This window comes from Corynebacterium tuscaniense DNF00037, from assembly GCF_000759055.1.
GTDB classification, from domain to species: Bacteria; Actinomycetota; Actinomycetes; order Mycobacteriales; family Mycobacteriaceae; genus Corynebacterium; species Corynebacterium tuscaniense.
Genome location: NZ_JRNG01000002.1, coordinates 1 through 57,671, shown reverse-complemented (window position 1 = coordinate 57,671; position 57,671 = coordinate 1). Strand labels below are relative to the sequence as shown.

Annotated in this window: 52 protein-coding genes (1 of these 52 running past the window's edge); 37 read left to right on the top strand and 15 right to left on the bottom strand. The window is 57.9% G+C overall.

What is annotated here, in order from left to right:
* The 3 genes in view from HMPREF2129_RS00890 to dnaE are tightly spaced (at most 24 nt apart) and all read left to right on the top strand, a layout consistent with a single transcriptional unit that may run on beyond the window.
* A protein-coding gene (locus tag HMPREF2129_RS00890; RefSeq protein ID WP_052092478.1) for an ABC transporter ATP-binding protein crosses the window boundary here: on the top strand, positions 1–462 show its 3' portion. It extends 264 nt beyond the left edge of the window; 462 of the gene's 726 nt are visible here — the last part of the coding sequence; its start codon lies beyond the left edge, outside the window; it ends in the stop codon at positions 460–462.
* Positions 463–1,758 carry an ABC transporter permease gene (locus tag HMPREF2129_RS00885; RefSeq protein WP_034661804.1) on the top strand — a complete coding sequence of 432 codons (1,296 nt, stop codon included), beginning with the start codon at positions 463–465 and terminating at the stop codon, positions 1,756–1,758.
* A 24-nt stretch (positions 1,759–1,782) separates the two neighbouring features.
* Positions 1,783–5,337, top strand: coding sequence for a DNA polymerase III subunit alpha (gene dnaE, locus HMPREF2129_RS00880; RefSeq protein WP_034661801.1), 3,555 nt, complete (start codon positions 1,783–1,785; stop codon positions 5,335–5,337).
* 2 nt (positions 5,338–5,339) lie between these two features.
* Here dnaE and HMPREF2129_RS00875 read toward each other — a convergent pair whose 3' ends face one another.
* A complete protein-coding gene (locus HMPREF2129_RS00875; protein WP_034661798.1) occupies positions 5,340–5,714 on the bottom strand; it encodes a hypothetical protein in 375 nt (124 codons plus the stop codon).
* A gap of 90 nt (positions 5,715–5,804) precedes the next feature.
* Here HMPREF2129_RS00875 and ilvA point away from each other — a divergent pair, with 90 nt between their 5' ends.
* Positions 5,805–7,076: a threonine ammonia-lyase IlvA gene (gene ilvA / locus HMPREF2129_RS00870; protein ID WP_034661795.1), complete on the top strand. Its 1,272-nt coding sequence runs from the start codon at positions 5,805–5,807 to the stop codon at positions 7,074–7,076.
* Here the strand turns inward: ilvA and treZ are convergent.
* The gene (gene treZ, locus HMPREF2129_RS00865) at positions 7,066–8,772 is read right to left on the bottom strand and encodes a malto-oligosyltrehalose trehalohydrolase (protein ID WP_034662021.1); all 1,707 of its coding nucleotides are present in this window, start codon (positions 8,770–8,772) and stop codon (positions 7,066–7,068) included. The genes ilvA and treZ overlap by 11 nt on opposite strands.
* A gap of 30 nt (positions 8,773–8,802) precedes the next feature.
* Here treZ and HMPREF2129_RS00860 point away from each other — a divergent pair, with 30 nt between their 5' ends.
* The 3 genes from HMPREF2129_RS00860 to HMPREF2129_RS00850 are packed head-to-tail and all read left to right on the top strand — an operon-like array spanning position 8,803 to position 10,047.
* Positions 8,803–9,432 carry a YigZ family protein gene (locus HMPREF2129_RS00860; protein WP_034661793.1) on the top strand — a complete coding sequence of 210 codons (630 nt, stop codon included), beginning with the start codon at positions 8,803–8,805 and terminating at the stop codon, positions 9,430–9,432.
* A gap of 10 nt (positions 9,433–9,442) precedes the next feature.
* Positions 9,443–9,679 carry a hypothetical protein gene (locus HMPREF2129_RS00855; protein WP_034661790.1) on the top strand — a complete coding sequence of 79 codons (237 nt, stop codon included), beginning with the start codon at positions 9,443–9,445 and terminating at the stop codon, positions 9,677–9,679.
* Positions 9,679–10,047: an RNA-binding S4 domain-containing protein gene (locus HMPREF2129_RS00850; RefSeq protein ID WP_034661787.1), complete on the top strand. Its 369-nt coding sequence runs from the start codon at positions 9,679–9,681 to the stop codon at positions 10,045–10,047. The genes HMPREF2129_RS00855 and HMPREF2129_RS00850 overlap by 1 nt, the downstream gene beginning before the upstream one ends.
* Here HMPREF2129_RS00850 and treY read toward each other — a convergent pair.
* Genes treY through HMPREF2129_RS00825 form a run of 5 tightly spaced genes read right to left on the bottom strand, consistent with a single transcriptional unit; the run spans position 10,044 to position 16,989 of the window.
* Positions 10,044–12,404: a malto-oligosyltrehalose synthase gene (treY, locus tag HMPREF2129_RS00845; RefSeq protein WP_034661785.1), complete on the bottom strand. Its 2,361-nt coding sequence runs from the start codon at positions 12,402–12,404 to the stop codon at positions 10,044–10,046. The genes HMPREF2129_RS00850 and treY overlap by 4 nt on opposite strands.
* 4 nt (positions 12,405–12,408) lie before the next feature.
* Positions 12,409–13,005 carry a hypothetical protein gene (locus HMPREF2129_RS10505; protein WP_052092474.1) on the bottom strand — a complete coding sequence of 199 codons (597 nt, stop codon included), beginning with the start codon at positions 13,003–13,005 and terminating at the stop codon, positions 12,409–12,411.
* Between the two features lie 24 nt (positions 13,006–13,029).
* Positions 13,030–14,280 (bottom strand): exonuclease domain-containing protein, encoded by a 1,251-nt coding sequence (locus tag HMPREF2129_RS00835; protein ID WP_034661781.1) that lies wholly within the window; start codon positions 14,278–14,280, stop codon positions 13,030–13,032.
* Positions 14,277–16,448, bottom strand: a complete 2,172-nt coding sequence (gene glgX / locus HMPREF2129_RS00830; RefSeq protein ID WP_034661780.1) for a glycogen debranching protein GlgX — start codon at positions 16,446–16,448, stop codon at positions 14,277–14,279. The genes HMPREF2129_RS00835 and glgX overlap by 4 nt, the downstream gene beginning before the upstream one ends.
* Complete coding sequence (locus tag HMPREF2129_RS00825) at positions 16,432–16,989, bottom strand: TetR family transcriptional regulator (protein WP_052092473.1); 558 nt, start codon at positions 16,987–16,989, stop codon at positions 16,432–16,434. Before HMPREF2129_RS00825 ends, glgX begins: the two co-directional genes overlap by 17 nt.
* A gap of 177 nt (positions 16,990–17,166) precedes the next feature.
* On the opposite strand from HMPREF2129_RS00825, the gene HMPREF2129_RS10500 reads away from it, so the two are divergent.
* From HMPREF2129_RS10500 to pyk, 16 genes are all read left to right on the top strand, one after another.
* Positions 17,167–17,826, top strand: coding sequence for a hypothetical protein (locus HMPREF2129_RS10500; protein ID WP_052092471.1), 660 nt, complete (start codon positions 17,167–17,169; stop codon positions 17,824–17,826).
* Entirely contained in the window at positions 17,808–18,245 is a 438-nt protein-coding gene (locus HMPREF2129_RS00815; protein ID WP_034661777.1) for a hypothetical protein, read from the top strand. Before HMPREF2129_RS10500 ends, HMPREF2129_RS00815 begins: the two co-directional genes overlap by 19 nt.
* 13 nt (positions 18,246–18,258) lie before the next feature.
* Positions 18,259–19,569, top strand: coding sequence for a histidinol dehydrogenase (gene hisD / locus HMPREF2129_RS00810; RefSeq protein WP_034662008.1), 1,311 nt, complete (start codon positions 18,259–18,261; stop codon positions 19,567–19,569).
* The gene (locus HMPREF2129_RS00805; RefSeq protein ID WP_034661775.1) at positions 19,569–20,660 is read left to right on the top strand and encodes a histidinol-phosphate transaminase; all 1,092 of its coding nucleotides are present in this window, start codon (positions 19,569–19,571) and stop codon (positions 20,658–20,660) included. Before hisD ends, HMPREF2129_RS00805 begins: the two co-directional genes overlap by 1 nt.
* Positions 20,653–21,255 (top strand): imidazoleglycerol-phosphate dehydratase HisB, encoded by a 603-nt coding sequence (gene hisB / locus HMPREF2129_RS00800; RefSeq protein ID WP_034661773.1) that lies wholly within the window; start codon positions 20,653–20,655, stop codon positions 21,253–21,255. The genes HMPREF2129_RS00805 and hisB overlap by 8 nt, the downstream gene beginning before the upstream one ends.
* Entirely contained in the window at positions 21,255–21,431 is a 177-nt protein-coding gene (locus tag HMPREF2129_RS10950) for a hypothetical protein (RefSeq protein WP_156959205.1), read from the top strand. The genes hisB and HMPREF2129_RS10950 overlap by 1 nt, the downstream gene beginning before the upstream one ends.
* Positions 21,432–22,616 (top strand): MFS transporter, encoded by a 1,185-nt coding sequence (locus HMPREF2129_RS00790; protein ID WP_034661771.1) that lies wholly within the window; start codon positions 21,432–21,434, stop codon positions 22,614–22,616.
* A gap of 10 nt (positions 22,617–22,626) precedes the next feature.
* The gene (hisH, locus tag HMPREF2129_RS00785) at positions 22,627–23,265 is read left to right on the top strand and encodes an imidazole glycerol phosphate synthase subunit HisH (RefSeq protein ID WP_034661769.1); all 639 of its coding nucleotides are present in this window, start codon (positions 22,627–22,629) and stop codon (positions 23,263–23,265) included.
* A gap of 23 nt (positions 23,266–23,288) precedes the next feature.
* Complete coding sequence (gene priA, locus HMPREF2129_RS00780) at positions 23,289–24,038, top strand: bifunctional 1-(5-phosphoribosyl)-5-((5-phosphoribosylamino)methylideneamino)imidazole-4-carboxamide isomerase/phosphoribosylanthranilate isomerase PriA (protein WP_034661767.1); 750 nt, start codon at positions 23,289–23,291, stop codon at positions 24,036–24,038.
* A 7-nt stretch (positions 24,039–24,045) separates the two neighbouring features.
* On the top strand, positions 24,046–24,837 hold the full coding sequence (locus HMPREF2129_RS00775; RefSeq protein ID WP_034661765.1) for an inositol monophosphatase family protein: 792 nt from the start codon (positions 24,046–24,048) through the stop codon (positions 24,835–24,837).
* Between the two features lie 18 nt (positions 24,838–24,855).
* Complete coding sequence (hisF, locus tag HMPREF2129_RS00770; protein WP_034661762.1) at positions 24,856–25,611, top strand: imidazole glycerol phosphate synthase subunit HisF; 756 nt, start codon at positions 24,856–24,858, stop codon at positions 25,609–25,611.
* Positions 25,608–25,961, top strand: coding sequence for a phosphoribosyl-AMP cyclohydrolase (hisI, locus tag HMPREF2129_RS00765; protein WP_034661759.1), 354 nt, complete (start codon positions 25,608–25,610; stop codon positions 25,959–25,961). The genes hisF and hisI overlap by 4 nt, the downstream gene beginning before the upstream one ends.
* Positions 25,961–26,581 (top strand): TIGR02234 family membrane protein, encoded by a 621-nt coding sequence (locus HMPREF2129_RS00760; RefSeq protein WP_034661757.1) that lies wholly within the window; start codon positions 25,961–25,963, stop codon positions 26,579–26,581. Before hisI ends, HMPREF2129_RS00760 begins: the two co-directional genes overlap by 1 nt.
* Positions 26,582–26,620: 39 nt before the next feature.
* Positions 26,621–27,478 (top strand): indole-3-glycerol phosphate synthase TrpC, encoded by an 858-nt coding sequence (locus HMPREF2129_RS00755; RefSeq protein WP_052092470.1) that lies wholly within the window; start codon positions 26,621–26,623, stop codon positions 27,476–27,478.
* Between the two features lie 18 nt (positions 27,479–27,496).
* The gene (lgt, locus tag HMPREF2129_RS00750) at positions 27,497–28,417 is read left to right on the top strand and encodes a prolipoprotein diacylglyceryl transferase (protein WP_034661754.1); all 921 of its coding nucleotides are present in this window, start codon (positions 27,497–27,499) and stop codon (positions 28,415–28,417) included.
* 69 nt (positions 28,418–28,486) lie between these two features.
* Complete coding sequence (gene pyk / locus HMPREF2129_RS00745) at positions 28,487–29,926, top strand: pyruvate kinase (RefSeq protein WP_034661751.1); 1,440 nt, start codon at positions 28,487–28,489, stop codon at positions 29,924–29,926.
* Between the two features lie 16 nt (positions 29,927–29,942).
* Here pyk and HMPREF2129_RS00740 read toward each other — a convergent pair whose 3' ends face one another.
* Positions 29,943–30,665, bottom strand: coding sequence for an aminotransferase class IV (locus HMPREF2129_RS00740; protein ID WP_034661750.1), 723 nt, complete (start codon positions 30,663–30,665; stop codon positions 29,943–29,945).
* Positions 30,666–30,844: 179 nt separating this feature from the next.
* Here HMPREF2129_RS00740 and HMPREF2129_RS10945 point away from each other — a divergent pair, with 179 nt between their 5' ends.
* On the top strand, positions 30,845–31,126 hold the full coding sequence (locus tag HMPREF2129_RS10945; RefSeq protein WP_150385879.1) for a hypothetical protein: 282 nt from the start codon (positions 30,845–30,847) through the stop codon (positions 31,124–31,126).
* 24 nt (positions 31,127–31,150) lie between these two features.
* Here HMPREF2129_RS10945 and HMPREF2129_RS00735 read toward each other — a convergent pair whose 3' ends face one another.
* From HMPREF2129_RS00735 to HMPREF2129_RS00720, 4 genes are read right to left on the bottom strand one after another with little or no spacing between them, the layout of a single operon-like run.
* The gene (locus tag HMPREF2129_RS00735) at positions 31,151–33,007 is read right to left on the bottom strand and encodes a chorismate-binding protein (protein ID WP_034661747.1); all 1,857 of its coding nucleotides are present in this window, start codon (positions 33,005–33,007) and stop codon (positions 31,151–31,153) included.
* Between the two features lie 28 nt (positions 33,008–33,035).
* Positions 33,036–35,423 (bottom strand): glycogen/starch/alpha-glucan phosphorylase, encoded by a 2,388-nt coding sequence (locus HMPREF2129_RS00730; RefSeq protein WP_034661745.1) that lies wholly within the window; start codon positions 35,421–35,423, stop codon positions 33,036–33,038.
* Positions 35,424–35,483: 60 nt separating this feature from the next.
* On the bottom strand, positions 35,484–36,770 hold the full coding sequence (locus HMPREF2129_RS00725; protein WP_034661742.1) for an amidohydrolase: 1,287 nt from the start codon (positions 36,768–36,770) through the stop codon (positions 35,484–35,486).
* Between the two features lie 53 nt (positions 36,771–36,823).
* Positions 36,824–38,161 (bottom strand): DUF4921 family protein, encoded by a 1,338-nt coding sequence (locus tag HMPREF2129_RS00720; protein ID WP_034661738.1) that lies wholly within the window; start codon positions 38,159–38,161, stop codon positions 36,824–36,826.
* Between the two features lie 31 nt (positions 38,162–38,192).
* On the opposite strand from HMPREF2129_RS00720, the gene HMPREF2129_RS00715 reads away from it, so the two are divergent.
* On the top strand, positions 38,193–38,588 hold the full coding sequence (locus HMPREF2129_RS00715; RefSeq protein WP_034661736.1) for a hypothetical protein: 396 nt from the start codon (positions 38,193–38,195) through the stop codon (positions 38,586–38,588).
* Here the strand turns inward: HMPREF2129_RS00715 and HMPREF2129_RS00710 are convergent.
* Positions 38,558–39,748, bottom strand: a complete 1,191-nt coding sequence (locus HMPREF2129_RS00710; RefSeq protein ID WP_232218061.1) for a glycerate kinase — start codon at positions 39,746–39,748, stop codon at positions 38,558–38,560. The two genes, HMPREF2129_RS00715 and HMPREF2129_RS00710, sit on opposite strands and share 31 nt — an antisense overlap.
* Positions 39,749–39,907: 159 nt before the next feature.
* Here HMPREF2129_RS00710 and gdhA point away from each other — a divergent pair, with 159 nt between their 5' ends.
* From gdhA to smc, 8 genes are all read left to right on the top strand, one after another.
* Positions 39,908–41,254, top strand: a complete 1,347-nt coding sequence (gene gdhA / locus HMPREF2129_RS00705) for an NADP-specific glutamate dehydrogenase (RefSeq protein ID WP_034661996.1) — start codon at positions 39,908–39,910, stop codon at positions 41,252–41,254.
* A 79-nt stretch (positions 41,255–41,333) separates the two neighbouring features.
* Positions 41,334–42,053 carry a DivIVA domain-containing protein gene (locus tag HMPREF2129_RS00700; RefSeq protein ID WP_034661734.1) on the top strand — a complete coding sequence of 240 codons (720 nt, stop codon included), beginning with the start codon at positions 41,334–41,336 and terminating at the stop codon, positions 42,051–42,053.
* A gap of 29 nt (positions 42,054–42,082) precedes the next feature.
* Positions 42,083–42,661, top strand: a complete 579-nt coding sequence (locus HMPREF2129_RS00695) for a YceD family protein (RefSeq protein ID WP_034661731.1) — start codon at positions 42,083–42,085, stop codon at positions 42,659–42,661.
* The gene (gene rnc, locus HMPREF2129_RS00690) at positions 42,661–43,425 is read left to right on the top strand and encodes a ribonuclease III (protein WP_034661728.1); all 765 of its coding nucleotides are present in this window, start codon (positions 42,661–42,663) and stop codon (positions 43,423–43,425) included. The genes HMPREF2129_RS00695 and rnc overlap by 1 nt, the downstream gene beginning before the upstream one ends.
* A 9-nt stretch (positions 43,426–43,434) precedes the next feature.
* Positions 43,435–44,280: a bifunctional DNA-formamidopyrimidine glycosylase/DNA-(apurinic or apyrimidinic site) lyase gene (mutM, locus tag HMPREF2129_RS00685; RefSeq protein WP_034661725.1), complete on the top strand. Its 846-nt coding sequence runs from the start codon at positions 43,435–43,437 to the stop codon at positions 44,278–44,280.
* 10 nt (positions 44,281–44,290) lie between these two features.
* The gene (locus tag HMPREF2129_RS00680; protein WP_034661722.1) at positions 44,291–45,772 is read left to right on the top strand and encodes an alanine/glycine:cation symporter family protein; all 1,482 of its coding nucleotides are present in this window, start codon (positions 44,291–44,293) and stop codon (positions 45,770–45,772) included.
* On the top strand, positions 45,769–46,053 hold the full coding sequence (locus tag HMPREF2129_RS00675; protein WP_034661719.1) for an acylphosphatase: 285 nt from the start codon (positions 45,769–45,771) through the stop codon (positions 46,051–46,053). The genes HMPREF2129_RS00680 and HMPREF2129_RS00675 overlap by 4 nt, the downstream gene beginning before the upstream one ends.
* Before the next feature lie 22 nt (positions 46,054–46,075).
* Entirely contained in the window at positions 46,076–49,531 is a 3,456-nt protein-coding gene (gene smc / locus HMPREF2129_RS00670; RefSeq protein ID WP_034661717.1) for a chromosome segregation protein SMC, read from the top strand.
* Here smc and HMPREF2129_RS00665 read toward each other — a convergent pair.
* Positions 49,528–50,064, bottom strand: coding sequence for a hypothetical protein (locus HMPREF2129_RS00665; RefSeq protein WP_034661714.1), 537 nt, complete (start codon positions 50,062–50,064; stop codon positions 49,528–49,530). The two genes, smc and HMPREF2129_RS00665, sit on opposite strands and share 4 nt — an antisense overlap.
* An 81-nt stretch (positions 50,065–50,145) precedes the next feature.
* Between HMPREF2129_RS00665 and ftsY the strand changes: the two genes are divergently transcribed.
* The 4 genes from ftsY to ffh all read left to right on the top strand — a co-directional run bounded on the left by ftsY (position 50,146) and on the right by ffh (position 55,219).
* Positions 50,146–51,519 (top strand): signal recognition particle-docking protein FtsY, encoded by a 1,374-nt coding sequence (gene ftsY / locus HMPREF2129_RS00660; RefSeq protein WP_034661993.1) that lies wholly within the window; start codon positions 50,146–50,148, stop codon positions 51,517–51,519.
* 183 nt (positions 51,520–51,702) lie between these two features.
* Positions 51,703–53,073: an ammonium transporter gene (locus HMPREF2129_RS00655; protein WP_052092468.1), complete on the top strand. Its 1,371-nt coding sequence runs from the start codon at positions 51,703–51,705 to the stop codon at positions 53,071–53,073.
* 28 nt (positions 53,074–53,101) lie between these two features.
* Positions 53,102–53,440: a P-II family nitrogen regulator gene (locus HMPREF2129_RS00650; protein WP_034661712.1), complete on the top strand. Its 339-nt coding sequence runs from the start codon at positions 53,102–53,104 to the stop codon at positions 53,438–53,440.
* A gap of 165 nt (positions 53,441–53,605) precedes the next feature.
* Entirely contained in the window at positions 53,606–55,219 is a 1,614-nt protein-coding gene (ffh, locus tag HMPREF2129_RS00645) for a signal recognition particle protein (RefSeq protein ID WP_034661710.1), read from the top strand.
* A 3-nt stretch (positions 55,220–55,222) separates the two neighbouring features.
* Here ffh and HMPREF2129_RS00640 read toward each other — a convergent pair whose 3' ends face one another.
* Positions 55,223–57,394, bottom strand: a complete 2,172-nt coding sequence (locus HMPREF2129_RS00640; RefSeq protein WP_084576384.1) for an acyltransferase family protein — start codon at positions 57,392–57,394, stop codon at positions 55,223–55,225.
* Positions 57,395–57,671 lie beyond the last annotated feature (277 nt).

The window sequence follows — 57,671 nt, the reverse complement described above, 5'->3', positions numbered from 1 at the left end:
GAGTTGGCGTCGTACCGCTCGCAAAATATCGGGTTTATTTTCCAGAACTTCAACCTGGTTGGGCGCATTAATGCGTTGCAAAATGTGGCGATGCCGATGATGTACGCGGGCGTCGGTAAGCAAGAACGCGAGGAGCGTGCCGCCGAGCTTCTGGAGATGGTCGGGATGGGGGACCGAATCTCACATGCGCCGAACGAGCTTTCTGGTGGCCAGAAGCAACGTGTGGCGATTGCACGCAGCCTTGCGAATGATCCGGATTTGTTGCTGGCGGATGAACCGACGGGGGCGTTGGATTCGAGGACGGGCCGCATGGTGATGGATCTGTTCCATCAGCTCAATGAGGAGTACGGCAAGGCCATCGTGTTCATCACTCACAACCCGGACCTTGCACAAGAAACACGGCGGATTGTGGAGATGAAGGACGGCCGAATCGTCGATGTGCATGCGGGAGGTGGGCGCTAGATGGAATTGCGTGAATCAATCAACCTCGCCGTGGGCAGCTTGCGCACGAACAAGATGCGTTCGGTGCTGACGCTTCTGGGCATCATCATCGGCATCATGGCCGTGATCATCATCATGACGTTGGGGCGTGGCCTCCAGAATCAGGTTCTCAGTGGCCTGGAAGACATCGGGGCGTCGCAGCACATCGTGCTGATCACGGAGAAGCCGGAAGAGTCCGAACAGCAAGAAGATACGTTTTCCGGTGGCTTTAATATGCCGGTCACGGATGAGCAAGACATGGTCTCTTTGGAGCAACTCCAAGAGATCAAGGATCATTTCGGGCCACGTGTTGAGGGCGTGGATATTCAGGAAACGCTCTCCGCGGAGACAACCTACGGGGATAAGACAGCCATTGTTGATGTGATTCCGGTGTTGGCGGATTCGATGAAGGTCCGCAACGTGGAGCTCTCTTACGGGCGCGCTATTACCGAGCAGGACATTGCCACACAGCGCCCAGTTGCGGTTGTGTCGCAGGAGCTTGTTGACGCATTCTTTGGCGGTGATGCCGCCTCTGCCATTGGTGAACGCATTGATGTCACAGGTGCATCTACCGGTGTATTCACCATTATTGGCGTCGCTGAAGGTGAGCAGAAGAGTGCGGATGATTTTGGCCAGCAGACTGCATTCGGACAGATGTACATTCCTGTCAGCGTGTCTGACCGGGTGGGCCAGAAGATCGAGAATGTCTTCAACTTTGTTGTGATGACTCGCGGTGATGAGGACCCGGCGGCGTTCCGGGAGGAGCTGCAAACGTATCTTGATCGCTGGTATGCGCATAACGACGAAGCTCAGGTTGAAGTCATTGATATGCAGGCGGAATTAGCTGCCTTCACGAGCATCTTCGGGATCATCAGTACGGTGCTCGCCGCCATCGCGGGTATCTCACTGCTCGTCGGCGGTATTGGCGTGATGAACATTATGTTGATCACGGTGACGGAGCGCACGCGTGAGATCGGTGTGCGTAAGGCCCTTGGTGCAACGCAGCGCGATATCCGGACTCAGTTCATCGTTGAGGCAGTCATGGTTGGTTTGCTGGGTGGTGTCATCGGCGTGGTGCTTGGCGGGGGCATAGGCATCTTCGCTAGTGGCTTCATCGGAATGATCGATGGTGAGTCTTACGGCCCAGTCGCTTTTCCGCCCATTGGCGCAGTTTTGTTCGCGTTGTTGTTCTCTATGGCGATTGGTGTGTTCTTTGGTGCTTATCCGGCGAATAAGGCGGCAAAGATGCAGCCTATTGACGCGCTGAGGTACGAGTAGACAAGCGGGCTAGACTAAGCAGCTATGGCCAAGAATTCCTCCTTCGTCCACCTGCATAACCACACCGAGTTTTCCATGCTTGACGGCATGGCAAAGGTGGATTTGTTGGCGGAAGAAGTGGACCGCCAGGGCATGCCTGCCGTGGGCATGACGGACCACGGAAACATGTTTGGTTCGAATGCCTTTTACCGCCGTATGACGGAGGCGGGCATCAAGCCGATCATTGGTATTGAGGCGTATATGGCCCCGGAGTCACGTTTTAACAAGAAGCGTGTGTTGTGGGGCACCCCTGACCAGAAGAGCGATGATGTCTCCGCTTCGGGTGCGTACTTGCACCAGACGATGCTGGCGGAGAATGTGACGGGCTTGCGCAATTTGTTCCGGTTGAGCTCTCTTGCGTCGTATGAGGGCCAGTTGGGTAAGTGGCCACGCATGGATGCGGAGCTGATCGCGGAACATGCGGACGGCATCATTGCCACAACTGGTTGTCCCTCTGGTGATGTGCAGACGCGTTTGCGTCTTGGGCAGTATGACCAGGCGCTTGAAGCAGCCGCGATGTGGCAGGACATCTACGGTAAGGACAATTACTTCCTTGAGTTAATGGACCATGGCCTGCACATTGAGCGTCGTGTGCGTGATGATTTGCTGCGCATCGGCCAGGCGTTGGAGTTGCCGCCGTTGGTGACGAATGACTGCCACTACGTCCTTGAATCGCAGGCGCCGGCACACGAGGCAATGTTGTGTGTGCAGACTGGTAAGACTCTGTTGGACCCGGACCGTTTCAAGTTTGATGGCACTGGTTACTACATCAAGACCGCGCAGCAGATGCGTGAGGTGTGGGATGACATGGTTCCGGATGCCTGCGATAACACGCTGTGGATTGCGGAACGTGTGGGGGATTACGGCGAGTTGTGGGAAGAGCACCCGCATGACCGTATGCCGCTGGCAACTGTGCCGGAGGGGGAGACTCCGACGACGTGGCTGCGCAAGGAAGTGCACCGTGGTCTGCAGGAGCGTTTTGACGGTGGCACGGTGCCGGAGGAGTACCTCAAACGCGCGGATTATGAGATTGATGTCATTGACATGAAGGGGTATCCGTCCTACTTTCTCATCGTCGCCGAGCTGATTAAGCATGCGCGTTCTATTGGTATTCGGGTTGGTCCGGGGCGTGGTTCGGCAGCAGGTTCGCTGGTGGCGTATGCGCTGACCATCACGAATATTGATCCGATTGAGCATGGTCTGCTCTTCGAGCGATTTTTGAACCCGGAGCGTCCTTCCGCGCCGGATATTGATATTGACTTTGATGATCGGCGCCGCGGCGAGATGATCACTTACGCTGCTGAAAACTGGGGCGAGGACAAAATCGCCCAGGTGATCACCTTCGGCACGGTGAAGACGAAGCAGGCGATCAAGGACGCAGCGAAGGTGAACTTTGGTCAGCCGGGCTTCCAAATGGCGGACCGTATCAATGCAGCGTTGCCGCCGGCGATCATGGCAAAGGATATTCCGCTGGCCGGCATCATGGACCCGGAGCATGAGCGGTACTCGGAAGCAGCCGAGGTGCGTTCCATGATTGAGACGGACCCGGATGTGGCCAAGATTTATGAAACGGCGCGCGGGCTTGAAGGTGTGGTCCGTCAGGCGGGTGTCCACGCCTGTGCGGTGATCATGGCGTCTGTGCCACTTATGGACCATATTCCGATGTGGAAGCGTCCCGCTGATGGTGCGTTGATCACTGGGTGGGATTACCCGGCATGTGAGGCCATCGGTTTGCTGAAGATGGATTTCTTGGGTCTGCGCAACCTGACTGTGCTGGGTGACGCCATTGAGAATATTCAGAAGAACCGTGGTGAACATGTTCACTTAGACACGCTGGATACGGATGATGAGGCGGTCTATGAGTTGTTGTCGCGCGGTGACACGTTGGGCGTGTTCCAGCTGGACTCCGGAGGCATGCAGGAGCTGCTGAAGCGTATGAAGCCAACGGGTTTCAATGACATCGTGGCTTCGCTGGCGCTGTATCGTCCGGGGCCAATGGGGGTGAATGCGCACTGGGATTATGCGGACCGTAAGAACGGGCGCAAGCCAATTACCCCGATTCACCCGGAGCTGGAAGAGCCACTGCGGGAGATTCTGGATGAGACGTATGGTCTGATTGTCTACCAAGAGCAGATCATGAACATCTCCCAGAAGGTGGCTAACTACACCGCTGGTGAAGCTGATGGCTTCCGTAAGGCCATGGGTAAGAAGAAGCCTGAGGTGTTGGCTAAGGAGTATGAGAAGTTCTCCGAAGGCATGTTCAGCAACGGCTATTCCAAGGGTGCAGTGGATGCGTTGTGGGGAACGATTGAGCCGTTTGCATCCTACGCGTTTAACAAGTCGCACGCTGCAGGTTATGCGCTGGTGTCTTATTGGACTGCCTACCTGAAGGCGAATTATGCGGCTGAATATATGGCGGCCCTGTTGACGTCGGTAGGCGATAAGAAGGACAAGTCGGCGATCTACCTTGCGGATTGCCGCCACCTGGGCATTTCCGTGTTGCCACCGGACATTAATGAGTCGGAGGAGAACTTCCTCGCTGTGGACAAGGACATCCGTTACGGGTTGGCTGCTGTGCGCAACGTGGGCGTGGAAGTTGTGGAATCGATCCGGGAGACCCGTCGAACGAAGGGCGATTTCACATCCTTCTCCGATTACTTGGACAAGATTGATCTTCTGCCGTGCAACAAGCGCATCACGGAGTCTTTGATCAAGGCAGGTGCGTTCGACTCTTTGGGGCACCCGCGCAAGGGCCTCATGCTTGTGTCTGACGATGCGGTGGATTCAGTGCTGACCACGAAGAAGGCTGCGGATAAGGGGCAGTTTGATCTCTTCGCATCGCTTGGCGACGCGGAAGCGGCGGCCGCATTCTCCATCGAGGTTCCCGACGATGAGTGGGAAAAGAAGCACAAGCTGGCGCTCGAACGTGAAATGTTGGGTCTTTATGTGTCCGGGCACCCGCTGGACGGATTCGAAGAAGCGATTGCGGCACAGACGGATACGCCACTGCCGAAGATTCTCGAAGGTGGGATGCGCCATGGTGATGAGGTCACCATTGGCGGCATTATTTCGGCGGTGGACCGGAGGTTCTCTAAGAAGGACGGCTCGCCGTGGGCCATTGTCACACTGGAGGATCACCACGGCGCCCAGGTCGAGGTGCTGTTGTTCAATAAGGTGTACGCGCTCGTTGCCCCGCAGATCGTGGAGGACAACATCATCCTGGTCAAAGCGCATGTTTCCATCCGTGATGAGCGCATGAGTCTCTTCGGCGATGACGTGAAGGTGCCGGAGCTGGGGCCAGGCAATGGTGCTGGTCTGCCATTGCGACTGACGCTGCGCACGGAACAGTGCACGATGGACAACATCCAGAAATTAAAACAGGTCCTGACAAACAATCCGGGTGATTCGGATGTTTACCTGAACCTGGTGAATGGGGACCACTCCCAACTGATGATTCTGGGCGATCACCTCAGGGTGGAGCGGTCCGGCAGCCTCATGGGCGACCTGAAGGCCGCGATGGGCGCTGGGGTGTTGGGCTAACTTTATTTCCCGCCGAGTCGAGCCCGCAGGTCAGGGTTGAGCAGGAGAACAATCTCCCCAACCTTGGCCAGCATGGTAATGGCCGCTGCGACAGTAGCAACGATCAAAGAGAGCATCTTGAAGTGGTTGCTCTGCATGTAGGCACCAACGCGGTTCAGGGTAGAAGAGTTCTCGGGAAATCCCCCGTCTGGAGCCGGGTCGCTGGAAGCGCCGTTCGTATCCCACCGGTCCTTGGTGGGATCAAGCTCGTTATTGTCCTTTGTGTCTCGGGTTTCCTGGCTTTCCTTCACCTCCGCAGTGGTTTCTGCCAAGGCGGCGGGAGTGACAGAGAAAGCGGTGGTGGCCGCGAGCGCGGCGGCGATGAGGGTCTTCTTCACGGGGGCTCCTTCTTGAGATTTCTAACCGCGAAAAGTGTACGTCCTTGCCGGGGTAAAACCAAGAGATAAAGGGGGCTAAGATATGGGCCTATGACTTTCGCACCCGTCCACGCAGCCGATATCCAAGCAGCACAGGCGGATATTTCCCGCATTATTGCTCCGACTCCGCTGCAGTACTGCCCGCGGCTTTCGCAGCAGTATGGCGTGGAGGTGTATCTGAAGCGTGAAGATCTTCAGGATGTGCGGTCGTACAAGATTCGCGGTGCATATTACAACATTTCCAAGCTTTCCGCAGACGAAAAGGCAGCCGGTGTCGTCGCAGCATCAGCTGGTAACCACGCGCAGGGTGTGGCGTACGCATGCCGCTCGATGGGGATTGACGGCAAGATCTTTGTGCCGAAGCGCACGCCGAAGCAGAAGCGTGACCGGATTTTGGTGCACGGTGGGGATTCGGTTGAGCTTGTATTGACCGGCAACAACTTTGACGAGGCAGCAGAAGCAGCCCACGAGGATGCTCTCGCACGCGGTGCCACCATGGTGGAGCCGTTCAATGCGCGTAACACTGTGATTGGACAGGGCACCGTGGCAGCAGAGGTAGTGACGCAGCTTTCGGCGCTGGGGAAGTCGCTAGACAACATTCTGGTGCCTGTCGGCGGTGGCGGGCTCATCGCCGGTATCGCTTCTTACTTGGCTGATATGTCGCCACGCACTGCCATTGTGGGACTGGAACCGGCCGGAGCGGCGTCGATGGCGGCGGCGATGAAAGCGGGGGAGCCGGTCACGCTGAAGGACGTGGACCCTTTCGTTGATGGTGCCGCCGTGAAGCGCGTTGGTGATATTAACTACGAGATCGTGGAACAGAACCAGGGCCGGATTCATCTCACTGACGTGGATGAAGGTGCGGTGTGCACGAACATGCTGGACTTGTATCAAAACGAAGGCATCATCGCGGAGCCCGCCGGTGCGTTGTCGGTGGCAGGTCTGGCTGAGGTGAACCTCGCGCCGGGCAGCACCGTGGTGTGCGTGGTCTCCGGCGGTAATAATGACGTGCTGCGCTACGCCGAGATTATGGAGCGTTCCCTGGTCCACCGCGGTCTGAAGCACTACTTCCTGGTCAACTTTGCGCAGGAGCCGGGCCAGCTGCGCCGTTTCCTCAACGATGTGCTGGGCCCGGACGATGATATTGCACTCTTCGAGTACCTGAAGAAGAACAACCGCGAAACCGGTGCGGCGCTCGTTGGCCTGGAATTGGCGCGTGCAACGGACTTGGAGCCGTTGCTGCAGCGTATGGAGGATGCTTCCTTTGACTGTGAGCGGCTCATGCCGGGTACTCCGGAGTATGACTACATCGTTATCGGCTAATCACCGCAAAACCCCAGGGATCCAGCACGGTTGAGGTGTTTGTAGTTTTCGGCTGTGTGAAGGAGTAAACAAGCTCGCCGCCGACGGGCACGGTGACGGGTTCGCCGGAGAAATTTGCGGCGAGCACGACATCGTCATAACCCATCGTGAGCCAACCTGCCCCGTGCTCTACCTGCAATTCACGGAGATCATCACGGGCAAGGTTGAAGTCTTTGCGGAGTGACAACAGCTTCTTGTAGGCAGAGAGCATCTGTGCAGAATCGTCCCCGAAATCCCAGTTGAGCTTCGCGGAATCGAATGTGGCGGGATCGGCTGGCTCGGGCACGGCGTCTAAGTCCCAGCCGTAGCGCGCGAATTCATGTGCGCGGCCCTCGCTGGTCAGGCGCAGCAGACGTTCATCGGTGTGAGACACGAAGAAAGGGAATGGGGTCTGTGCGTAGGTCTCTTCCCCCATGAAAATCATGGGGGTGAAAGGGGAGAAGAAGATCACCGCAGCTTTCAGAGCATGTTGTGCAGGTGTCAGGTTCTGGGACGGACGATCACCTTTTGCGCGGTTGCCCACCTGGTCGTGCGTGGTGGTGTAGGTGATCAGTTTCCACGGGGGGATGCGGGTGAGGTCTAATTCTTTCCCATGGGTTCGTTCACGGAAAGATGAGTAGGTGCGGCGGAAGCGATAGCCGTTGCGCAGGGTGTCAGCGAGAATGTCTAGGCTGCCGAAATCTGCGTAGTAAGCGTTGTTTTCGCCGGTGATGAGGGTGTGGAGGGCATGGTGGACGTCGTCAAGCCACTGTGCGTCGAGCCCATATCCACCGTGCTCATAGTCACTGATGATGCGGGGATCATTCAGATCGGATTCAGCGATGATGATGGCACCCGTCTCATCCGCGATCAAGTTGATCTCTTCCATGATGGAGTACGCTGCGCGGTCATCATAGGAGTGCACCGCATCGAGGCGCAGACCGTCCACGTGGAATTCTTCGAGCCACTGGCGCACCGCATCGAGGACGTACTGGCGGACCTCATCTGAATGTGCGCCGGAAAGATTGACCACATCGCCCCAACCAGTCGAGCCCATCGAGGTGTACGGGCCGAAATGCCCGTTGTAGTTGCCGTCGGGGCCAAAGTGGTTGTATACGACGTCGAGGAAGACGCTGATGTTGTGGGCATGTGCAGTGTCAACAAGTTTCTTCAGTTCGTGTGGTCCACCGTAACCTTCGTGGACAGCGAACCAATCCACGCCGTCATAGCCCCAATTTCGCTCCCCGCCGAAAGGTTGCACGGGCATGAGCTCGATGGCGGTCACACCGAGGTCAGCGAGATAAGCAAGCTTATCGACGACCCCCGCAAACGTCCCCTCCGGCGTAAACGTACCCACGTGAAGCTCATAGATCACCTGGCCTTGGAGCTTTTTCGGTGTCCACCCTTGATCAGTCCACGGGAAGTCCGTGCCGAAGACTTCCGATAACCCATGCACACCATCCGGCTGGCGGCGCGTGCGCGGGTCCGGAAAAGGGCCGGCCCAGTCGTTCCCATCGTGAAGGAGATAGCCGTAACGCTGGCCCGGTTCCTTGGTGATTTCGGAGACCCACCAACCTCTTTTCTTGGCTCGCTTCATCGGATGGTGGGCACTGTCCACGACAAGTTGGACGTCATGTGCACGCGATGCCCATACTTCAAAGCGCTCGGTGGAACTCATGAACTCCACACTAAGTAAAATGCGGGAACGATGCTTGTTTCCTACGAACTACCAGCACCTGACCTGGTTACCCATGAAATCACCATCAAACGCTCACGCTTCATCACATGGATCACCCGCGCGGAATCCGAGGAGGAAGCGCGTGAGGTCATTGCGAAAGCGAAAGCGACCTACCCGGATGCGCGGCACCACTGCTCCGCATTCATCCTGCACGGACAGAACCCCGTTGAACGTTCCAGTGATGATGGTGAGCCATCCGGCACTGCCGGGAAGCCCATGCTGGATGTGCTGCGCGGCTCTGGGATGCAGAACATCGTGGCGGTGGTGATCCGCTACTTCGGTGGGATCAAACTTGGGGCTGGTGGGCTGGTACATGCTTATTCGGGTGCCGTGTCCGAAACACTGGAACATGTCGCGCGGGTAGAGAAACGTTTGCGGCACCTCGTGGCTGTGGATCTACCTCATGCGGAAGCCGGCCGAATTGAAGCGGACCTGCGCACCAGCGGCATCGATGTGGTGGACGTCCAGTACGGTGCAGCTGCCACGTACACGCTGGGTATTGATCCGGGTGGACTGGAAAACCTCAACGAATTGCTGGCGGCACTGACCCAAGGCACGGCAGAAGCAGTGGAAACCGGCGAGACCTGGGTGGAACGCTAAACTAAACGGCATGACTTTACAGCCTCGCCCCCATAATCCGATTGAAGCGCGCAAGCAGGCAGTGCGAGAGCACTCACGCAACGCCGTAATCAGCATTGGTGGAGGTGTCGTCGGTGGCGTCGTGCTTGGCTTGATCTTCCCCTCCTTCTGGCTCTGGTTTAGCCTTGGCCTCGTTGTGGCCGTTGTCGGTGGCGTGTACAACTACGTCAAAGTCCAGCAGATTATCAACCACCAGGACGAGTACTAGTGGAACCAGTCCGGATCGACGTGTGGATCTGGGCTGTGCGCATGTACAAAACCCGATCCGACGCAGCTAATGCAGTTCGCGCCGGGCATGTAAAACTCAACGGGAACGCGGTCAAACCCTCAGCCAAGGTTGTGCCCGGGGACCGCGTCAAAGCGTGGAAAGACTACCGCGACCTTGAGTACGAAGTGGTAGAAACCATACGCAAACGTGTCGGTGCCTCTGTTGCGCGGGCCTGTTACGTCGACCATTCACCTCCACCGCCGCCGAAAGAATATTTCTATTCCATGCCCAAACGCGATCGCGGTGCGGGCCGGCCAACGAAGAAAGAACGGCGTGAGATTGACCGCCTGTTGGGAAGAGACCGCTAGGATCCTGCCACCAAGAGCGCGGTGGGAAGGTTCCCCAGAACATCACTCACCTTGACTGTTCCGGTGAAGGTAGTTGTGGTCAGTCGGTTCGTCCACGTTCCAGGTGGCAACGTGACGGTGGTGGCGCCCCAGCCGCCACTGTCTTCCAACCCGAGCGGGGAGCGGGTAGCAAGCGCAATGACGTCTTTTCCGCGTGCGAGACCCACCAGATGATGGGACGCTTCACCTTCGGCAAAAACAGCACGGTAGTTGTTGGCACTAAAGACTGTTGGTCGTTCGCGGCGGAGGCGCAAGCCTTCGTATACCACCGCCTGTTTCATCCGGTCCGCAGAATCGGTGATGCCTTCTTCCAAGTACTGGTTGAGGGTTTGTGCACGGTGAACATAATCAACAAAGCGGCGATTGTCGGGATCAACCAGGGAGAAATCAATGAACTCTTGACCTTGGTACGTATCTGGAATCCCGGGGCCAATGAGCTGCAGGAGCTTCCGGCCGAGTGAAACCTGCACGGCACCGCGGTGGATCTCTTCAACGAATTCCTGAATCATGCTTGTGGCTGGGCCGTCCACGACCGCGTCGATCCAGTTGGAGATCGCGTTTTCAAACGCTGTGTCATTGTCGAACCAGGTGGTGTGAACACCTGCCTCACGAACTGCTTTTTGTGCGTACGCATGAAGCCGCTGGCGGACATCGTCGGTCATGCCATCGGCGGGCCAAACACCCAGGATATTCTGAATGAGGAAGTGTGCCGTTGCTTGATCCGGGGCAGGCACGAGTGCGCTGACGTGGTGGACCAGCTCGGCGAAGGCTTTCGGGCGCTCCGTGATCTCGATGATGCGTGCTCGTGTGTCTTCACTGCGCTTGGTGTCATGCGTAGTCAACGTCGTCATTGCGCGTGGCCACAACATTGCCCTTTCTTGTTGCAGCAGATGGAATTCTGCCGCGGACACTCCAAAGCGTCCCGGCGCGCCACCGACTTCCTGTAAGGCAATGAGTCGGCATGCACGGTAGAATAATGTGTCTTCCACACCTTTGGCCATGACAGCGCCACACACTTGGGAGAAGCGTGTTTTCGCCTCATCGTTGGCAATGAGCGCAGTGGAGATGAGGTTGAGCGCATCGCAGCGGGAGGGGAAGCGGCGAGCCATGTCGGCGATGATGGTGGATGTCGTACGGGACAGGGAGATGTAGTCCGCGCGGTACACCGGCATCGCGGCGATGAGATCAATGAGGGTTGCTTCTAACTGTTCCGTCCCATCTGCGGAGATAGCCCGGGTGAGGCGGCGGATTTCCGCGGCGAGTTCTGATTGCGCGACTTCACGCTTCAACTGGTGCTCGGCTGCCTCGATGGCAGGGGCATCCCATGTAGAACCAGATTGTTCGAGGGAGAGTATGCTCAGCGCGTCTTCGGCCTCGCGGGAAATGAAGACACCATCGAGTTCGCGCAGAGCGTCATAGCCAGTGGTGCCATCGACAGCAAGGCGGGGATCGAGCGGCTCAGCCACACCGAGGATTTTCTCCGCAATGAGATAGCGGTCCGGCCCGATGAGTGTGCGGAGTTGGTTGAGGTAGGCAAAAGGATCAGCAAGACCGTCTGGGTGGTCAACGCGGACGCCATCGATCACGTCATCGCGGATAAGCTGGCGCAGCACTTTATGGGTGTGCTCAAACACCACGGGGTTTTCTTGGCGGATGCCGGCGAGGCCGTTGACGGAGAAGAAACGGCGGTAGGAGATGACGCCGTCACGCCAGTAATTGAGGCGATAGTGTTGTTTCGAGTACACCTCACGTGGATCATCATCCAAACTGCTGAAAGAGCCGGGGGTGAGGGGGAAATGATGGTCGTAGTAGGCGAGAACAGGTTCCTCCCCCAGCATGGTGAGCGTGAGTTTGTCCTCATCACCGGGGTCACCCAGGATGGGTAGGCCGAGTTTGCCACCGGCGCCGTTATCCTCATGCCAGTCAATGTCGAAGTAGGGCTCGAACTGCGAAGACTGTCCGTTCTTGAGCACGTCCCACCACCAGGCGTTGAGCTCTGGTGTTTCCACACCCACATGATTCGGGACGATGTCCAGGATGAGGCCCAGCCCGGCGGTGTGGGCGGTGGAAGCCAACTCTTTGAGGCCGGTCATCCCACCAAGTTCCTCATTAATCGTCGTCGGGTCTGTTACATCGTAGTTGTGATTCGAATCCGGATACGAGGTGAAGATCGGGGAGAGGTACAGGTGCGACACTCCCAGGTCCGCTAGGTAGGGGACCACAGCGGCGGCTTCAGCAAAACCAAATCCGCGCCCCGCTGGATCAGCGTGGGGGCCACGGAGTTGAAGGCGGTAAGTGGAAGTAATCGGCCGGTCCATGCTTTCATACGATAGTGCGTTTTATTGGGAAGCCGAGGGAGTACGTGAGCACAGTGGCGTAAGGGAACGTTGATGCCGCATGCTCTGCGGTGCAGTCCAGAACGAAGAGTTCACGGTGGTCACGGGTGAGATACGTGATGGACTGTTCGGGCTTTAAAACATCCAAGAAGTGCCGGTGCAACATTTGAAAAGTTTTTGGATGAGCTAGCCAAGACGTGGCGGGTTCGCCTTTGATCTCCAAACCACGGGGAGATTTGGGGCCGAGGCTGAAGCTAGAATTACGTACATCAAAATGCACTGTGTACGGATCACGTTGAGCAGCCAACAACTTCAGCGCCGCGGAATCCCACGCTTGGCGCACAGTGAGCCCACGGCGCCCAAGTTCCACGTGGTCCACAGCGTTGCCGACTGAATCTAACAGCCTAGTGGCGTGGTCGCGGGAAAGGTTAATAGTCACAGGCCCGTCCCATTCATCGTTGATCACGGCGGACGTACGTGGGGTGAGGAAGGCTGAAAGATCCGTCGCGGGGCTCAGGACAGTGTGCGCGCGCTTGACGGTCTCAATGTCGGAAGAAGCAAGAACTGAAGTAGCAATAGTCATACTTCCTTAGACTGCTTCTGGCCTTTATTCGGTTCCCTGACTTTCCAAATCAAGTACAGAGTAGAGTTTTTCTGCAGGCCAGATCTCAATTTCTTGGCCCTTTTCTATGAGTTCGCGGGCGCGTTTTTCCTTCGACGTCGTGGTTGCCCACGCACCGGCGACCACAATGGTGGTCTTCTTGGTCACGTTTTTGCCTACTTGGCCACCTTGGGCAGCAATGCCATTCCACAGCTGACCTTTGTCGTAGGGCTCAAACTCGCCGGTGAGTGTGACGTTCTGCCCATACAGTGGTGCGTTCGGGTCGGCGTTAGGGTTCGGCTCCGGGATGGTGTCGGGGGTTGCTACGGCCTGCCAGGGAGCTGGCTTTTGTTTCTTCCGTTGGCCACGGAATTCCTTCAATACTGGGGTCACTTTGTCAGCACTGATAGACCCAAGTTGGAATCCGGAATCAGTTACGTAATCATTGACCGGTCCCGAGTACTTCGCGCGACGGGCAAGCCCGACCATGATCCCCGCGCATGCAGCAGCGTCCGCAACAGCATCATGGTGTCTATCCAAGGCAATGCCAAAGAATTCAGCCAACGTGGGCAGACGGTGGTTGGACACATCAAGATTTACAGCCCGCGCGTGCGCCAAAGAGCATGCAAAGTTCAGGTGTGGGACCTCAACGCCGGATGCCTGCGCCGCATATCGTAGGGCCGAAGCATCAAAATAAGCGTTGTGGGCAACGACGGTGTGATCGCCGATGTACTCAAAGACACGGGGGAGGATTTCGCTTATCGACGGTTCATTGGCCACATCGTCCGCCGTGATGCCGTGGCAGGCCACGTTGGCATCGTCGAAAAGCGAAAGCTGCTCGGGCGGACGACACAACCACCCTTGTTTGTTGGTGATGATTCCATCTATGACGGTGACAACGCCGATCTGGCAGACCGAGCCCCAGTTCTGGTTTGCAGTTTCCACATCGAGTGCAACAAAGTTGAAACCCGCAATTGCGTCGAGGTTGATTGTTTCACCACGTTGAGCGGCATCGATCACCGCACGCAGTTGTTCTGGGCCTTCCGTATCGCCGGGGGCGAAACGGATCGGCGTAGTACCGATGGTGACAGTGGATTCATCCCACCGGTCACCCGCGTGAACACTCACATCATCGATGTCCACGAGTGGAATGATGGTCGGTTCAGAGGAACCAAGCAGTGCTGCCTCAAGTGGCGCGGGATGGATCTCAACAGCAGAACCTGTCACCGCGAGGCGAGCGCCGTGGGCAGTGATCATGATGCGTCCTCCTCGAAGAGCGGCGGCTCAATCTGACGCAGAACAATCGTGGAACGTGCCGGAACATTCTTCGTTCCCCGCGCCTCAATCTCCTCCGTTTCCGCTGGGTAACCCAACGGTTCAGTGGTGTCAATGAGTACTTCCCACTTGGTACCGAGATTCTTCGGCGGCAGTGTGAATTCGATGTCTTCGTGGAAGGCATTGAACATGAGCAAGAACGAATCATCAGTGACACGCTGGCCACGCTGATCCGGCTCGACGATCTGGTTGCCGTTGAGGTATACCTGCAGGGCCTTGCCAAAAGCGAAGTCCCAATCGCCTTGCGTCATCAGCTCACCATCCGGGACCAGCCATGCGATGTCGCGGTCTCGAACGTCGGTGCCCAACGGGCCACCGGCGAGGAACTGGCGCCGACGGAAAACCGGGTGGTTCTTCCGGATCGCGATGAGGCGGCGGGTGAAGTCATGCAGATTCTCTGCAGCGTCTAGGTGCTCCCAATTCATCCAGGCAATCTCATTGTCCTGGCAGTACACGTTATTGTTACCGCTTTGCGTGCGCGCTAACTCATCACCGTGGGAGATCATCGGGGTGCCCTGGGATAGCAGCAGGGTGGTGAGGAAATTGCGGCGCTGACGTGCACGCAACGCAAGGATCTCCGGATCATCCGTGGGACCTTCAACACCGCAGTTCCACGAACGGTTGTGGTTTTCCCCGTCCCGGCTGTCTTCCTGGTTTTCCTCATTGTGTTTTTGGTTGTAACTCACCAGGTCATTGAGTGTGAAGCCGTCATGGGCTGTGATGAAGTTTATAGATGCGGTGGGGCGGCGCCCATTGTGGTTATACAGGTCCGAAGAACCCGTCAGGCGTGAAGCGAACTCGCCGAGCGTTGACGGCTCACCACGCCAGAAATCCCGCACAGTGTCGCGGTATTTTCCATTCCATTCGCTCCACAACGGTGGGAAATTACCCACCTGATAGCCACCTTCGCCGACGTCCCAGGGCTCAGCAATGAGCTTGACCTGAGAGACGACGGGGTCCTGCTGAACCAGATCGAAGAACGTTGCCAAACGGTCCACATCCGAAAACTCGCGGGCCAGGGTGGACGCAAGATCGAAGCGGAAACCGTCCACACGCATCTCCGTGACCCAGTAGCGCAGGGAATCCATAATGAGCTGCAGCGAGTGTGGGTCGCGGACATTCAGGGAGTTACCGGTTCCCGTGTAGTCCATGTAGTGGAGTTTGTTGTCATCTACGAGCCGGTAGTACGCCTCATTGTCAATGCCACGGAAGGCGATCGTGGGGCCCAAGTGGTTGCCTTCAGCGGTGTGGTTGTACACCACATCAAGGATGACCTCCATGCCTGCCTCGTGGTAGGCGCGCACCATTCCCTTGAATTCTGCTACCGCATCTCCCGGGTTCTCGCCCGCGGCGTAATCCTTGTGCGGGGCAAAGAAACCGAAAGTGTTGTAGCCCCAGTAATTACGTAGACCCAGTTCGCGCAGGCGGTCATCCTGCAGGAATTGGTGTACCGGCATGAGCTCAACAGATGTGATGCCCAGATCCTTCAAGTAGGAAATGACACTGGGGTGTGCCAATCCGGCATAGGTGCCACGCAGATTTTCAGGCACATCTGGGTGGAGCTGCGTCATGCCTTTCACATGCGTTTCATAAATGACCATGTCATTGTCAGGGATACGTGGCGCACGGTCATCGCCCCAATCAAAGAATGGATTGACCACAACGGACAGCATGGTGTGGCCGAGTGAATCCTCTTCATTCCGGCCCGAACCTGGTGGCTCCGCGGAAATGTCGTAGGAGAATAGGGACGAGTGCCCATCAAACTCGCCATCAAAGGCGCGGGCGTACGGGTCAACCAACAATTTGGATGGATCACACCGTTTGCCACTGTTCGGATCCCACGGGCCATGAACCCGGTAGCCATAGCGCTGGCCTGGTAAAACACCGGGCAGGTAGGCGTGCCAGACGTGGTTGTCCACTTCCGCGAGAGGAATCCTCTCCTCATTTCCGTCCGGGTCAATCAAACAGAGCTCGACCTTGTCCGCCACATTAGAAAAAATGGCGAAGTTGGTGCCCGCACCGTCATAGGTGGATCCCAGGGGATAGGCCGATCCAGGCCATACCTGGCTGTGCTCACGAGGGGTTGTCATGAGATTCGATGTTAACCGAATCCGGTTCGTGCCTAAGACCCAGGAGGAGAAGATCCACCGCAGTGTCCACTGATCCACCGCGTGGCGTGCCCGGAGTGCGGGTGACATCCTGCAGCTGAGTGCCCGACTGATAAATGTTGGCCGCCCCCAATGTGAGGAAAAGGAGAGCCTCGGCGGCAGCGTCAGCACGCGGATCAGAATGGGGGAGAGTATCCCGCAGATCACTGACTAGGGAAGCAAAGAGTGGGGAATGTGGTTGAGACACAGCGGCCGTAACGACATCCGCGCCGTCCCGGTGGGATAAGAGCGCACTGCGAATCTGCGCGCACATTTCCCGTGGGTCAGAGTGCTTCTGCACTGGAGCGAGTATGAGTTCCGCCATCGCACTGACCAGGGCTTGTTTGTTTTCAACGTGCCAGTACAAAGCGCCGGGAGCCACCCCAAGATGCCCGGCGACGCGCCGCATAGACACGTCGGCGAGGCCGTATTCATCCAAGATCCCCACCGCCGCTTTGGCAATGAGATCCCGCGACAGTTGCATAACAGCTGACCATACACGCCACCTGTGGCTGGGTTTTCACAGCTTTCTCACGGCAAGTTCATTGGGCAGGCATTGAACCACCTGTAAAAAGGGTTGCTAAGATTCGCTGTGCACTGAAAGCTACACAAAGCAACAATCTCGCGCTTCCGATTGCGAGTTGTGAGGAGAAACTTTTTCATGACGATGACCATCACCTCGAAGAAGACTGTCGCAGCTGCTTGCCTCGCCGCCCCGTTGGCATTGAGCGCTTGCGGTTCCGGGGACGAAGCTTCGAACGTTGTATCCGAGATGGCTACTGTGACCAATGTTGTCACTGCTGGTTCGGAGGCTGACGAAGAAAAGAAGCCGGAAGAAGAAAAGAAACCGGGGGATGAGCAGAATCCGGATGAGGCAGGTGTGGCCAACCCATTTGAAAACGGCAATCTTCCAACCATTGAGGTCAAGCCGGTGGAGGGTGGCCATCCGGCGAGCCAGGAAGACATCAACGCGATGACCGAGACCATGAACCGGATCTACAACCCGGCGGACGTTGTCTCCTGGTCCCGCGTGATCATGAACAACTCCTGCAAGGCAGTGGTGGACAAGACCAACCAGGAGCTCGCTGCGCAAGGCACCAGCCTGGATCAGACTGAGCGTGAGATGCGCCAGGCCGTGGACGCAGCGCGTCTTGCCGGTCAGCCGATTCCACCGGTGCCAGACACGAGCGCGTCCCTCACGGATGTGCGCGTCAACGGTGACACCGCGTCCGCAACGGTGACGGTGACCACCAACGGCCAGGCCGAATCTGGTGTTCAGCGCTTTGCACGTGAAAACGGCCAGTGGAAGGTCTGCAACTAGGACGTTGGGCCGCCGGCACCATCTTCATTTCGGGTGTGTTCGGAGCAGTGGCAGGCGCAGTGTGGGGGATATTGCGTCCCTCTTATGTGCTCGTAGATGAAGGTGGACATCCGGCGGTCGACGTTCTTGCAAGCCCTGACAACGTGGAGTTCGGCTCCTTTGCTGGGTTTGTTGTCCTCACCGGTGTTCTAGGCATCATCATTGGTGCCTTGCCGGGGGTGAAAACTGCATGGCGAATGCTCTTTGTGGCTGCGGTCAGTCTATTTGGCGCTTGGACTTTTCTTGTCGTCGGAACTGTGATGGCGGCTGAGGGGGTTCCGATTCTGCAGCCAGGTGTTGGTTGGTTTGTTGCACCGTTGTGCGCGGCGTTGAGTTACTGGATAGGTATGGTCGCGAGTCTGGGGAAAAACCCGATCTAATAGGATGGTTGGCATGCTCAAAGTGACCGACCTCAGGGGCCAAACACCAACCACATCTGCGTTGCGGCGAGTATTGCCGCGTGGCGGCGTGGACGTCGCAAGCGTTATTCACATCGTGTCGCCGATTATTGATGCGGTGAAGGAGTCGGGGGTAGGCGCTGCCCTTGACTATGGGGAGAAATTCGATGGGGTGCGCCCCGACGCTGTGCGCGTTCCAGCGGGCGTGATTGAAGCGTCTGTAGAGCAGCTTGATCCGAAGGTGAAGGCGGGCCTGGAAGAGGCGATCCGTCGCATTCGTGCTGTGCACGCTGACCAGAAGCCAACGGGCCAGACTACGCAGTTGGCTCCAGGAGCCTCGGTTACAGAAGTCTTTTTGCCGATTTCTCGCGTTGGCCTATACGTGCCGGGCGGCAAGGCGGTCTACCCATCTTCTGTACTCATGAATGCGATTCCGGCGCAGGAGGCCGGTGTGGATTCCCTCGTCGTGTGCTCGCCCCCGCAGGCGGAGCATGACGGGTGGCCACACCCGTCAATTTTGGCAGCATGCGCAATGCTCGGCGTGGATGAAGTGTGGGCAGTCGGCGGCGCACAGGCGGTTGCGCTGATGGCCTACGGCGATGATGAGGCACAGTTGGAACCCGTGGACAAGATCACCGGGCCCGGCAATATCTTTGTGGCGGCTGCGAAGCGTGTGGTCAATGGCGTTGTGGGGATCGATGCGGAGGCAGGTCCGTCTGAGATCGCGGTGCTCGCAGATGATTCGGCGGACCCAAAGTTTGTGGCACTTGATCTGATTTCCCAGGCTGAGCACGATGAGAACGCGGCTTCGGTCCTGATCACGGATTCGGAGGAATTTGCTCGCATTGTGGATGCGGAGATTGATCGGCATGCAGCGGAGACTTTGAACGCGGAGCGCGCGGCTACGGCTCTTGGCGGTGCGCAGTCCGGCATCGTCCTGGTGGATGATTTGGAAGCCGGGATCGCGGTTGCGGATGCCTATGCCGCGGAGCACTTGGAGATTCACACGCGTAATGCGGCTGAGGTGGCGCGCCGGATCACGCATGCGGGCGCCATCTTTGTGGGCCCGTATTCGCCGGTGCCGTTGGGGGATTACATCGCAGGTTCGAACCACGTGCTGCCAACCTCGGGGACCGCGCGGTTTAATCCGGGCCTGACCACGCATACCTTCCTGCGCCCAGTGAATTTGATTGAGTATGACGAGACAGCGTTGAAGGAGGTGGGCCAGCACATCATCGCTTTGTCAGAAGATGAGCAGTTGCCGGCCCACGGTGAGGCGATCAAGGCACGGACGGAGGAAAACTAATGGCTGAATTATCTGATCTGCCACTGCGCGAAGAGCTGCGCGGTAAGTCTGCGTATGGTGCCCCGCAGCTTCACGTGCCATATGCGCTGAATACGAATGAGAACCCGTATCCGCCGTCGCAGACACTTATCGACGATTTGGTGGCCGAAGTTGCCCGCGTTGCCGGTCGCCTGAACCGCTACCCGGAACGCGATTCGGTGGAGCTGCGCGAGGATCTTGCTGCATATGTGAGCCGTCAGACCGGTGTGCACGTGACGGTGGATAACCTCTGGGCCGCGAATGGTTCCAACGAGGTATTGCAGCAGTTGCTGCAGGCTTTTGGCGGGCCGGGGCGGTCCGCGATGGGCTTTGTGCCGTCCTATTCCATGCACCCGATCTTGAGTGCGGGTACGCAGACTGAGTTCATCGGGGTGGAACGCGGTGCGGACTTCCGTATTGACATGGATCGCGCGTTGGAAGCGATCGCTGAGAAGCAACCGGATGTCGTGTTTGTGACAACCCCGAACAACCCGACGGGTGATTCCACCTCGTTGGAGGACATTGAGCGCATTATTGATGCAGCATCCGGCATCGTCATCGTGGATGAGGCGTATGCAGAGTTCTCGCCGAGCCCGTCGGCAGTGACCCTGCTGGCGAAGTACCCAACCAAGCTGGTTGTGTCGCGCACGATGTCTAAGGCTTTTGACTTTGCTGGGGGGCGTCTCGGGTACTTCGTAGCCGACTCGGCGTTCATTGAGGCAGTGATGCTGGTGCGTTTGCCGTACCACCTCTCGGTGATTTCGCAGGCAGCCGCGCGAGTGGCGTTGAGGCATGCGGAGGAGACGCTGAGATACGTCGATAAGCTTGCGCGCGAACGCGAAAGAGTTCAGGCAGCACTGCTCGAGTACGGCTACGAGGTTGTGCCGAGTGAATCGAACTTCCTTTTCTTTGGGCACTTTGATGATGCTGCGGCCGCATGGCAGCAATTCCTTGATCGGGGTGTGCTGATCCGCGATGTCGGCGTGCCGGGACATTTGCGTGTGACAATTGGGTTGGATGAAGAAAACGACGCATTCTTGAACGCGGCGAAGGAGATTAAGAACAATGGCTGATCGCATTGGTAAAGCGCAGCGCACGACGAGCGAGTCGGATATTTCTGTTGAGATCAACCTTGATGGAACAGGCAAGGTGCATGTGGCTACGGGCCTGCCGTTCTTTGACCACATGCTCACCGCATTTGGTACTCACGGCAGCTTTGACCTCACCGTGAAGGCAAAGGGCGATATCGAGCTCGATGCACACCACACCGTGGAGGACACTGCGATCACGCTGGGCTGGGCGCTTATCGACGCAGTGGGGGATAAGAACGGCATCCGCCGCTTCGGTTCTATGGCTCTGCCGATGGACGAGACCCTGGTGAACGCCATCGTGGATATTTCGAACCGCCCGTATTTTGTCATGAACGGTGAGCCGGAGAACATGGAATGGCAGATCATCGGTGGCCACTACGCCACGGTGATTAACCGGCACTTCTTTGAAACGCTGGCGTACAACGCGCGCATTACGCTGCACATCAATGTGGAGTACGGCCGCGACCCGCACCACATCACGGAAGCGGAATACAAGGCAGTGGCACGTGCACTGCGTGCGGCCTATGAAATGGATCCGCGTGTCACCGGTGTGCCGTCCACGAAGGGCGCGCTCTAGTGGGCGTTCTTGGCGGTATTTCCGTATGGATGCTGTTCATTGCAGCGGGTTTGTTAGCGGGCGGGACGTGGTCCTTTTACCGGCAAGATTTGAAAGTCCCGTCGATTGTCATGGGTATCCTTGCGGCGCTCGCACTTGCTGGCGCATTGATTGTGCTCTTTGGGGCGATGCCTTAGATGACTGATGTGAATGTGAAATCAGTATGGTCAGCGCCGGGATATATCCCGGCGCTTATCGCTGTTGCTGCTGCCTTCGGTTCGTGGGCGATGCTGTTGCCGGTCATTCCGGTGGCGGTGTTGGATTCCACGGGTTCTGCTGCGTTGGCTGGCGCATCCACCGGTGTGTTCATGGTTGCCACTGTGGTCACCCAGCTGTTCATGCCACGGGTGTTGCGCCGCTTCACGTACCGTTCCGTGATTGTGATGTCCGCAGTTTTGTTGGGCGTGCCGGCGCTGTTGTTGTCCGTCAGCATGTCGCCGGCAATGGTCTTTTTCGTGTCGATCATTCGCGGCATGGGCTTCGGTGCGATGACGGTGTCTGAGGCGGCGATTATCCCGGAGCTTGTGCCACGGAAGTTTCTGGGCAAAGCCACCGGTATTTTCGGCGCATCAGGTGGGCTGGCACAGTTGATCACACTTCCTGTGGGCCTGGCAGTGGCAGAACGGTTTGGGTACTTCCCGGTGTGGATTCTGGCGCTGTTGGTTGCGGCGCTGGGCGCGGCTGCCTGTTTCAGAATTCCAGCGCTCAAGGGCGCACCAGCTGAGCCCAAGATACGTGGTGCTGCGCCGGGCTGGATCGTCCTGGTGCTGCCGGTGTTGGCCTTGGTGCTCATGTCGGGCGCGTACAGCTTGATCTCTAACTTCCTGCCCGCTGCGATCCGGGAATCGGGGGTTGCGGAAACAGCTGCTTTGGGTGGCATCGTGCTGGCAGTGGTGAATCTCGCGGTGATGTTTGCACGCCTAGCGTCTGGCGCGATTGCAGACCGTCGTGGTGCGCCGGGCGCGCTGATGATCCCGGCGCACCTGTTTGGTGCGGCCGGTATGGCTGGGTTCGCGTGGTGTCTCCATGCGGACAGTGCGCCCGCATGGATTATCGCGACTGCGTTTATGTACGGCATTGGTTTTGGGTTGGTGCAAAACGAGTCCTTGCTCTCCCTGTATTACCGTTGCCCCCCATCACAGATGAGCCTGGCATCAACTGTGTGGAACATCTCCTTTGACGGTGGGCAAGCAGCCGGGTCGTTCCTCTTCGGCTTCCTCATCGTGGGTATTGGCGCGCCCTGGTCATTCGCAGTTGGTGCGGTGATCCTACTGCTCGGCTTGATTGGGGCCCTCACGGACTTCGCGCGCAGCCCCAACTAACATCACGTTTATGAGTTCAGTCGTGGCGCTGCTTGATTACGGCGCAGGTAACCTCCGTTCCGCTCAGCGTGCTTTGGAGCACGTCGGTGGTGATGTTGTTGTCACCCGCGACCCGATGGTGGCGGTGGAAGCTGACGGCTTAGTTGTCCCCGGTGTAGGCGCTTTTGATGCGTGCATGCGCGGATTACGTGAGGTGGCAGGCCCCCGCATCATTGGTCAACGTTTGGCTGGTGACCGCCCGGTGTTGGGGATCTGCGTGGGGCTGCAGGTCATGTTTGATCGTGGAGTGGAACACGGCATTGATACGGAGGGGTGTGGGCAGTGGCCGGGGGTCGTGGAAAAGCTTGATGCCCCTGTTCTCCCGCACATGGGTTGGAACACTGTAGACATCGCCTCTGAATCGCAGATGTTTGCGGGGCTGGATGGAGAAACGCGCTTTTATTTCGTCCACTCTTACGGCGTGCAACACTGGGAGATGGAAGAGGACGAGTTCATCGCAGCGCCGAAAGTATCCTGGTCGCAGCACGGCAACTCCCGTTTTGTCGCAGCCGTAGAAAATGGGCCCTTGTGGGCAACACAATTCCACCCGGAAAAATCGAGCGACGCAGGCCTGCAGCTACTGAAGAACTGGGTCGATTCACTCAGGTAGACCAGACCCCATAGAATGCGGATATGGAAAACTCTGGTTTGTTCACTGTGCTTCCCGCTGTCGATGTTGTAGACGGCAAGGCTGTTCGGCTTGACCAGGGGGAAGCGGGCACAGAAAAGTCCTACGGGGAGCCGCTTGAAGCAGCACTTAAGTGGCAGGCCGACGGTGCGGAGTGGCTGCACTTCGTCGATCTGGATGCCGCCTTCGGGCGTGGATCGAACCATGAACTCATGGCGGAGATCACCCGTGAGCTAAGCATCAACGTTGAGTTGACCGGTGGCATTCGTGATGATGACAGCCTGGCCCGTGCACTGGGTACCGGTGCGAGGCGCGTGAACATTGGTACTGCTGCGCTAGAGAATCCGGAGTGGGCCAAGGACGTCATTTCCCGCCATGGCGACGCGATTGCAATTGATATTGCTGTGCGCGAGGAAAACGGCCAGTGGCGGACGAAGGGCCGTGGCTGGACATCTGATGGCGGTGACCTGTGGGAGGTGTTGGAGTTCTTCGACGCAGCTGGATGCTCCCGCTTCGTGGTCACCGATGTGAGCAAGGATGGCACCCTGTCCGGGCCCAACGTTGAATTGTTGCGTGATGTCTCTGCGGCAACAGATGCGGTTGTGACGGCATCGGGTGGCGTGTCCACTCTCGAGGACATCGCTGAGATTGCCCGCTATGCAGACGAAGGCATTGACAGCGTCATCGTGGGTAAAGCCTTGTACGAGAACCGTTTCACCCTGCCTGAGGCTCTCCGGGCCGCAAGAGGCAAGTAGGGCACCAATGGCCAAAGACGAAATACGCGAGTACCTTCGCATCGCTGAGGAAGCCGCCGACGAAGCCCGCCGGATGTTCGTCGACGGCCTAGGTAGCCTGCCCGCTTTGTACAAAAAGAGCGGTGATTTTGCTACGGAGATGGATCTTCACATTGAGGAGATGCTTCGTGATCAGCTGATCGCGGCCACCGGTATTCCTGTCCTGGGGGAGGAAGAAGGCGGTGTCCTGCGCAATGACGCGAGCTGGGTTGTTGATCCCATCGATGGCACTGCGAACTACGCATCAGGCAACCCCAGCTGTGCGATTCTCATCTCCCTCGTGGTGGACAAACAGCCGGTGGTCGCTGTCACCGATATTCCGCTGTTGAACATGCGGTTGACTGCACATCACGGCTCTGGAGTACACCTCAACGGGGAGCTGTTGCCGCCCGTGAACATGGCGGCGCACGTATCCAACCAAGTGGGCGTTGGGGCCGTGGGGTCCGATGAGGGAAGCAGGATCCCCCCGGATAGTCGCTTGCGGTTGATCAAGGCGTTGGAGTACGCGAATATGCGCCCGCGTATTAGCGGCTCTGTGGGTATTGACCTCGCGTTTGTTGCCCAGGGTGTGTATGAAGCTGCCGTGAGTTTCTCACCGCACCCGTGGGATAATGCCGCGGGAGTGCTGCTTGCGCGTAGTGCCGGAGCGGTGGTCACGGATATTGACGGCAATGAGTGGGAGCTCGGCTCTTTGGGCGTCATCGCAGGGTCTCCGGATGTTCATGAATCCGTACTGCGTACGATTAAAAGCATTGCTTGACGACGAGTAGGAGGCCCCATGACCGTAGCCACACGAGTCATCCCATGTTTGGACGTAGACAACGGCCGAGTGGTCAAGGGAGTGAACTTTGAAAACCTGCGCGATGCAGGTGACCCAGTGGAACTAGCCAAGCTCTACGGCGAGCAAGGGGCAGATGAGCTGACTTTCCTGGACGTGAGTGCCTCGAAGGAAGGCCGGGGCACCATGCTGGATGTGGTGCGTCGTACCGCTGAGCAAGTGTTCATTCCTTTGACCGTTGGCGGTGGGGTTCGTAGCGCGGAGGATGTCCGTGAACTGCTGCGCGCCGGTGCTGACAAGGTGTCTGTGAACACCGCTGCCATCGCACGGCCGGAGCTTCTCTCGGAGCTTTCGCGTGAATTCGGTGCCCAGTGCATCGTCTTGTCTGTGGATGCACGTCGCGCCGGGGATGGATTTGAAGTGACCACGCATGGTGGTACCCGCTCGGCGGGTCTTGATGCGATTGAGTGGGCCAAGACTGGTGAGAAGCTGGGCGTGGGGGAGATCCTGCTCAACTCCATGGACGGTGACGGCACGAAGGAAGGCTTCGACATCGAGCTGATCGAGCGCGTGCGCGAAGCGGTGTCGATTCCCATCATCGCTTCTGGCGGCGCTGGGAAGGCTGAGCATTTCCCACCGGCTGTCGAAGCAGGTGCTGATGCTGTGTTAGCTGCATCCATTTTCCACTTCGGTGAGGTATCCATTGCTGAGGTGAAGCAGAGCTTAGCTCAGGCTGGGTATGAGGTACGCCCGTGAAACCTGAAGAAGCAGTCCTCGACCCCCAGGTGAAAGACCGCATCCGATTTAATGAAGCGGGATTGGTTCCCACCATTGTGCAGGCGGATTCTGGGGAAGTACTGATGATGGCCTGGATGGATGAGCGTGCTCTTGCCTACACCTTGGCCACACGCCAGGGCACATACTTTTCCCGCTCCCGTTCTGAATACTGGATTAAAGGCATGACTAGCGGAAACGTGCAAGAAGTCCTTGAAGTCAAGCTTGACTGCGATGGGGATACGCTGTTGATGGTGGTCCGTCAGACCGGCGGCGCGTGCCATACAGGCGACCGCACGTGTTTTGATGCTGATGTGCTGTTGGAGCAGTAATGAACAAAATTGGCGCATTGTTGATGGGGCTTGGCGGGCTCGTACTTTGGCTAGCGTCCCGCATGACATGGTTGACCGCAGATTATGCCGACGACCGTACTGGTGACGGATCTGCACCGATTAATGGCGCGGAATGGTCCACTGAAGTCACTGCAGTGGTCTTGGTGCTGCTTGCCGCAACCATCGCGGGCTTGGCACTGCGCCGCTGGGGGAGGCGCATCGTGGGCGCAGTGGGCGCAGTCGCGGCAGCTGCTGTGACAGTCGCGCCGTTGGGTTTGTTGCTGGGCACACCAGACCCAGAACGGGTATCCGCCCTGCTGCTGTATGACATTGAAGACAGTGACGCCACTATCACCTCCTGGGCTGACATCACCGCGGTGAACACCGCTGTTGTACCACCTGTGCTTGCAGTGGTGGGAGCGCTCATCGCTGTTGTGGGTGGCCTGATTCTGGCAGTGCGTCCAGGGCAAGATGCTGCGACGATGAGCAAATACGAGAAGTCCTCTCAGCGCAAAGAAAAGATCGAGCAGGACCTCGAAGCAGAACCCCAATCAGGCCGAGTTTTGTGGGATGCCATCGATGCGGACATCGATCCCACGGAAGATAACCGCCACACCTGATTTCGTTCCCACCACCACGAACGGATACTCTCTGAAGATATGACCGCGGTGCAGGGCAATCAACAGGTTGTCATACCGGCGAGCGAAAATCCCGTTGTCGCCGGTGTACTCGCGGGCGTTGCCGCCCGTGAGGCGGTGATTCCTTTCCAGGAGATTAAAGCTCGCTCGCGCAGTTTGTCTGATAACCGCGATGCACTTGCCGCTTTACTCAGGCCTGGTTGTGGCGTGATCGTAGAAATCAAACGCACATCCCCGGTCTTCGGCCCTACCCATGTGACGCATACAGCGCAGTCCGTGGGCGCACTCGCCGCTGAAATTGAATCTGGGGGAGCAGCACTCATTGCCTGCCAGACTGAGCGATTGCGTTTCGACGGCTCCTTGCAGGACATGCAAGAAGCCCGCCGGGCCACGAGTTTGCCCATGGTGTGCCGTGACGTCATCGTTGACCCCTATCAAATCCACGAAGCCCGCTGCTATGGCGCCGATATGGTGCCACTGCAAGTCGGGCTTTTAGAACAAGCACGGCTGGAAAGCCTTTTGGATCGCGTGGAATCCTTGGGCATGGTGGGTATGGCTGAGGTGCGCACACCGGAGGAAGCGGACCGTGCCCTTGCCGCGGGTGCGACGGTGATCGGTGTGAACTCGTGGACCTTTGATACAAACGAGGTCAACCGTCAGGCCTTCAGCGATATTGAGCCTGGCTTGCCGGAAAGCGTGGTGCGCATCAGTTTGGGTGGTGTGCGCAACGCACGTGATCTCATGGCAGCTGCCTCAACCGGGGCTGATGCTGTCATTGCCGGTGAGGCAGTGATGAACAGTAATGACGTCACAGCAGCGACACGCAAACTCGTGGCAGCTGGACAACACCCGGCCTGTCCTTCGCGCTGGGGAGGCTAGCGTGGCACACTATTGGGCGTGAATACGCAGATCCTTGCCAACATCCCCTCACCCCCGCAGGGCGTCTGGTACTTAGGTCCGGTGCCTATTCGCGCGTATGCGCTGTGCATCATTACAGGCATCATCGTGGCCATGGTGTTGACGCTGAGACGCTACAAGGCGCGCGGTGGTAATCCGGACACCGTGTGGGATGCGGCGATTGTGGCAATCCCCGCTGGAATTATTGGCGGTCGTACCTATCACGTGATCACGGACTATGACAGCTACTTCGGGCCTGGCAAGGACTGGAAGCAGATCTTCAACTTCTCCGCCGGTGGTCTGGGCATCATGGGGGCCGTGACGCTGGGTACGTTGGCAGTGTGGGCTTTGTTTAAATTCAAGAAGGTTCCACTCGTGCCCTTTGCGGATGCTGTGGCCCCGGGCATCATCTTGGCGCAGGCCATTGGCCGTTTGGGTAATTACTTCAACCAGGAGCTCTATGGGCGGCCCACCGATGTGCCGTGGGCGTTGGATATTTATTACCGCGTGGATGAAACTGGTGCCTTCGCGCCGCTAACCGGTAGGTCAACGGGGGAAGTTATTGCGAGCGTTCACCCCACGTTCTTGTACGAGATGATCTGGAACCTGTCCGTCTTTTGCTTCCTGCTCTGGGCGGAGAAGAAGTTCCGCCTGGGCAATGGACGCGTCTTCGTGCTCTACGTCGCGTCCTACGCCTTGGGCCGTATCTTTATGGAATTCATGCGTGCGGATGCTGCAAACCTCATCTTTGGGCTGCGCGTCAACTTGGTTGTTTCGACCGTCATCTTCCTCGTTGCCACGATCGTTTTCGTATGGATGAAATCTAAGCAGAGCGTTCCGGCAGCAATGAATGAAGAAGCGGATGTAGACAGTGGTGATGCGGAGGAACAATCCGACGCTGAGAAGCCTAAAATGCCATAGAGCGAAACCCGTTTAGTTTCGGTAGCGTAGGCGAGGTATCAGATCCCTCGCGCAGATAAGAAGAAGTGGATGACAGTGGACAGACGCACCAAGATTGTTTGTACTCTCGGACCTGCTGTGGCCAGCAAAGATGCAATTCTTGGCCTTGTGCGTGACGGCATGGATGTCGCCCGCCTGAACTTTTCCCATGGTGACTACCCGGACCACGAACAAAACTACAAGTGGGTGCGCGAAGCCACCGATGAAACTGGTAAGGCGGTAGGTATCCTCGCTGATCTGCAGGGCCCGAAAATTCGTCTCGGCCGCTTCGAAGGCGATGGAACGACGTACTGGGGGACCGGCGAGGAAATTCGCATCACCGTCGATGATGTTGTGGGCACACATGACCGGGTATCCACCACATACAAGCAGCTTGCGGAAGACGCTCAGCCGGGCGACCGCTTGCTGGTCGATGATGGCAAGGTGGCGCTCGTGTGCACCGCCGTTGAAGGCAACGATGTTGTGTGCAAGGTCGTCGAGGGTGGCCCGGTGTCCAACAACAAGGGTGTTTCCCTACCGGGCATGAATATTTCGGTGCCGGCTTTGTCTGAAAAGGACAAGGCAGACTTGCGTTTCGCATTGAAGCTCGGTGTGGATTTCATCGCTCTATCTTTCGTGCGTTCGCCTTCTGATGTGGATCTTGTTCACGAGATCATGGATGAGGTTGGCCGCCGCGTGCCCGTAATTGCGAAGCTGGAGAAGCCGGAAGCAGTTGATGCGCTTGAATCGATCATCCTGGCTTTCGACGCGGTGATGGTTGCGCGTGGTGATCTGGGTGTCGAAATTGCGCTGGAACAGGTGCCGCTGGTGCAAAAACGTGTCATCCAGATTGCGCGTGAGAACGCGAAGCCGGTGATCGTGGCAACGCAGATGCTTGACTCTATGATTGAGAACTCTCGCCCAACGCGTGCGGAGGCATCTGATGTAGCTAACGCTGTGCTAGATGGCACGGATGCAGTGATGCTCTCCGGTGAGACATCTATCGGTGTGGATCCACGCAACGTGGTACAAACCATGGACCGCATCGTGCGTGTAGCGGAGTCCATGGGCAACGTTCCGCCGCTTAACCACATCCCACGTACGAAGCGCGGTGTGATTTCTTACTCCGCTCGCGATATTGCGGAGCGCCTTAACTCTCGCGCCCTCGTTGCCTTTACCAACTCCGGTGAAACAGCGCGACGTATGGCACGCTTGCGTTCCCATCTGCCGTTGCTGGTTTTCACTCCGCGTCAAGAGGTGCGCTCACAGTTGGCGTTGACGTGGGGTGCGGAGACGTTCTTGTGCCAGAAGGTTGATGACACGGACGAGATGATGGCCGTGGTGGACAAGTCGCTGTTGTCCATTGAGAAGTACAAGGAAGGCGATACCATGGTCGTGGTTGCCGGCACCCCGCCGGGTGTTGCTGGCACAACGAACATGATTCACGTGCACCAGTTGGGCGAGGACACGCGTAACCCGAAAAAGCTCTAAGAAGCCGTAAGGCTTCTTAGAGGAAACCGTCCCACCACCAGTCCCGCCACTGCGCGTAGTTGGGGTGAGGCGGGGGATTGATCACCCCGGTGCTGGTGTGAATCTCACTGACAGGACTGATTCCGTGCAGTGAGTTGAGAAACCATAGAGGATGTTCGGTGGCAAGCTCCGGGGTGATGTGGCGCGGTGCCACTTTGATGCCCTTGCTACCCGCCTGCGCTGTTACCTGATGCAGCGTCACACTGGGCAGCCCGATGCCGTCGGGGACGTACAAAGTGTCGTTGCCCCACATCACCAGAGCGCCAGTGGTGGTTTCCAGCATCGAGCCATCGGGTGCGGTAATCACCGTGTCATCGGTATTGTCCGCTTGATGGAGTGACCGATAAGCACGTAGCGCACCAAAATCGGGCCCTTTGACCAGAGGGTGTTCGCGTGGGTCCGGCGCAGAAACATATGTCAGACGGGTTTCCGTGCGTGCTGGTGGGGCGGGGCGGATATCCAGCAGTAGCAGGTTCGACGTGGCAGCGATACGGGGAAAGAGCTCGCCTTGTTCAAGCAGTGCGAGCATCTCATCCACGAAGCCCAACGGAAGTGGACCTGCCGTGTGTATGAAGCGTTTCAGATGCAGATCTAACCCATTAGTTCGTCCGAATGAATGGCGCCAGGAATCCGCAACATCGAAGGGGCCATGTGGGAAATCACGAGGCACAAAGCCGTCGTGCCAAGCGTAATTACTCATCGAAGACTCCAAAAGTAGGCAAGCAGTGTCTATCTAAGCGATGATCTCACAGGAAAATATTCATGGGGGACAGTGTCCGCGCTGGTGAAGTGAGAAAATCGTGGAGGGATGTATCGTTTTTGCCTATCTAAGCGATTGATGGGTTGTGAGGACTTCTGTTGAACAATGAGGAGGAAACAATGACCCGTCAACGTATCGCCGCTCTCGCCCTTGCAGGCACCGTCGCGTTCGGGGCCGTCACTGTCCACGCCCCGAGCGCTACTGCTGAACCTGCGCAACCACCAGCGGCTGGAGCACCACAGTTATCCTCAGACTTCAACCTGGTGAGCTTTGCAAACTCACTTATCAAGCTGCCTTTACTCGCGCTTGGTTTGTCGAGCATTGCTTTTGGGTCCGCTGCCCCACAAGAGTTCCGGTGCGAAGGACTTCTTCCGTACGTCTGCCTATCTAAGAACAAGTAGAAGGCGAGTTGCGCCGTGCTCCCACTAGTCGTTGAAGGCGCCCAGGACAGCCTCTGCTTTGAGGTCACGCTCCGCTAGTTCTGCGTCTGCATCAGAAGCGAGAACGATTGCGCCGCCGGCACCCACTGTCACGGTGGAACCAGTGCGCACGGCGGTGCGGATAACCACGGAGAGATCCGCTTGGCCGTCGTAGCCGAAATAACCCAGCGCACCGGAGTAGACACCGCGTGGGCCGGTTTCTAGGCGGTCGATGATCTCGCAGGTGCGTAGTTTCGGTGCGCCTGTCATGGAGCCGGGTGGGAACGTGGCCCGCACCGCGTCGACGGCGGTAGCGCCAGCTTTTAGTCGACCGGTGATGATGGAGACGAGCTGGTGGACAGTGGCATAGCTTTCCACTTGCATGAGGCCGGGGACAGTGACGGTGCCTGGTTCGCACACGCGGGAAAGATCATTACGCACCAGATCCACGATCATGAGGTTTTCCGCACGGGTCTTCTCATTGTTTAGGAGTGCAGGATCCTCGTCAACCGCGACTGTGCCTTTGATGGGCTTGGCTTCCACGTTTCGGCCCCGCACGGTGAGGAACCGTTCAGGAGAAGCGCTTGCTACTTCGATGCCGTCGAAGATCAGGTGGGCAGCATAAGGCGCTGGGTTGTGTGCGCGGAGGGGCGCATGCATGTCACCAGTAATCTCTGCGGTGTATGTGTCGGTCAAGCAGATCTCGTAGCTTTCACCTGCGCGGAGGAGCTCCTGGGCTTCCTCGATGCGGTTCAGATAATCCGGAGTGCGCCATGAGCCGGGCTGAATGTGTGCAGGATTGGAGGTACGGGGACTGTTGGAGCTTTGTAGGGCGCTCTCGAGCCGGTCCAAGAGGAAACGGGAGTCTGTGCCAGTGAGACAGCAGAGATGGGAGATTTCGCGCTTATGGTCGTAGACGATGAAGGACTGTGGCCGGACGAAGTAAGCATCCGGGTACGGGGAGGAATGACTGAGCGTGACAGGCAGAGTTAACTCGGCACATTCGTAACCGAGGTAGCCGATCACACCACCGGTGAACGGTAGATTGGGTGCGTCAAAGATCGGAGTGGACAATTCCTGGTCGAGGATCTGGAGGATGTCATCGCCGTCGGCATTAAGCGAGTAGCGGATGGAGCGGGAAAAATCGCCAGCAGTATCCCCGAGAATGGAGAAACTTCCCCGGGCATCAGCAGAATCCAGGAAGAAAGCGTCGTTGCCGTCTTGTCGGATTGCGTTGAACACGCGCTGACAATCAATCGCCCCAGGGATCTCACGGTGGGTCAGGCGCCACCCGCCGAGGAAGTTGCGCATGAGGGTAGCGCCATGTTGTGTGAGGATGGACTCCGGATGGAACTGGACACCCCAGTGTGGTGCGTGATCCACTTTGAAGGCTTGGATCACGCCGTCCTCGCTGCGGGCATGAACCGTGATACCGGGGATCTCTTCCACGTGGAGGGAGTGGTAGCGCACCACTTCCACGTCTTGTGGGATGCCCGCGAAGATCCCTTCGTCGGAATGAGTGAGACGCGAGATGAACCCATGGCGCGGTTCGGGCGCACGGGTGACGCGTGCACCTGCCAACATGGCTAGGCCCTGATGGCCTAAGCAGACACCGAGGAGAGGAATGTGTGCTTCCGCGGCGGCTTCGATGACGCGCCGGGATACACCGAAGTCTTCTTCCCGTTCGGGTGTGCCTGGGCCAGGGGAGATCACTACATGGCTGAATTCACCGGCACGGACTCTGTCCGGCAGCTCAGCCCCCTTGTGCGCGGGCACAACAAGGGGTTCAACCCCGCTCACCTCTGCGACGAGGTGGGCGAGGTTGAATGTGTAGGAATCGTGATTATCAACGAGCAGGATCATCACACAGAATCATGACAGATGAATGCCACTAGTTGATCGGGGTCGGCTTGATCTGCCACACCTCAGTTGCGTAGTCACGGATCGTGCGGTCAGAGGAGAAGCGGCCAGATTCGCAGATATTGATCCAGCACATGCGCGCCCAGTGCAGCGGGTCAGCGTAGTACTCCTTGGCCATGCGGTCGCGGGTCTCCTTGTAGGACTCGAAGTCACCCAGGACGTAGTAGGGGTCCGGGGTGTTCCATCCACCGTCGATAAGCAAAGAATCACGCAGATCGGAGAACATGCCGGTGTGATTGTCATCCAACGTGCCGTCGATAAACGCATCGAGCACGCGCTTGATAGCGGGGTTGTTCTCGTAGACCTCAGTCGGGTTGTAGGTCTTCTTCAACCCCGGCAGCTCTTCCTCGCGGGCACCGAAGATGTAGGCGTTGTCTTCACCGACGGAATCGACGATCTCAACATTCGCGCCATCCATCGTGCCTAAGGTGAGCGCGCCGTTCATCATGAATTTCATATTGGACGTACCCGAGGCTTCCTTGCCGGCGGTGGAAATCTGCTCGGAGACATCCGTGGCAGGGATGATGTGCTCAGCCGGGGAAACGTTGTAGTTCTCAATGAACACAACGCGGATGTACTTGGAGGTTTCCGGGTCGTTGTTAACCAGGTCGCCGATGGTGGTGATCAGTTTGATGATCGCTTTGGCGCGGACGTAGCCCGGCGCGGCCTTGGCGCCGAAGATGAACGTGCGCTTCGGAATATCCGTTTCCCCATCCTTGATGCGGAAGTACAGGTCAAGGATGTAGAGGGCGTTGAGTAGCTGGCGCTTGTACTCGTGGAGACGCTTGATCTGCGTGTCGTAGATGGAGTCCGGATCAATGTCAACGCCTTCGTGGATGCGCACCCACTCGGCAAAGTCCTTCTTATTCGCCGCCTTGATGTCGCTGAGCTCCTTCATCACCGCATCATCGTCGGCGTAGTGGCGCAGCTCCTTGAGCTGGTCCATGTCCGTGACCCACTCATCGGAACCGACCAGGCGGTCGAGCAGCTCAGACAGGCGTGGGTTGCACATACGCAGCCAGCGGCGTGGGGTCACACCGTTGGTCTTGTTGTTGAACTTCTGCGGGTAGAGCTCGTACCAGAAATTCAGCGTGTCACGCTTCAGAATGTCCGTGTGGATCGCGGCGACACCGTTGATGGAATAGGAGCCGTAGCAGGCAATCCATGCCATGTGGACCTTGCCATCGTGCACCGGCGAGTAGTGGTGGATCGTGTCCGGCTCCAAGCCGTGGGATGCCATGTCCTCGCGGTAACGGCGGTCAATCTCCACCACGATTTCCCAGATGCGCTTGAAGAGCTGCTGGAAGATGGACACATCCCAGGTTTCCAGTGCTTCCTGCAGCACCGTGTGGTTGGTGTACGCGAAGGTCTTGGTGGTTACCTCCCAGGCGTCTTCCCAGGACATCCCGTGCTCGTCGAGAAGCAAACGCATGAGTTCAGGAATGCCCAGCACCGGGTGAGTGTCATTGAGCTGCACGGAGTTGTACTCGGCGAAGCCACGCAGATCCTTACCGTGGTGCTCGATGTAGTTATCGATCATTTCCTGCAGCGACGCGGAGACGAAGAAGTACTGCTGGCGGACGCGCAGCACCTTGCCCTGGTAGGTGGTGTCATTCGGGTACAGCACGCGCGTGAGGTCATGCACGGCTTCGCGCTCGAGGATGGCATCGGAGAAGCGCTGGGAATTGAATGCGTCGTAGTCGAACTCGCTCATCGGGGAGGCATCCCACAGACGCAGCGTGCCCACGTTATCCGTGCCATAGCCAGTGATGGGCATGTCGTAGGGGATGGCGCGGACGTGCATGTCGTCGAACTTCACAATGCGCTGCTGCGTACCACGGCGGACGATGAAGGGGTAGAAGCTTTCCTTCCATGCATCCGGGTGCTCCTTCTGAAAACCGTCGGTGATCTCCTGGCGGAACAGACCGTAGCGGTAGAGCAAGCCGTAGCCGGTGACCGGGTAGTCCTGCGTGACAGCGGAATCGAGGAAGCAGGCAGCGAGGCGGCCCAAACCGCCATTACCCAGCGCGGCATCGTGCTCAGCCTCAAGGACATCAACGAAGTTCTGGCCGTTTTCCTCGGCGACCTTGATGGCGTCATCGACAAGACCCAGGTTGGTCAGGTTGTTCAGCAGCGCGCGACCCATGAGGAACTCGGCAGAGAAGTAGGCCTGCTGGCGTGTTGCCTTGTAGGTGGCGCGGGTGGCATCCCAGTTGTCGGCGAATTGCTCCATCGCCGCGAGGGAAAGACCGGTCCAGAACTTCTTCGGGGTAGACGTGTCAGGAGCGGAGCCGGAGACTGAACGGACGTGGCCGCCGACAGTGTCAGTGAATTCGGACGGGGTGGTTGGCAGATTCATGTTTGAAAAATACCTCTGGACTTCAGATAGTTGAGTCTCTAACGCTCGCCACTGTACCCACTAGTTGGTGGCTAGGTAGGTCAGCACGGCTGCCGCGGCGGCATGAGTTGCCGCGTGGACGGTTGGCTCATACTCCGGCAAGAAGCTGGGCATGTGGTTGACCGGTACATCTAGGTTGACTCGGTTCTCTGCTACGGCTTTGTCCCACACCGTGCGTGGCGTGGATCCGATGAGCCAAAAAATGTAGGGCACGCCGAATGCGAGTGGGATGTTGGCAAAGTCTTCGGAGACTGTCGATGGCTCTGCGTCGACAGAATCCGTACCAAAAACTGCGTCGAATGTCGTGCGGACAGTGTGGAAAGCGTCCACGTCATTGTCCAGCAGTTCGCCGTGTGCAAAATACTCAAAGTGGGGTTCTTCCTGGATGCCGGAAGCCTCACACTCAGCGATGACTACGCGCTGGATAGCGGCGTAGACCTTGTGTTTCACATCGTCGTTGTAGAAACGGCAGTTGAGCACCAGCTCTGCATGGCTGGGGATGATGTTGTTGGTTGTGCCCGCATTGAGCTGACCAACGGAGATCACGGCGAAATCTTTCGGGTTGACCTCGCGGCCAACAATGCCCTGGAGGCGAAGCACAATGTGGGCCGCGGTGTACGTGGGGTCAATGGCTGCGTGAGGCATGGAACCGTGAGCGCCGCGACCGGGGATGTGGATGCGGATGGAATCGCAGGCCGCAAACTGGGGGCCGGGCTTAGTTTGCACCTGCCCGGCGCGGCCCGGCATGACGTGTTGGCCTAGGCAGATGTCGGGGCGGGGGATACGTTCCGTTAGCCCATCAGTGATCATCTCGCTGGCGCCCCGTCCAATTTCCTCACCGGGCTGGAACAGTGCGACGAAGGTGCCGGCCCAATGTTCGCGGTTGTTGTCCATGATGTCGCACAGGCTCAGCAGGGCGGTGACGTGCATGTCGTGGCCACAGGCGTGCATAAGGCCAGTGACGGTGCCATCTGGGCGAGTGGCGGTGTCCGTGGAGGCATACGGTGCACCTGTGGTCTCAGTGACCGGCAGTCCATCAAAGTCTGCGCGGAAGAGCACCGTGGGGCCAGCACTGCCATTGGTTTGCGGGCCGTTGTGGAAAACGGCGACGATGCCGTAGATGCCGATGGGCGCAATGACCTGGCAGTCAAAACGCTCGAGCTCCATGAGAATTCGGGCATGCGTGTTGGATTCTTGCATGGACAGCTCTGGGTGTGCGTGAAGCTCTTCATACAGTTCGCGCTGCCACACGGGGTCCACAGTGCAGTTCTGCAGAATGTCCTTGATGGTGTTCGGCTGAACAGTCATGAGCGGGGATGCCTCCTCAAAAATTGCTCGTGTTCTGTTAGTGCAGAAGTGTATTAGCGGTTGAGTAGCGGGTTGTAGCGCAGCACGTTGAGTGCGGGCGAGCACTCCGTGGCAATGCGCAGGTTGTCGGCAATTTTTTCGGCATCGCGCAAGCTGTAAAGAGCACTGACTGTGCGGTCGCGGATGTCGTAGGGGGACAAGGTGTTCACGTACACACGCGTGCCGCCTTCAAAACCAGCGAGGGTGGACACACGCCACTTGATGTTGATGCGCCACGGCATGGGCATGTCCAAGTCAATGGGTTTGTGGTGCCATTCCTCGTTGCACGCAACCTGAGGCCCTGTGGCCGCATGTGCCGCATGGATAAGGTCAGACATGCCACGGACTTCATCAGTGCTGTGCAGCCACGGTTCCGATGTTGCGGACTTGGAATAGATACTGATGGTGGGGTAGCGGTGGCCAACACCAGCGGCCATGATCGCGTAATCATTCTCCGCGATGATGAGGTTGTGGCGGCTGGCGTAATTGATGCCCCATTCGTTGTACATGTTGGGGTTGGCGCGCAGTTTGGCTATTTCCATTTCGGCCTGGACCCCGTGCTCGTCGATAGCAACGAGCTGCTTGTGCAGATGCTCAAAAGAAGCACCGGCGGGAGCAAGCCAGTTTTGGAACACGGAGACGTACGGTGCGTAACGGTTGCGCTGGTAGAGATCGTGCAGCGAATCGATGGTGAATGTGATGAAAGCGTGGTGCTCTTCGGGGCTCAAGCTCCCGGAGGACGCAAGCTGTGTGCTGTCTGTTGCGCCATCGACGTAGTGCCGGCGTGCGATGATTACGTCATGTCCGCCACCGAAATATGCGGGAACATGGCTCAGAAGGTCGGCTTCGCTGAAAGGTTCGGTGTGTCCTGCTGCTTTCAGACGCGTGCGCACGATGTTTAACACGTGGCGGCGCCCCGCCTCATCCGCCAGGTAGCGCTCCATGTGCTCCGCGCGGGATTCGTCCATGCTGAAGCCATAATTTTGGGCCCAGTAGTCGTAGGAGACAATCTCAAACAAGTTAGGTACACGCCGAAACAGCGGTTCGGTGTCGTGGAGCTCGTGTGGCATCAGGTCTCGCAGAATCTCCCAGTGACCATCGCGGGAAATGATGCGGGATTTCTCCGGGGGAGTGGCCAGCATGTTGTCGGAGCAGAAATTGCACGCCGCTGTGAAATCTTGATCTATCAGCGCGCGGGGCTCCTTGTGTGTAGCAGTCAAAGGTCGATTGCCGCGCCCTGGGACGGTCCACACTTGGGTTCCAGAGAAGGGGTTGAGCTGTTTAATTGTCCCATCAGCCATGACGGTGAGTGGCTCGCGGGCGGCGGGGAGGGGGAACGTCGGGTGCGTCATAGGTTCTCAGGTTATCCGCTAGTCTTTGCTCATGCCTAGGATCCACTTCGATGTTCTCGTCCCTGACGTGTCCGCAGCGGAAGCTGTCGGTGCTGCTTTCAGTCGTGCAGTAGAGATTCTTGTCCAGCACGGAAAGCTCGAAGATGGCGGCGTGCTTATCGACGAATCACCGGAACTCGCCCCTGACACCGACGCTCAGCTGCGCCGGGTTTATGAGGAAGAGCGTGGAGAGAATTCCGCTGGCGCCAAGATTGCCCGCTATATCATCACCGCCGAGGGCGCGAGTTCTATGAACCAGCTGGCAATGGGCCTGTCCCGTGTGCTGACCCCGAAGGCGACCCTGCCACGTGATCCTGTGGCATTGGAACGCCAGATGGATTTTGAACTGCCTGCGGTTTACCCCTGGGTTGTGGAGGTATTGAGGTAGTCCACTGCTGCCTGGGCTCCGGCGCGAACCAGCTGTGCCCGGACATCCTCGAAGTCCTGGCCGATATCCACGGCGATAACGCCTTCTGGGACCTCAATATCAAAGCGTCCAGCGCACACTGCCAGCGTCGCGCCAGCCTCGGCAGCCAGTTCTGTCACTACTGAGACGACCTTGCCATTAACGCTTTGCTCGTCGTAACTGCCTTCACCCGTGACCACAAAGTGGGCGTTGCCAATTTTCTCCCGCAGGTTGTGCGCCGCAGCTACGGTGCGGGCGCCGGACAACACGTGCACGTGATCCGTGTTGCCGTGCAGCATCTGTGAAAGCCACGTGATCCCTACTGGCACAGCACCCGCTGCGCCATAGCCCGGCTGCTGGGAATCTACACCGGTGACTTCGCAGAGGTGCTCCAGTGCGGCGTCAACTTTCTCAACATCCTCGTCGGACGCGCCTTTCTGCGGGCCGAAGACTCGTGCTGCGCCTTGGGGGCCGGTGGCAGGGAATTCCGTGTCGGATAAAAGCACCCAATCCACGGAACCCGCTGGGATGTTCAGGTGTGCGGTATCAAAATCAGCCAAGTCTCCCAGATTCCCGCCGCCGGGTTTCAAAGGGCGACCCTGCGCGTCGATTGGGGTTGCGCCAAGTGCGACGAGGATGCCGGTTCCCCCGTCAATCGTTGCGGAACCGCCCAGGCCCAGCACGATGGTGGAGGCCCCGCGCGACTGTGCGTCAGCGATGAGGACACCTGTGCCGTAGGTATCACCAGTCAGCGGGACAGGTGTGTCTTTGACAGCAGGAAGACCGGTAGCAGCGGAGATGTCAATATAAGCAGTGGCTTCGGCGGTGTTAAAGGTGTAGCTGGCTTCGATGAGGCGCCCAGCCGCATCCGTTGTTGGCAGCGTGATGATTTCGCCGGAGAAGAGCTCTGCGGTCCCCTCGCCACCATCTGCCATGGGGATGTGTTCAATGTCACAGTCAATGATGATGGACTGGATTCCTTCCGCGATCCACTCTGCTGCTTGGTGTGCGTTTGTCGTTCCCTTGAAAGCGTCGGGGGCGACAACAACTCGGACAGTGTCCGCATTGGGCTGAAAATCTGCTGGTAATCCAGCGGTGTCTTCTTCAGAGGCGCGGGCGGTGGAGAAAGTGTGTCCGGTCACGATGCTGCTCCTGCTTGTTGGTCCGGCGTTGGGTTCGGCGGAAGAACTTTTTCTCATTGCGTACCGACGTTAGCAATTGGAGTGAACTCGACTCCCCATTCCGTACCGAGTGCCACTAAAGTGACAAAACTGTCGGCTAATAGAAAGAAGGGATCGATGATGGCAACGAACGACGACCAGATCGCTGGTTATTACCAGAAGCTGTTGAAGCGCAACGCGGGGGAGCCGGAATTTCACCAGGCAGTCGCCGAGGTTCTAGATTCCCTGAAGATCGTTTTGCAGAAGGACTCTCACTACAACGACTACGGCCTGATCGAGCGTCTCTGTGAGCCGGAGCGTCAGATCATCTTCCGTGTGCCGTGGGTTGCTGACGATGGGGATGTCCGCGTCAATCGCGGTTTCCGTGTCCAGTTCAACTCCGCTCTTGGCCCCTACAAGGGTGGCCTTCGTTTCCACCCGAGCGTCAACCTGGGCATCATCAAGTTCCTCGGTTTCGAGCAGATTTTTAAGAACTCCCTGACCGGCCTACCCATCGGTGGCGGTAAGGGTGGCTCCGACTTCGATCCGAAGGGAAAGTCTGATGCTGAGGTCATGCGTTTTTGTCAGTCCTTCATGACTGAGCTGCACCGCCACATCGGCGAGTACCGCGACGTCCCCGCCGGTGACATCGGTGTCGGCGGCCGTGAGATTGGTTTCCTGTTCGGGCAGTACCGTCGCCTGACCAACGAGCACGAGTCTGGTGTTCTGACCGGTAAGGGCCTGACGTGGGGTGGTTCCCTGGTGCGTACGGAGGCAACCGGGTTCGGCACCGTGTACATCACCAACAAGATGATGGTGGCTCACGGTGATTCCCTCGACGGTGCGAAGGTTATTGTCTCTGGTTCCGGCAACGTGGCTATCTACGCCATCCAGAAGGCTCAGGAGCTTGGTGCCACCGTCGTTGGTTTCTCCGATTCCTCCGGTTGGGTGGAAACCCCGAATGGTGTTGATGTGGAGCTGCTCAAGGAGGTCAAGGAAGTTCGTCGCGGTCGCGTCAACGAATACGTGGAGGAAGCGACTGGCGCTACCTTCCACGCTGATGGCTCGATCTGGGACCTCAAGGCGGATGTTGCTCTGCCGTGTGCAACCCAGAATGAGCTTGACGGTGAGCATGCTCAGAAACTTGTGGACAATGGCGTGAAGTATGTCGCTGAGGGGGCGAACATGCCATCAACCGCAGAAGCAATTGAGGTCTACCGCAAGAACCATATTCACTTCCTGCCGGGCAAGGCTGCGAATGCTGGTGGTGTGGCTACGTCCGCATTGGAGATGCAGCAGAATGCGTCGCGTGACTCCTGGAACTTTGAGTACACCGATGATCGCTTGAAGCACATCATGGAGAACATCTTCCGTAACACCTCCGCTACCGCCGCTGAGTACGACCATGAGGGGGACTATGTGGTCGGCGCTAACATCGCTGGTTTCAAGAAGGTTGCGGACGCTATGCTCGCCCAGGGCGTGATCTAAACAAAAGCCCATTACTTCCTTGGACACACCGCCTCGGCTTGCCGGGGCGGTTGTCTTTTCGCAGGTACTGTTTTGAATTATGTACCGCGTTTTTGAAGCTCTCGATGAACTAGTCAACACTGTTGAGCAGGCGTACGGCGTCCCCATGACGTCGAACTGTATGGTCCCGCGTAATGAGGTGCTCGCGCTTCTTGATGATATTCGGAACGCTTTCCCCGTTGAGGTGGATGATGCCCAGGATGTCCTGGATAAACAGGATGAGATTCTCCGTGGCGCTGAGGAGCGTGCCGATCAGATTATTGGGGATGCTGAGGATGAAGCGCAGCGTCTGGTGGGGGATGCACACAATGAGTCCGAGTCGATGCTGAGCGAAGCGCAAGAGCGTTCCACCCGAATGGTGTCCGAAGCGGAACAGGATGCTCATGCAACTGTGAGCCGGGCCCGTGATGAATCGGAGCAGATGGTGGAGCGCGCCCGCCGTGAAGCAGAGCGCCTCGTCGCCGACGGTAATGAGTCTTATGACCGTTCTGTTGCTGAAGGCTTGGAGGAGCAGAAGCGTCTCATCTCCGAGGCTGAAGTCTCCCGCCGTGCAGATGAAGAGGCACACCGCATTGTGGAGAGTGCCCACGCCGAGTCGAATCGACTGCGCACCGAATGCGACGAGTTTGTGGATGGCAAACTTGGCGAGTTCGAGGAGACTCTCACGTCGGTTTTGCGCACAGTGTCCTCCGACCGTTCGGCACTGCGCCAAGGCGCTGGGGTGTCGGGGCGCCGGTATGAGAGTCCGCGCCGTCGATAAGCGCTCGTGCGGGTAGGCTAGTGGCCGTTATGGCTACAAACCCTTTTGTTTTCGATGTTGCGGCCGTCATACGCGGTGATGGCCTCCCGGAAACGGTGACCCACACGGGTCCCGCACCTTCTCGTATTGGGCCGGAAATGATCGCGGTGCCGCAAGGCGCTGAGGTCACAGTGGATGCGACACTCACTCCGCTAGGGAGTGGGGTGTTGGTTGATGCGACGATGTCCGCGCAGTTGAAAGGACAGTGCGTGCGCTGTCTGCGCGAATTGGCCCCGACGGAGAGCATTACTATCTCGCAGGTTTACTCCGGTGCGGATGACTTCATCACCGGTGATGCTGAAGATGATGCGGATGCGGGCTCTGGTGATGATGTGCCCACCATTGCCGAAGGCAAGGTGGATTTAGAGCAGGCCTTCGTTGATGAAGCGGGCTTGACATGGCCGTTTAACCCTCAATGTGAGCCGTCATGTCCCGCCGATTCGGACGTGCCTGCACCCGATGGGGTGTCAGGCGAGGAGAATGATCTGCTTGATCCGCGTTGGGCTGGGTTGGAGAAATTCTTAAACGCTGACTCAGCCACGGATCCTGACACAGACGGGCAGAAGTAGTGCCACGCGCGAAGAAGAACAAGATTTCAGGTGATCAGGCGTGGGCTCAGGCTTTCTCGGCGGTGGACCATACGCCGTTGGTGGACACGCTTGGTGTTGAGGTTGAACATGACCTGTTGAAGCTGGCTTTGACACACCGTTCTTTTGCCAATGAGCATGGTTTCTTGCCGAATAATGAGCGCCTGGAGTTCCTCGGCGATGCCGTGTTAGGCCTTTCCGTGGCCACCAAGTTGTTCGAGCTGCACCCATCGCGGCCTGAGTCGGATATTTCCAAGATGCGTTCGTCGATTGTTTCCCGTTATGGGTTGGCTGATGTGGCACGTGAGATTGATTTGGGTGCGCATGTTCTCTTGGGCAAGGGTGAAGAATCCACGGGCGGGCGTGCGAAAGAATCGATTCTCGCCGACACGATGGAGGCTATCTTCGGTGCGATCTACCGGCAGTATGGGTTCGATCCTGCTCGCGATGTGATTTTGCGGTTGTTTGAGCACAAGATCAACACTGCGACTGCCACGGGCCGCCACCACGATTGGAAGACCACGCTGCAGGAGCGTCTCGCGGAGCTGAAGGCGGAAGCTGCGGTGTACAACGCTACATCCGTCGGACCGGAGCATGATCAGACGTTCACCGTCCATGTGTTCTCCGGTGAGACTGAGCTGGGGATGGGCAAGGGGCCGAATAAGAAGTTGGCGGAGCAGCAAGCCGCGCGCCAGGCCATGATGTTCCTTCATGACAATGCAGCGGCAGTGGCAGTTATTGACTAGTGGGGCCACATGCCTGAATTGCCCGAAGTAGAAGTGGTGCGCCGTGGTCTAGAAGACCACGTAGTGGGTTACACGTTCACGTCCGTAGAGGTGCTTCATCCGCGTGCAGGGCGGGGCAATGATACGGATCTCGCTGAGGTGCTTCCTGGCTTGACGGTCACCGGCACGGGGCGCCGCGGCAAGTTCATGTGGTTGGAGCTTTCCGACGGCAATGCGCTGCTGGTGCATCTGCGCATGTCTGGCCAAATGATCGTGGGTGAGCCAGGCACTGTGGATAGCCCGCATCTACGCATCCGTTCGGTGTTGGAACGTGATGGTCAAGAAATTGAGTTGGCCTTCATTGATCAGCGCACGTTTGGTTCGTGGCAGTGGGTGCCCATGACCTTTGATCATGGTGTGCTTGTTCCCGCAGGCATTTCCCACATTGCTCCGGACCCTTTTGAGGATGCCTTTGATGTGGCTGAGGTTGCCCGAGCGATGCGCCGCAAAAACGTGGCGGTGAAAACGATCCTGCTGGACCAGAGTGTGGTCAGTGGTATCGGATCCATTTACGCCGATGAAGCGATGTGGGCGGTGGGCGTGAAACCGACGCGCAAGGGGAAAGCATTACGGCAGCGTGATGCGGTAGCACTCCTTGAAGAATCGCGCGCCGTCATGGCGCGCGCCTTGGAAGCCGGCGGGACGAGCTTTGATTCGCTCTACGTCAACGTGAACGGCGCGAGTGGATATTTCTCCCGTTCGCTCAATGCGTATGGGCGGAAGGGCGAACCGTGCCTGCGTTGTGGAACACCGATTCTTCGAACGACGGTGAATCAGCGGTCTTCCTATTACTGTCCGGAGTGCCAGACGCTATAAACTTTCCGCCATGGAAGCTGCGTATCTTTTTGTTGATGACACGTTGAATGGTGTCATCTGGAGTCTCGTGCCCTGGTTCCTACTGGCAGCAGGTGTCTATTTCGGGCTGCGGACCCTTTTTGTTCAGATCCGTGCCGTGCCCGATATGTTCCGCGCCATCGCGGAAAGCCCCGAAGGCAAGGACCGCGAAGGGCGTGACCTGGATGAGGAATATGGCGGCCTGTCTGCCTTCAAATCCTTCACCATCTCCGCTGCCTCGCGCGTGGGTACCGGAAATGTTGCCGGTGTTGGTCTGGCCATCTCCATCGGTGGTCCGGGCTCAGTGTTCTGGATGTGGATGTTGGCCCTCCTGGGTGGAGCAACCGCATTTGTGGAGTCCACACTGGCGCAGCTGTGGAAGACCAAGGATGCGGAGGGGAACTATCACGGTGGCCCTGCCTACTACATGACGCGTGGGCTGGGCTGGAAGCACTTGGCAGCAGTCTTCTCTGTCTTTTTGGCCTTCACCTACGGCTTTGTGTACAACGCGGTTCAGTCTAACTCCATCGTGGAGGCCGTCGGTGGCTCCCTGGGCACTGACTCCAACTTGCAGAAGGGTATCGCTGCTACGGTGCTGGCAACGCTGACGGCAATGGTCATTTTCGGTGGTGTCACTCGTGTGGCCAGCTGGACCCAGATCATCGTTCCGTTCATGGCGGGCGCTTACATCATCGTTGGCATCATCGTGGTGGTGCTGAATATCGGCGAGGTCCCGAACATGATCGAGATGATTGTTGGACATGCCCTTGGCATCAAGCAGGTTGCAGGCGCGACTGTGGGTGCTGCTTTCATGCAGGGGATGCGCCGTGGCCTGTTCTCCAATGAGGCCGGTATGGGTTCTGCCCCGAACGCAGCGGCAACCGCAACTGTGTCCCACCCGGTGAAGCAGGGGCTTGTGCAGACGCTCGGTGTGTACTTTGACACCCTTGTGGTCTGCTCCATCACTGCCTTCATCATTTTGCTGGGTCCGGCTGTGACCTATGGGCGCGATGATATTGAGGGTGCTGCGCTGACACAGTCTGCCCTGGCGGATTCCGTCGGTGCGTGGGGTGCCCACTTCATCACCTTCATTTTGTTCTTCCTCGCCTTCTCTTCTGTGCTGGGCAATTACTACCTTGGACAGGCCAACATTGAGTATTTGACCAAGAGCAAGACCGTGTTGAATGTCTACCGCGCTGTTGTGATCGGCTTCGTTGTTTTTGGTTGCTTCGGGTCGGTCCCGTTGGTGTGGTCACTCGGCGACACGATGGCAGGTCTGCTAGCCATCATGAACATCATTGCCATCATCCCGCTGGGTGGCATTGCCATCAAGCTGCTGAAGAACTTCAATGAACAGCGCCGCAAGGACATCGACCCGGTCTTCCACCGCGACATGCTCCCAGAGCTGAAGAATGTTGAGTTCTGGGATGGGTCTGATCCGGTGACGCGACGCAGCACTGAAGACCGTGTATGAGTAAGACTCGTATGACAGCCTTTGTCACCGGCCGTGTTCAAGGCGTGGGGTTCCGGTGGTGGACCCGCAGCCGTGCCCTTGAGCTAGGCCTGGCTGGTTACGCCAAGAACCTCACAGATGGTCGCGTTGAGGTGGTGGCGGAGGGGGAGGCGGCAAACGTCGATAAGCTTCTTGCTCTGCTTCAAGAAGACCCCTCCACGATGAAGCGACCTGGCACCGTTGCCATCGTTGTGCCGCAATACAGCGAACCCAAGGGTGCCCAGGGGTTCGCTGAGCGCTAAACAGTTGAGTTAAACTTTCCCAATGCACCTAACTTCGTTGACACTGAAAGGATTCAAGTCCTTTGCGTCTTCGACGACGATGAAATTCGAGCCGGGCATCTGTGCTGTCGTTGGGCCGAATGGATCGGGTAAGTCCAATGTGGTGGATGCTCTCGCGTGGGTGATGGGGGAGCAGGGCGCGAAGAACTTGCGTGGCGGGAAGATGGAAGATGTCATTTTTGCCGGCGCGGGGGAACGCAAACAACTTGGCCGTGCGGAAGTAACGCTGACTTTTGATAATTCGGATGGGCGGCTGCCGATTGAGTATTCCGAGGTAGCCATTACGCGCCGCATGTTCCGCGATGGGGCGAGTGAGTATGAGATCAACGGCTCTAAAGCACGCCTCATGGACATCCAGGAGCTTTTGTCTGATTCCGGTATTGGCCGGGAAATGCACATCATTGTGGGCCAAGGCAAGCTCAGTGAGATCCTGGAATCCCGCCCAGAGGATCGCCGCGCGTTCATCGAAGAAGCGGCAGGGGTGTTGAAGCACCGTCGCCGCAAGGAAAAAGCACAGCGCAAGCTCACGAGTATGCAGGCGAATCTGGATCGCTTGTCGGATCTTACGGATGAGCTGGGAAAGCAGCTTAAACCTCTCGCGCGCCAGGCGGAAGCTGCTAAGCGTGCCGCGACCGTGCAGGCTGATGTGCGTGATGCGCGCCTGAAATTAGCGGGCCACCAGGTAGTCACTTTGCGTGCATCGCTTGTCGACGCCACGCGGGCCGCCGAACTTCACGCCGAGAAGGTCGCTGAGGTGACCAGCGAGCTGGAAGATGCGGAGCAGAACCAGTTGGCCGTTGAAGACAACCAAGCGCGCGTTAGCGAGGCGTCCCAGGAAGCACAGCGCTTGTGGTTTGGTTTGTCTTCCTTGGCTGAGCGAACGTCTGCGACATTGCGGATCGCGGGGGAGCGTGCGCAGCATGCAGGGGACATATCTGAATACCGGGGCCAAGACCCCGAAGAACTCCTCGCCCGCGCTGAACGTGCGGAAGAGGAGTACGAGACCGCACAAGAAGAGTATGAAAACGCGGCGGAAGCACTCGCCGAGGCCGCCGAGGAAACCGCGGAGTTGGAACAACGCGCCAAGGCCGCGGAAGCCGAGCACATGGCTCAGGTACGCGCGATAGCTGACCGCCGTGAAGGTGTTGTGCGGCTGCTCGCGCAGGAAGAAAGCCAGGCTGCTGCGGTTGAGTCTTCGAAGCAAGAGGTGGAACGCTTAAGTAGTGTCGCGGAAGAAACTCGTGAGCAGGCACGTGAGGCAGAAGCGCAGGCGGACGCGACCGCGCAGAAGATGGCGGAACTAACCTCTGAGCGAGAGCCACTCACTCAAGCTCATGTGCGCGCGACTGCGGAGGCAGACGCTGCGGAGAAACGCTTAGACCAACTGCGCGATGAACAAAAAGCGCGGGAAAAGACGGTCTATTCACTGAGCTCCCGCATTGCCACCCTGGCGGAAACCGCCCCCGTCACTGAAGCAGCGGACGTCCTTGGCTCCAGTTTTCATCCTCTAGCGGAGTGGGTGAAAGCTGAAGCGGGAATGGAAAAGGCACTGGTTGCAGCACTCGGCGCGCATGCTGAGGCGTTGGCGGGACAGCTGGATGATTCCACGGCCACGGAACTATCCGGTGCATCACGTGCTGTTGTCGTGGACACGAAAGCCGGGGGGCGGCAGTGGCGCCTGGACGGTCAACCGCCGGCGGGCACGACCTGGCTGTTGGACCACCTCACCCTCGCCCCTGAGATTGCTGGTCCTGTCACCCGAGTGCTCGTGGACGTGGTGGTGGCCACCGACATCGCGCAGGCCCGTGCCGTCGTGGTGGATGATCCACGCCTGCGCGCCGTGGTTACGGACGGCACCATTGTGGGGGAAGGCTGGATCGCCGCTGGTTCTGGCGGTGCATCAAGCGTGGAAGTGGCTGCCCAGATTGAACAGGCGACGGCTGATCTGGAGAAGGCGCAGACCCAGCTCGATGAGCTTTCCGGCACTCTCGAAGGCGCCAAGATCACTGCCGAAGAAGCGCGCGTGGCAGCAGCGGCTGCGAAAGCAGCGCTGAATGAACACGATGCGCATGCTGAATCCTGGAAGCGTGACCACCAACGCGTGCTCAGCCAGACGGAAAGCACCAAACAACAGCATGAACGTGCAGCGAAGCAGGCCACCGAGGCAGAGATCCGTCTCAGCGATCGGATGAAGCAGCTGGAGGAAACTCGTGATCGCCTCGCCCGCGTGGATCAGGATGACACGGAAGAGGATGTGGACTCCTCCCTCCGAGATGAAGCTAATGACGCTCTGGCCCGGGCCCGTGCGCGTGAAATGGAACTCACGCTGATGGCGCGTTCCGCACAGCAGGTTGTTGAGCAGATTGCGGGGCGTGGTGCCGCGCTGCGCCGACAAGCTGAACATGAGCGTGAGGCGAAAGCCCGGCACGTTGCCGCGATGGCACGCAAGCGCGCGGAGGCGGAACTGGCAGAAGCAGTTGCACAGCACGCGCAGACGTTGGCGGCGCGGATTCAAGTTTCCTTAGCGCGTGCCACCGAACACCGCGACGAGCTTGCTGAACAGGTGAAACAGCTCACCGTCCGCCAGTCGCAGGTGCGTGAAACAGTGAATGCGTTGCGTCAACACCTCAGCCGACTGGGGGATACTGCTCACGCGGCGGATATTGCGCGGGAGCAGGCGCAGGTGAGGATAGATGAGGCGGAAGCGGGGATCGCAGACAAGCTCGGCATTGCTATCGATGACCTGCTGGCTGACTACACACCGGGCGAGGACTTTGACAAGACCGCAGAGACGAAACGCCTCAAGCAGGCCGAGCGCGACTTAGCTTCGCTGGGCAAGGTGAACCCGCTGGCCCTGGAGGAGTACAAGGCGTTGGAGGAGCGCTACAGCTTCCTATCCACGCAGCTTGCTGATGTGATTCAGGCGCGCAAGGATCTCACCGGCGTAATTGATGATGTGGATGCGCAGATTCTGCAACTGTTCACGGATGCCTGGCATGACGTGGAGAAGGAATTCCCCAAAGTTTTCAACACCTTGTTCCCGGGTGGTGAGGCGCGGTTGGTGCTCACTGATCCTTCGGACATGCTCACTACCGGCATTGAGATTGAGGCTCGTCCGCCCGGCAAGCGCGTGAAGCGTTTGTCACTGCTGTCTGGTGGCGAGAAGTCTCTCACTGCGCTGGCCATGCTCGTTGCCATTTTCCGCGCGCGGCCCAGCCCGTTCTACGTTCTCGACGAGGTGGAAGCAGCTCTGGATGATGTTAACCTGCGCCGTCTCATCGCGCTGTTTGAGGAGCTCCGCGAAGACTCACAGCTCATCGTTATCACTCACCAAAAGCCCACGATGGATGTGGCTAACGTGCTCTACGGCGTGACCATGCGCGGTGATGGTGTCACTCGCGTAATCTCACAACGCATGAACCCCGCGCCGCGTTCTTAGTGCGCCGGGCTGAGCTTGAGTCCGGTGCCACCTTTGGCGAAGTACGCGTGCGTTCCGTCGAAGTAGATTGTGTTACCACGAATGAATGCTTCGCGCACTGAATTATCATAACGCCACAGCTCAGGCTCGCATTGCTTCAATGTTGTGGCCCCCTCCTCGACCGTGTATGTTGCGGTGGTTTTGTCAACGACGAGTCCAACACCAAACCCATTGCACACTCCGCCGTGCACGAAATAGGGGGCTTTTTCCGCGGCACCCTCACTACCTTCACTGCGGCTGAAAGAGATGATGTTCTCAGGTGGATTCGGTGTGGTCACCCACTTGCCACTGAGGATCGCTTCCACCTGTTCCGGCGTAGCTTTCTTTGCATTCTCAGGCAGGGAAACAACGAGAGACTCTGGTTGGGTCTTCTCGGGCGGCGTACTCGAACCGAATGCCCCGAGACCCGCTGCGGCACCAATGGCAATAATCAACGCGGTGATGACCGACAGAGCAATTGTAACGATGGGGTTCTTCAGCAGATCCGTGTTCATAATCTGCAGTCTAGTCTCTTTGTGGATCCGAATGAGCCCGGAACGAACACGATTTAGGCTATCGATGGCACACTGGTGCGCATGATTAGTTCAACTGTTTTGTGGGCCGTCCTCGCCGTTGTTGTCCTGCTGCTCATCATCGTGGGCATCATTGTCGTGGGCAACAAGCGGAAGAAGTCGAAGGCAGTGTCCTTTGAAAAGAAGGGTCCGGCCGCACCGAAGGAGCTCACCCAGCAGGAGAAATCCGGAAATTACCAGGCCCAGGGTGGCTTCAACTTTGCGCCCGCCAACGAACCCGCGGCGGAGAAACAGCCAGTCCTGCGGGAGGAGCAGAAGCCTATCGACGAACCCGTGGCTCCCATCGTTCCTGATCCGGTTGAACAGGTTGGACCAGAACCAGAAGTGGTTGAGGAAGCTGAGGAAGCAGCTGAGGCTGCTCGTACGACCGTTGATGCGGTGGACGAAGCGCTGGAGCAGACACCTCTCCCGGTGGAAGAGCCGGCTCCGGCCCCGGAACCGTTGGACGAAATTGTCCCGGCGACGGGCCGTCTTGGCCGTTTGCGTGGGCGCCTGTCGCGCTCCCAGAATGCGATTGGCCAGGGCCTGCTGGGCATTCTGACAGCCGGTGATCTGGATGAGGACGCCTGGGAGGAAATCGAAGACACTCTCATCATGGCGGACCTTGGTGCGCCCCTGACCATGAAGATCACGGAGACGCTGCGTGAAAAGATCGCGCAGCGGGGTGTCTCCAGTGAGGAAGAAGCACGCGCGATGCTGCGTGAGACCCTCATTGAGGCTGGTAAGCCGGAGTTGGACCGCTCGATTAAGGCAATGCCGAATGAGGGCAAGCCTGCAGTCATTCTCGTTGTGGGTGTGAACGGCACTGGCAAGACCACCACGACAGGCAAGCTGGCTCGCGTGCTCGTTTCGATGGGCCACAGTGTTGTGCTGGGGGCAGCGGATACATTCCGTGCGGCGGCTGCAGACCAGTTGGAAACGTGGGGTCGTCGCGTTGGTGCAACCACCGTGCGCGGCAACGAGGGCGCGGATCCGGCCGCGGTTGCTTTCGATGCTGTGAAGACGGGTGTGGAGCAGCAGGCGGATGTTGTGATCGTCGATACTGCTGGGCGTCTGCACACTGCCACTGGTCTGATGGATCAGTTGGGCAAGGTCAAGCGCGTGGTGGAGAAGAAGTCCCAGGTGAATGAAGTCTTGCTCGTGCTTGACGCCACGGTGGGGCAGAACGGTCTGACCCAGGCGCGCGTGTTCAAGGATGTCGTGGAGATCACCGGTGTTGTTTTGACCAAGTTGGATGGCACCGCGAAGGGGGGCATTGTCTTCCAAGTGCAGGAGGAACTTGGCGTGCCGGTGAAGCTCGTGGGGCTGGGTGAGGGAGCTGATGACCTCGCGCCGTTTGAGGTCGAGGGTTTCGTCGACGCACTGTTGGGGGCTTAGCTGTACTTTTCGTAGAGCTGACCGGAACCCGGCACCGTAATAATGCGGTGCTGGGTTTTGTGATTTGAATTACAGAAATGGTCATATCGTTGACACCAGTATCTATCGCTTAATAGATTTTCGTGTCGGCACCAATCTGTCAACCGATAGGTATTCAAAACGACAGGAATTGAGGTGACAGATATGACAACAGATCAGGTTGCATTGGCATCTGGGAATGCGGGGTGGATGCTTATCTCCGCCTCGCTTGTGTTGCTCATGACACCGGGCTTGGCGTTTTTCTACGGAGGAATGACGTCCCGCCGAAGTGTTCTGAACATGATGATGATGTCGTTCACAGCCATGGGGGTTGTGTCCGTCTTGTACGTGCTGTGGGGCTGGTCGATGTCCTATGGCTCACAATCAATCGGTGGGATTTTTGCGAATCCCTTTGAGTTCTTCGGGCTCCGCAATTCGATCACTAACGGGGACGGTGCCTACATCGCTGGGGATAATGGCTACGCAAATGTGATTGATGTTGGCTTTCAGCTGACCTTCGCGGTGATCGCAGTGGCGATCATCTCCGGCGCGATTGCCAGCCGTGTGAAGATCGGCGCGTGGATGGTGTTTGCCGGTGTGTGGACCACGCTGGTGTACTTCCCGCTTGCGCACATGGTGTGGGGTGGTGGCATTCTCGGCGAAGGGACGCGCTCAGTTTCTGCTTGGATGTTCGGGAACGAGAATGGTGAAGCGAATATTGCTCCAATTGATTTTGCGGGCGGCACGGTCGTTCACATCTCAGCCGCCACTGCCGCGCTCATCCTGGTATTGGTGATTGGGCAGCGTGAAGGGTTCCCGCAATCCAACTCGCGTCCTCACAACCTCCCCTTCGTCATGCTTGGTGCCGCGTTGCTGTGGTTTGGCTGGTGTGGCTTCAATGGTGGGTCGGCTCTTGCCGCTGATGGTCTGGCAGGGCTTGCATGGGTGAACACTGCTGCGGCTGCTGCGGGCGCAATGCTGGGGTGGCTGGCAGTTGAAAAGATCCGGGATGGCTACGCAACATCGCTCGGTGCATCATCGGGTTTGGTGGCAGGACTTGTTGCCATCACCCCGGCTGCAGGGGCGCTCACCCCAATGACGTCGATTCTCCTTGGTGCGGGCGGCGGCATTCTCTCGTGCTTTGGTGTGAGCCTGAAATACCGTTTCAACTATGACGACTCCCTGGACGTCGTTGGTGTTCACCTCGTTGCCGCTGTGTGGGGGACAATCGGGCTCGCATTCTTCGCCCAAGGGAACGGGATCTTCACCGGCGGTGGCGCGGACGGGTGGAAGCTTGTCGCAGTCCAGACAGTGGTGGCTAGCGCAGCGATGGTTTTCTCTGCTGTGCTGACGTATCTCATCGCAATCACGGTGAAGTACACGATGGGATGGCGCGTGACGCGTGAGCAAGAATTAGCTGGTGTGGACTACTCAGTTCACCGCGAGACTGGCTATGACTTCGGTGGCCCGGGCCTTCGACCCGGTGGCGTGCCAGTAAGCAACAAGCCGATTGCTGAAGCAATGGATAGTCAGTAGGTAGATAAGCAGAGGGAAGGCGAAAGACATGAAGCTTGTGACAGCAGTGGTTCAACCATTCACACTCGGTGACATCCGTCAGGCCCTCACCGAGGCAGGGGTGAAAGGTATTACCGTCACTGAAGCTCAGGGAGCTGGCCGGCAGATGGCTAGTGTTGAGTACTACCGGGGTGCCCGCTACACCTCGAACTTCGTGCAAAAGGTCAAGATTGAGGTTCTGGTCACTGACGCCCAGGAAGAGACGGCAGTGAACGCAATCTTAAACGCAGCACATACCGGGGAAGTTGGCGACGGCAAGATTTGGGTGACAGAAGTGACCCGCGCCGTACGCGTGCGTACCGGGGAGAAAGACGAGGACGCTATTTAGCCCCGCCATGTATGGAGACTTCCGGAAAATGAGCGGAATAGCTCAGACGAGCTGAACCGTATGTGATTTTGATGGTGGGTAGCAGTTAGGCTGTAACCCACCACTTAATCTTTTTAGCCACTGGGCTAGAGACATTTACTCAAAGACTTTCAAGGGAGCTTTTACGTGTTCGAGTCATTGTCCGATCGCCTTCAATCAGCACTCACCGGGCTGCGAGGCAAGGGCAAGCTCACGGAAGAGGACATTAACGCCACTGCCCGTGAGATCCGTATCGCCCTGCTCGAGGCCGATGTCTCGCTCACCGTTGTTCGCGCCTTTATTCAGCGTGTGAAAGAACGCGCGCTTGGCGCGGCTGTGTCTGAGGCACTGAATCCGGCGCAGCAAGTAATCAAGATCGTCGACGAGGAACTGACCAATATCCTCGGTGGCGAAACTCGTCGCCTGAACCTGGCTAAGAACCCGCCGACGGTGATCATGCTCGCTGGTCTGCAGGGCGCCGGTAAGACGACCCTTGCAGGTAAGTTGGCGCTCCACCTGTCCAAGCAGGGGCATGCCCCGATGCTCGTGGCATGTGACCTGCAGCGTCCGGGAGCTGTGCAGCAGCTCCAGATCGTTGGTGAGCGCGCCGGGGTGAAAACTTTCGCTCCGGACCCGGGCACGTCCTTGGATTCCAATGAACACGAGATGGGCACCTCCCATGGTGATCCGGTTGAGGTTGCCTTGGCGTCTATTGAGGAAGCGCGTCGCACCAACGCGGATGTAGTGATCATCGATACCGCTGGTCGTTTGGGTATTGATGAAACACTGATGACTCAGGCCCGCAACATCCGTGATGCGGTGAATCCGGATGAAGTCCTTTTTGTCATCGATGCGATGATCGGCCAGGACGCGGTGAACACCGCGCAGGCCTTCGCCGATGGTGTGGATTTCACCGGCGTTGTGTTGACCAAGCTCGATGGTGATGCCCGCGGTGGTGCAGCACTGTCCATCCGTGAGGTGACTGGCAAGCCGATTCTGTTTGCTTCTACCGGTGAGAAGCTCGAGGACTTTGATGTCTTCCACCCGGACCGTATGTCCAGCCGCATCCTCGGCATGGGTGACATGCTCTCTTTGATTGAGCAGGCTGAAACCATGATGGACCAGCAGAAGGCGGAAGAAGCCGCCCGCAAGCTGGGTACGGGTGAGCTGACCCTGGAGGACTTCCTGGATCAGCTGCTGATGATCCGCCGCATGGGGCCCATTGGCAATCTGTTGAAGATGATGCCGGGTGGTAAGCAGATGAACCAGATGGCGGACATGGTGGACGAGAAGCAGCTCGACCGCATCCAGGCCATCATTCGCGGTATGACTCCGGCGGAGAGGGAGGACCCGAAGATCCTCAATGCTTCTCGGCGTCGCCGTATCGCAGCCGGCTCCGGTGTCACCGTTGCTGATGTGAACCAGCTTGTTGAGCGTTTCTTCGAGGCGAAGAAAATGATGGGCAAGATGGCCAACCAGTTCGGCATGGGCGGAATGCCCGGTATGCCGGGCAGGGGCCGTTCCGCAACCAAGAAGAAGCCGAAGGGCCGTAAAGGTAAAAACGGTAAGCGCAAGCCGGTGAAGAGGCAAGGCGCACCCAAGATGCCGGGAATGCCTGGAGCACAGGGGATGCCGGGCATGCCGAGCATGGAACAGCTTCAGCAGATGCAGCAGCAAATGCCCCCAGGGATGGAAGGCCTGGATCTGAACAATCTGGACTTCGGCAGTGCGATGAAGCGCATGGGGAAGAAGAAGTTCTAGTGATTAGCCCTCGATGATCTGAAGATCCTCGAGGGCTTCTTCATTCCGGTAAGGCAGATCCAGCGCGTCAAAGATTGGCTGGAGGTTTTGCCACATCACCGGGGCGGTGGATTCCGCGTAGGCGTTGGAGATGTGGTTCTGGTCGCGGTAGACGTAAATGTTGCCGATGATCGGCGGGCAGTAGGTCTCTTCGCAGAACCAGTCAGCCGTATCAACTGTCCACTGTTTATCCGCAGAAGAGAGGTACTTCTCGGCCGGATTGGTGGGGGCGTAGACGGTGGAGCGCAGCGTGGAGCAGTCCTTCATCGTGTTATTAGCAAGGAGACACTCATTCGGGTCCATGTGCTCACCTTCGCGGGAAAAGACCCACGGGTTATCGCGCAGCCCCACGAAAGGAATGTCATTCAAACGCAGCTTGTCCCACACAGTGGCGTAAGCATCAGGAACAATATCTGGGCCGATACCGCCGGAACCGGCACGGCCAGCAGGTCGGGTGGCATTGGAGATAGTCAGGTCCGGCTGTAGCGCGATGATTTCCGCAAAAGCATTGCGGGACCACTCAGCGCAGACCTCCGATACCGTATCCAAATCATCCAAAACCAATGGGCATTCCTGGCGTACGTAGGTGATTACTTTGAAGCCACGCTCACGGCCAATCTTGTCCAACGGGACAATCCACGGTTCTGCGTGCGAGCCACCGAAAAGAACCACTGTGACATCGGACTCAGGGTCACCGAAAACACAGCCTTCGTGGGGGAGTAAGTCGCCCGGCTGGTCCATGAAAATCATGCAGCCACGATCAACGGTTGGGGGCCACATGTCCGAAATGAAATGCGGGTCCGGAGCGGCCAAAGCGCGAGGCACATCAGCGCCAAAATGCGCCATGGCACCCGGATAGAGTGCGGGGTCAAGCTTGCCACTGGCCTGAGCTACCTGCTTGTTGAACATAGGCAAGATCGCCAGCATGCCGGCGAGAAGTACAGCGATGGCGACGCCGCCGACGGCGCGGGCGCGTCCAGAGAACGTCGATAAGCTAGCAATCGCATTACGCACCGGCCGATCTGTTGCCTTCGGCCGTTTCCCGTGCTGCCGCAACGGATCCTCAACGAACGTGTACGTCACGTGCGCCAAGAACAACGAGACCGCAATGACACCGATGCCCAGCAGCACGGAAGGCTCCTTGTTGCCCGTATATACGGTGACCAAGATGAGCAAAGGCCAGTGCCACAAGTACAGGGAGTAAGCGACTTTGCCCAGCCACGTCATCGGAGACGAAGCGAGCAGCTTAGCCACAACATGCTGCGGGCCACTGAGTACAACGAGTGCCGCACCTAGAAGCGGAATCAAAGCGGCGGGGCCCGGAAAAGCAAGGGAAGTGGGAATGACGAAGCCGGTTGCAGCAATCATCGTGACACCCAAGCCAGCAGCAGGTGCCTGCAGCCTCGTGGGCACTGCAACCTTGGCAGGCAACATGGCCAGCAAAGCACCGAAACTCAGCTCCCACAAACGGGAAGGGAGAGCATAGTAATTTGCCGCCGTACCCACGAGGCCAAAACGTGATGCGTAAGCGAATGATGCAATGGTAATCAGCGCGAGGACCACCACAATCCAACGGCGCAGCCGCTGAATCCCCACATGAACGCGGGTAGCCAAAATAGCAACGATGATGCCAGAGGTAATGGCAAAGAGATAGAACTGCCCCTGCACGCTCATGGACCACAGGTGCTGCAACGGTGATGTCTGTGAACCCGCGGCCGCATATGCGGCATCCTGGCTGCTCAGCTCGTAGTTCTGGTAGTAGAGCACGGAGGCTTTGAACTGGCGAGCAAGATCCTCGTTCATGACCTGGGGTGTGAGATACCGAATACCGGCATACACAGCCGTGAGCACCACCGCCAGGGCGGGAAGGAGCCTGCGCGCGGTACGCCAGAAAGGCCACCATGGGTTCAGCGAAGAATTCGGGCGCAAGGCATAACGCAACTGCGCACCCATGAAGAAATAGCCCGACAGCAACAGGAACACGTCCACGCCACCAGAAACCCTGCCCACAAACACGTGGAACACAACAACGAGTGCGATAGAAAAACCACGCAAACCATCAAGGTCAAAGCGGTACGATGATGACGACACCGGCTGCTTAGCCGTTGTTTGAGGTGTGCGAACTGAGGTTGTCATCGAGCTTGTGTCACAGAAAAATTAGAAGATACAGAGGAAGTGAAAGTGCTTAACCTTCCGGTGACCTTACCTCTGATAGGGGGAAGAGCTATAACTGAACACCGTGCAGCATGCCAGTTTTGGTGTAGATAGCACGTCCCAGGTAGGGTATTTCCGGTTGCCTAGCAACACACCTGCGTTAGCGTCGGACCCGACGGGAATGATCCATTCCCCTTCGCCCGGCCCTAGTCACACGCAGACGAAAACCAAGGGCTGAACCGGCCCGCCGATCATGCGG

Bases quoted from the DNA above. Each gene is read 5' to 3' on its own strand.
- HMPREF2129_RS00885 (WP_034661804.1), top strand. From the start codon at position 463: ATGGAATTGCGTGAATCAATCAACCTCGCCGTGGGCAGCTTGCGCACG.
- dnaE (WP_034661801.1), top strand. From the start codon at position 1,783: ATGGCCAAGAATTCCTCCTTCGTCCACCTGCATAACCACACCGAGTTT.
- ilvA (WP_034661795.1), top strand. From the start codon at position 5,805: ATGACTTTCGCACCCGTCCACGCAGCCGATATCCAAGCAGCACAGGCG.
- treZ (WP_034662021.1), bottom strand. From the start codon at position 8,772: ATGAGTTCCACCGAGCGCTTTGAAGTATGGGCATCGCGTGCACATGAC.
- HMPREF2129_RS00860 (WP_034661793.1), top strand. From the start codon at position 8,803: ATGCTTGTTTCCTACGAACTACCAGCACCTGACCTGGTTACCCATGAA.
- HMPREF2129_RS00855 (WP_034661790.1), top strand. From the start codon at position 9,443: ATGACTTTACAGCCTCGCCCCCATAATCCGATTGAAGCGCGCAAGCAG.
- treY (WP_034661785.1), bottom strand. From the start codon at position 12,404: ATGGACCGGCCGATTACTTCCACTTACCGCCTTCAACTCCGTGGCCCC.
- HMPREF2129_RS10505 (WP_052092474.1), bottom strand. From the start codon at position 13,005: ATGACTATTGCTACTTCAGTTCTTGCTTCTTCCGACATTGAGACCGTC.
- HMPREF2129_RS00835 (WP_034661781.1), bottom strand. From the start codon at position 14,280: ATGATCACTGCCCACGGCGCTCGCCTCGCGGTGACAGGTTCTGCTGTT.
- glgX (WP_034661780.1), bottom strand. From the start codon at position 16,448: ATGACAACCCCTCGTGAGCACAGCCAGGTATGGCCTGGATCGGCCTAT.
- HMPREF2129_RS00825 (WP_052092473.1), bottom strand. From the start codon at position 16,989: ATGCAACTGTCGCGGGATCTCATTGCCAAAGCGGCGGTGGGGATCTTG.
- HMPREF2129_RS10500 (WP_052092471.1), top strand. From the start codon at position 17,167: ATGACGATGACCATCACCTCGAAGAAGACTGTCGCAGCTGCTTGCCTC.
- hisD (WP_034662008.1), top strand. From the start codon at position 18,259: ATGCTCAAAGTGACCGACCTCAGGGGCCAAACACCAACCACATCTGCG.
- HMPREF2129_RS00805 (WP_034661775.1), top strand. From the start codon at position 19,569: ATGGCTGAATTATCTGATCTGCCACTGCGCGAAGAGCTGCGCGGTAAG.
- hisB (WP_034661773.1), top strand. From the start codon at position 20,653: ATGGCTGATCGCATTGGTAAAGCGCAGCGCACGACGAGCGAGTCGGAT.
- HMPREF2129_RS00790 (WP_034661771.1), top strand. From the start codon at position 21,432: ATGACTGATGTGAATGTGAAATCAGTATGGTCAGCGCCGGGATATATC.
- hisH (WP_034661769.1), top strand. From the start codon at position 22,627: ATGAGTTCAGTCGTGGCGCTGCTTGATTACGGCGCAGGTAACCTCCGT.
- priA (WP_034661767.1), top strand. From the start codon at position 23,289: ATGGAAAACTCTGGTTTGTTCACTGTGCTTCCCGCTGTCGATGTTGTA.
- HMPREF2129_RS00775 (WP_034661765.1), top strand. From the start codon at position 24,046: ATGGCCAAAGACGAAATACGCGAGTACCTTCGCATCGCTGAGGAAGCC.
- hisF (WP_034661762.1), top strand. From the start codon at position 24,856: ATGACCGTAGCCACACGAGTCATCCCATGTTTGGACGTAGACAACGGC.
- HMPREF2129_RS00760 (WP_034661757.1), top strand. From the start codon at position 25,961: ATGAACAAAATTGGCGCATTGTTGATGGGGCTTGGCGGGCTCGTACTT.
- HMPREF2129_RS00755 (WP_052092470.1), top strand. From the start codon at position 26,621: ATGACCGCGGTGCAGGGCAATCAACAGGTTGTCATACCGGCGAGCGAA.
- pyk (WP_034661751.1), top strand. From the start codon at position 28,487: ATGACAGTGGACAGACGCACCAAGATTGTTTGTACTCTCGGACCTGCT.
- HMPREF2129_RS00740 (WP_034661750.1), bottom strand. From the start codon at position 30,665: ATGAGTAATTACGCTTGGCACGACGGCTTTGTGCCTCGTGATTTCCCA.
- HMPREF2129_RS10945 (WP_150385879.1), top strand. From the start codon at position 30,845: ATGACCCGTCAACGTATCGCCGCTCTCGCCCTTGCAGGCACCGTCGCG.
- HMPREF2129_RS00735 (WP_034661747.1), bottom strand. From the start codon at position 33,007: ATGATCCTGCTCGTTGATAATCACGATTCCTACACATTCAACCTCGCC.
- HMPREF2129_RS00730 (WP_034661745.1), bottom strand. From the start codon at position 35,423: ATGAATCTGCCAACCACCCCGTCCGAATTCACTGACACTGTCGGCGGC.
- HMPREF2129_RS00725 (WP_034661742.1), bottom strand. From the start codon at position 36,770: ATGACTGTTCAGCCGAACACCATCAAGGACATTCTGCAGAACTGCACT.
- HMPREF2129_RS00720 (WP_034661738.1), bottom strand. From the start codon at position 38,161: ATGACGCACCCGACGTTCCCCCTCCCCGCCGCCCGCGAGCCACTCACC.
- HMPREF2129_RS00715 (WP_034661736.1), top strand. From the start codon at position 38,193: ATGCCTAGGATCCACTTCGATGTTCTCGTCCCTGACGTGTCCGCAGCG.
- gdhA (WP_034661996.1), top strand. From the start codon at position 39,908: ATGGCAACGAACGACGACCAGATCGCTGGTTATTACCAGAAGCTGTTG.
- HMPREF2129_RS00700 (WP_034661734.1), top strand. From the start codon at position 41,334: ATGTACCGCGTTTTTGAAGCTCTCGATGAACTAGTCAACACTGTTGAG.
- HMPREF2129_RS00695 (WP_034661731.1), top strand. From the start codon at position 42,083: ATGGCTACAAACCCTTTTGTTTTCGATGTTGCGGCCGTCATACGCGGT.
- mutM (WP_034661725.1), top strand. From the start codon at position 43,435: ATGCCTGAATTGCCCGAAGTAGAAGTGGTGCGCCGTGGTCTAGAAGAC.
- HMPREF2129_RS00680 (WP_034661722.1), top strand. From the start codon at position 44,291: ATGGAAGCTGCGTATCTTTTTGTTGATGACACGTTGAATGGTGTCATC.
- HMPREF2129_RS00675 (WP_034661719.1), top strand. From the start codon at position 45,769: ATGAGTAAGACTCGTATGACAGCCTTTGTCACCGGCCGTGTTCAAGGC.
- smc (WP_034661717.1), top strand. From the start codon at position 46,076: ATGCACCTAACTTCGTTGACACTGAAAGGATTCAAGTCCTTTGCGTCT.
- HMPREF2129_RS00665 (WP_034661714.1), bottom strand. From the start codon at position 50,064: ATGAACACGGATCTGCTGAAGAACCCCATCGTTACAATTGCTCTGTCG.
- ftsY (WP_034661993.1), top strand. From the start codon at position 50,146: ATGATTAGTTCAACTGTTTTGTGGGCCGTCCTCGCCGTTGTTGTCCTG.
- HMPREF2129_RS00655 (WP_052092468.1), top strand. From the start codon at position 51,703: ATGACAACAGATCAGGTTGCATTGGCATCTGGGAATGCGGGGTGGATG.
- HMPREF2129_RS00650 (WP_034661712.1), top strand. From the start codon at position 53,102: ATGAAGCTTGTGACAGCAGTGGTTCAACCATTCACACTCGGTGACATC.
- HMPREF2129_RS00640 (WP_084576384.1), bottom strand. From the start codon at position 57,394: ATGACAACCTCAGTTCGCACACCTCAAACAACGGCTAAGCAGCCGGTG.